The organism is Nostoc sp., from assembly GCF_036917935.1.
Classification (GTDB): domain Bacteria; phylum Cyanobacteriota; class Cyanobacteriia; order Cyanobacteriales; family Nostocaceae; genus Nostoc.
Map to the genome: position 1 here is coordinate 1 of NZ_JBALEL010000012.1, position 57,671 is coordinate 57,671.

At 41.7% G+C, this 57,671-nt stretch carries 51 protein-coding genes and 1 pseudogene (1 of these 52 running past the window's edge); 23 read left to right on the forward strand and 29 right to left on the reverse strand.

Annotated features, from left to right (window positions below; all coding sequences use genetic code 11):
• On the forward strand, positions 1-2,616 hold a 2,616-nt coding region (locus V7K62_RS05480; RefSeq protein ID WP_334862476.1), incomplete at its 5' end, for a PQQ-dependent sugar dehydrogenase.
• Positions 2,617-2,870: 254 nt separating this feature from the next.
• On the opposite strand, the gene V7K62_RS31470 is transcribed toward V7K62_RS05480, so the two are convergent.
• From V7K62_RS31470 to V7K62_RS05500, 4 genes and pseudogenes are all read right to left on the reverse strand, one after another.
• A complete protein-coding gene (locus V7K62_RS31470; RefSeq protein ID WP_442937225.1) occupies positions 2,871-3,011 on the reverse strand; it encodes a hypothetical protein in 141 nt (46 codons plus the stop codon).
• Between the two features lie 132 nt (positions 3,012-3,143).
• The gene (locus tag V7K62_RS05490) at positions 3,144-3,347 is read right to left on the reverse strand and encodes a hypothetical protein (RefSeq protein ID WP_334862478.1); all 204 of its coding nucleotides are present in this window, start codon (positions 3,345-3,347) and stop codon (positions 3,144-3,146) included.
• 154 nt (positions 3,348-3,501) lie between these two features.
• Positions 3,502-3,879 (reverse strand): annotated as a pseudogene (locus tag V7K62_RS05495) (glycosyltransferase); the annotation flags it as partial.
• Positions 3,876-4,277, reverse strand: coding sequence for a CU044_2847 family protein (locus tag V7K62_RS05500; RefSeq protein ID WP_334862480.1), 402 nt, complete (start codon positions 4,275-4,277; stop codon positions 3,876-3,878). The gene V7K62_RS05500 and the pseudogene V7K62_RS05495, both read right to left, overlap by 4 nt.
• Positions 4,278-4,571: 294 nt before the next feature.
• On the opposite strand from V7K62_RS05500, the gene V7K62_RS05505 reads away from it, so the two are divergent.
• The gene (locus V7K62_RS05505) at positions 4,572-7,385 is read left to right on the forward strand and encodes an nSTAND1 domain-containing NTPase (RefSeq protein WP_334862482.1); all 2,814 of its coding nucleotides are present in this window, start codon (positions 4,572-4,574) and stop codon (positions 7,383-7,385) included.
• A gap of 444 nt (positions 7,386-7,829) precedes the next feature.
• Here V7K62_RS05505 and V7K62_RS05510 read toward each other — a convergent pair whose 3' ends face one another.
• Both V7K62_RS05510 and V7K62_RS05515 read right to left on the reverse strand, forming a co-directional pair.
• On the reverse strand, positions 7,830-9,326 hold the full coding sequence (locus V7K62_RS05510; protein ID WP_334862484.1) for an aldehyde dehydrogenase family protein: 1,497 nt from the start codon (positions 9,324-9,326) through the stop codon (positions 7,830-7,832).
• A 109-nt stretch (positions 9,327-9,435) separates the two neighbouring features.
• Positions 9,436-10,158, reverse strand: coding sequence for a cyclase family protein (locus tag V7K62_RS05515; protein ID WP_334862486.1), 723 nt, complete (start codon positions 10,156-10,158; stop codon positions 9,436-9,438).
• A gap of 1,501 nt (positions 10,159-11,659) precedes the next feature.
• Between V7K62_RS05515 and V7K62_RS05520 the strand changes: the two genes are divergently transcribed.
• The 5 genes from V7K62_RS05520 (at position 11,660) to V7K62_RS05540 (ending at position 19,675) form a co-directional block, all read left to right on the forward strand.
• On the forward strand, positions 11,660-14,209 hold the full coding sequence (locus V7K62_RS05520) for a proteasome protein (protein ID WP_334862488.1): 2,550 nt from the start codon (positions 11,660-11,662) through the stop codon (positions 14,207-14,209).
• 31 nt (positions 14,210-14,240) lie between these two features.
• Positions 14,241-15,077 carry an Rpn family recombination-promoting nuclease/putative transposase gene (locus tag V7K62_RS05525; RefSeq protein WP_334862490.1) on the forward strand — a complete coding sequence of 279 codons (837 nt, stop codon included), beginning with the start codon at positions 14,241-14,243 and terminating at the stop codon, positions 15,075-15,077.
• A gap of 56 nt (positions 15,078-15,133) precedes the next feature.
• Positions 15,134-15,340 carry an aspartate aminotransferase gene (locus tag V7K62_RS05530; RefSeq protein WP_334862492.1) on the forward strand — a complete coding sequence of 69 codons (207 nt, stop codon included), beginning with the start codon at positions 15,134-15,136 and terminating at the stop codon, positions 15,338-15,340.
• A 161-nt stretch (positions 15,341-15,501) separates the two neighbouring features.
• On the forward strand, positions 15,502-18,477 hold the full coding sequence (locus V7K62_RS05535; RefSeq protein WP_334862494.1) for a molecular chaperone: 2,976 nt from the start codon (positions 15,502-15,504) through the stop codon (positions 18,475-18,477).
• 106 nt (positions 18,478-18,583) lie between these two features.
• On the forward strand, positions 18,584-19,675 hold the full coding sequence (locus tag V7K62_RS05540; protein WP_334862496.1) for a hypothetical protein: 1,092 nt from the start codon (positions 18,584-18,586) through the stop codon (positions 19,673-19,675).
• Positions 19,676-19,777: 102 nt separating this feature from the next.
• On the opposite strand, the gene V7K62_RS05545 is transcribed toward V7K62_RS05540, so the two are convergent.
• Entirely contained in the window at positions 19,778-19,957 is a 180-nt protein-coding gene (locus V7K62_RS05545; protein ID WP_334862498.1) for a high light inducible protein, read from the reverse strand.
• 263 nt (positions 19,958-20,220) lie between these two features.
• Here V7K62_RS05545 and tcmP point away from each other — a divergent pair, with 263 nt between their 5' ends.
• From tcmP to trpD, 4 genes are all read left to right on the forward strand, one after another.
• Positions 20,221-21,516: a three-Cys-motif partner protein TcmP gene (gene tcmP, locus V7K62_RS05550; protein WP_334862500.1), complete on the forward strand. Its 1,296-nt coding sequence runs from the start codon at positions 20,221-20,223 to the stop codon at positions 21,514-21,516.
• 43 nt (positions 21,517-21,559) lie between these two features.
• Entirely contained in the window at positions 21,560-22,309 is a 750-nt protein-coding gene (locus V7K62_RS05555; protein ID WP_334862502.1) for a DUF5131 family protein, read from the forward strand.
• 20 nt (positions 22,310-22,329) lie between these two features.
• Positions 22,330-23,211, forward strand: a complete 882-nt coding sequence (locus V7K62_RS05560; protein ID WP_334862650.1) for a DNA adenine methylase — start codon at positions 22,330-22,332, stop codon at positions 23,209-23,211.
• Between the two features lie 81 nt (positions 23,212-23,292).
• Positions 23,293-24,360 (forward strand): anthranilate phosphoribosyltransferase, encoded by a 1,068-nt coding sequence (gene trpD, locus V7K62_RS05565; RefSeq protein WP_334862504.1) that lies wholly within the window; start codon positions 23,293-23,295, stop codon positions 24,358-24,360.
• Here trpD and V7K62_RS05570 read toward each other — a convergent pair.
• Positions 24,290-25,339 carry a retropepsin-like aspartic protease family protein gene (locus V7K62_RS05570; protein WP_334862506.1) on the reverse strand — a complete coding sequence of 350 codons (1,050 nt, stop codon included), beginning with the start codon at positions 25,337-25,339 and terminating at the stop codon, positions 24,290-24,292. The genes trpD and V7K62_RS05570 overlap by 71 nt on opposite strands.
• 234 nt (positions 25,340-25,573) lie before the next feature.
• On the opposite strand from V7K62_RS05570, the gene carA reads away from it, so the two are divergent.
• The 5 genes from carA (at position 25,574) to V7K62_RS05595 (ending at position 30,242) form a co-directional block, all read left to right on the forward strand.
• A complete protein-coding gene (gene carA, locus V7K62_RS05575; protein WP_334862508.1) occupies positions 25,574-26,740 on the forward strand; it encodes a glutamine-hydrolyzing carbamoyl-phosphate synthase small subunit in 1,167 nt (388 codons plus the stop codon).
• 359 nt (positions 26,741-27,099) lie between these two features.
• On the forward strand, positions 27,100-27,471 hold the full coding sequence (locus V7K62_RS05580; RefSeq protein ID WP_334862652.1) for an STAS domain-containing protein: 372 nt from the start codon (positions 27,100-27,102) through the stop codon (positions 27,469-27,471).
• A 580-nt stretch (positions 27,472-28,051) separates the two neighbouring features.
• Positions 28,052-28,531: a Mini-ribonuclease 3 gene (locus tag V7K62_RS05585; RefSeq protein WP_334862510.1), complete on the forward strand. Its 480-nt coding sequence runs from the start codon at positions 28,052-28,054 to the stop codon at positions 28,529-28,531.
• 92 nt (positions 28,532-28,623) lie between these two features.
• On the forward strand, positions 28,624-29,853 hold the full coding sequence (rlmB, locus tag V7K62_RS05590) for a 23S rRNA (guanosine(2251)-2'-O)-methyltransferase RlmB (RefSeq protein ID WP_334862512.1): 1,230 nt from the start codon (positions 28,624-28,626) through the stop codon (positions 29,851-29,853).
• An 86-nt stretch (positions 29,854-29,939) separates the two neighbouring features.
• A complete protein-coding gene (locus V7K62_RS05595; RefSeq protein ID WP_334862514.1) occupies positions 29,940-30,242 on the forward strand; it encodes a DUF1816 domain-containing protein in 303 nt (100 codons plus the stop codon).
• A gap of 164 nt (positions 30,243-30,406) precedes the next feature.
• Here V7K62_RS05595 and V7K62_RS05600 read toward each other — a convergent pair whose 3' ends face one another.
• Complete coding sequence (locus tag V7K62_RS05600; RefSeq protein ID WP_334862516.1) at positions 30,407-31,258, reverse strand: alpha/beta fold hydrolase; 852 nt, start codon at positions 31,256-31,258, stop codon at positions 30,407-30,409.
• Positions 31,259-31,302: 44 nt separating this feature from the next.
• Between V7K62_RS05600 and V7K62_RS31475 the strand changes: the two genes are divergently transcribed.
• Positions 31,303-31,443: a pentapeptide repeat-containing protein gene (locus V7K62_RS31475; protein ID WP_442937226.1), complete on the forward strand. Its 141-nt coding sequence runs from the start codon at positions 31,303-31,305 to the stop codon at positions 31,441-31,443.
• Positions 31,444-31,660: 217 nt separating this feature from the next.
• Here the strand turns inward: V7K62_RS31475 and V7K62_RS05605 are convergent, their stop codons facing one another.
• Positions 31,661-32,893, reverse strand: coding sequence for a methionine gamma-lyase family protein (locus V7K62_RS05605; protein WP_334862518.1), 1,233 nt, complete (start codon positions 32,891-32,893; stop codon positions 31,661-31,663).
• 92 nt (positions 32,894-32,985) lie between these two features.
• On the opposite strand from V7K62_RS05605, the gene V7K62_RS05610 reads away from it, so the two are divergent.
• The 3 genes from V7K62_RS05610 to V7K62_RS05620 all read left to right on the forward strand — a co-directional run bounded on the left by V7K62_RS05610 (position 32,986) and on the right by V7K62_RS05620 (position 36,353).
• Complete coding sequence (locus tag V7K62_RS05610; protein ID WP_334862520.1) at positions 32,986-33,807, forward strand: acyl-CoA desaturase; 822 nt, start codon at positions 32,986-32,988, stop codon at positions 33,805-33,807.
• A gap of 195 nt (positions 33,808-34,002) precedes the next feature.
• Positions 34,003-35,055 carry a fatty acid desaturase gene (locus V7K62_RS05615; RefSeq protein ID WP_334862522.1) on the forward strand — a complete coding sequence of 351 codons (1,053 nt, stop codon included), beginning with the start codon at positions 34,003-34,005 and terminating at the stop codon, positions 35,053-35,055.
• Between the two features lie 218 nt (positions 35,056-35,273).
• On the forward strand, positions 35,274-36,353 hold the full coding sequence (locus tag V7K62_RS05620; RefSeq protein ID WP_334862524.1) for a fatty acid desaturase: 1,080 nt from the start codon (positions 35,274-35,276) through the stop codon (positions 36,351-36,353).
• A gap of 118 nt (positions 36,354-36,471) precedes the next feature.
• On the opposite strand, the gene V7K62_RS05625 is transcribed toward V7K62_RS05620, so the two are convergent.
• The 8 genes from V7K62_RS05625 to fdxB all read right to left on the reverse strand — a co-directional run bounded on the left by V7K62_RS05625 (position 36,472) and on the right by fdxB (position 43,665).
• Positions 36,472-36,927, reverse strand: coding sequence for an ArsC/Spx/MgsR family protein (locus V7K62_RS05625; RefSeq protein WP_334862525.1), 456 nt, complete (start codon positions 36,925-36,927; stop codon positions 36,472-36,474).
• Between the two features lie 96 nt (positions 36,928-37,023).
• On the reverse strand, positions 37,024-37,635 hold the full coding sequence (locus tag V7K62_RS05630; RefSeq protein WP_334862526.1) for a cupin: 612 nt from the start codon (positions 37,633-37,635) through the stop codon (positions 37,024-37,026).
• Between the two features lie 340 nt (positions 37,636-37,975).
• On the reverse strand, positions 37,976-38,461 hold the full coding sequence (locus V7K62_RS05635; RefSeq protein ID WP_334862528.1) for a hypothetical protein: 486 nt from the start codon (positions 38,459-38,461) through the stop codon (positions 37,976-37,978).
• Positions 38,462-38,655: 194 nt separating this feature from the next.
• Positions 38,656-39,255: a cytochrome c oxidase subunit 3 gene (locus tag V7K62_RS05640; protein WP_334862530.1), complete on the reverse strand. Its 600-nt coding sequence runs from the start codon at positions 39,253-39,255 to the stop codon at positions 38,656-38,658.
• Positions 39,256-39,376: 121 nt separating this feature from the next.
• Positions 39,377-39,559, reverse strand: a complete 183-nt coding sequence (locus V7K62_RS05645; protein ID WP_334862532.1) for a hypothetical protein — start codon at positions 39,557-39,559, stop codon at positions 39,377-39,379.
• 374 nt (positions 39,560-39,933) lie between these two features.
• Positions 39,934-41,625, reverse strand: coding sequence for a cytochrome c oxidase subunit I (gene ctaD, locus V7K62_RS05650; RefSeq protein WP_334862534.1), 1,692 nt, complete (start codon positions 41,623-41,625; stop codon positions 39,934-39,936).
• Positions 41,626-41,835: 210 nt separating this feature from the next.
• Positions 41,836-42,849, reverse strand: a complete 1,014-nt coding sequence (locus V7K62_RS05655) for a cytochrome c oxidase subunit II (RefSeq protein ID WP_334862536.1) — start codon at positions 42,847-42,849, stop codon at positions 41,836-41,838.
• Positions 42,850-43,371: 522 nt separating this feature from the next.
• Entirely contained in the window at positions 43,372-43,665 is a 294-nt protein-coding gene (gene fdxB / locus V7K62_RS05660; protein WP_334862538.1) for a ferredoxin III, nif-specific, read from the reverse strand.
• Positions 43,666-44,743: 1,078 nt separating this feature from the next.
• Between fdxB and V7K62_RS05665 the strand changes: the two genes are divergently transcribed.
• Entirely contained in the window at positions 44,744-46,339 is a 1,596-nt protein-coding gene (locus V7K62_RS05665) for a helix-turn-helix domain-containing protein (protein ID WP_334862540.1), read from the forward strand.
• Positions 46,340-46,502: 163 nt separating this feature from the next.
• On the opposite strand, the gene V7K62_RS05670 is transcribed toward V7K62_RS05665, so the two are convergent.
• Positions 46,503-47,486 (reverse strand): sucrase ferredoxin, encoded by a 984-nt coding sequence (locus V7K62_RS05670; RefSeq protein ID WP_334862543.1) that lies wholly within the window; start codon positions 47,484-47,486, stop codon positions 46,503-46,505.
• Positions 47,487-48,598: 1,112 nt separating this feature from the next.
• Between V7K62_RS05670 and V7K62_RS05675 the strand changes: the two genes are divergently transcribed.
• A complete protein-coding gene (locus tag V7K62_RS05675; RefSeq protein WP_334862654.1) occupies positions 48,599-49,351 on the forward strand; it encodes a Mut7-C RNAse domain-containing protein in 753 nt (250 codons plus the stop codon).
• Positions 49,352-50,326, forward strand: a complete 975-nt coding sequence (locus V7K62_RS05680) for an ROK family protein (protein ID WP_334862545.1) — start codon at positions 49,352-49,354, stop codon at positions 50,324-50,326. It abuts the gene before it with no gap.
• 34 nt (positions 50,327-50,360) lie between these two features.
• Here the strand turns inward: V7K62_RS05680 and V7K62_RS05685 are convergent, their stop codons facing one another.
• The 10 genes from V7K62_RS05685 to V7K62_RS05730 form a co-directional block, all read right to left on the reverse strand.
• Positions 50,361-50,984 carry a hypothetical protein gene (locus V7K62_RS05685; RefSeq protein WP_334862547.1) on the reverse strand — a complete coding sequence of 208 codons (624 nt, stop codon included), beginning with the start codon at positions 50,982-50,984 and terminating at the stop codon, positions 50,361-50,363.
• Positions 50,985-51,037: 53 nt separating this feature from the next.
• The gene (locus tag V7K62_RS05690) at positions 51,038-51,628 is read right to left on the reverse strand and encodes a Uma2 family endonuclease (RefSeq protein WP_334862549.1); all 591 of its coding nucleotides are present in this window, start codon (positions 51,626-51,628) and stop codon (positions 51,038-51,040) included.
• 52 nt (positions 51,629-51,680) lie between these two features.
• Positions 51,681-52,790 (reverse strand): glutamate 5-kinase, encoded by a 1,110-nt coding sequence (gene proB, locus V7K62_RS05695; RefSeq protein WP_334862551.1) that lies wholly within the window; start codon positions 52,788-52,790, stop codon positions 51,681-51,683.
• A 353-nt stretch (positions 52,791-53,143) separates the two neighbouring features.
• The gene (locus tag V7K62_RS05700) at positions 53,144-53,683 is read right to left on the reverse strand and encodes a YqeG family HAD IIIA-type phosphatase (protein ID WP_334862553.1); all 540 of its coding nucleotides are present in this window, start codon (positions 53,681-53,683) and stop codon (positions 53,144-53,146) included.
• Between the two features lie 53 nt (positions 53,684-53,736).
• Positions 53,737-54,363, reverse strand: coding sequence for a hypothetical protein (locus tag V7K62_RS05705; protein ID WP_334862555.1), 627 nt, complete (start codon positions 54,361-54,363; stop codon positions 53,737-53,739).
• Between the two features lie 239 nt (positions 54,364-54,602).
• A complete protein-coding gene (locus tag V7K62_RS05710; RefSeq protein ID WP_334862557.1) occupies positions 54,603-55,175 on the reverse strand; it encodes a DUF3727 domain-containing protein in 573 nt (190 codons plus the stop codon).
• Positions 55,176-55,317: 142 nt separating this feature from the next.
• Positions 55,318-55,794 carry a Holliday junction resolvase RuvX gene (gene ruvX, locus V7K62_RS05715; protein WP_334862559.1) on the reverse strand — a complete coding sequence of 159 codons (477 nt, stop codon included), beginning with the start codon at positions 55,792-55,794 and terminating at the stop codon, positions 55,318-55,320.
• A gap of 1 nt (position 55,795) precedes the next feature.
• Positions 55,796-57,052 carry a GNAT family N-acetyltransferase gene (locus V7K62_RS05720; protein ID WP_334862560.1) on the reverse strand — a complete coding sequence of 419 codons (1,257 nt, stop codon included), beginning with the start codon at positions 57,050-57,052 and terminating at the stop codon, positions 55,796-55,798.
• A 206-nt stretch (positions 57,053-57,258) separates the two neighbouring features.
• Positions 57,259-57,465 carry a hypothetical protein gene (locus V7K62_RS05725; RefSeq protein WP_273769525.1) on the reverse strand — a complete coding sequence of 69 codons (207 nt, stop codon included), beginning with the start codon at positions 57,463-57,465 and terminating at the stop codon, positions 57,259-57,261.
• A 125-nt stretch (positions 57,466-57,590) separates the two neighbouring features.
• Positions 57,591-57,671 carry the end of a hypothetical protein gene (locus V7K62_RS05730; protein WP_334862561.1) on the reverse strand. It continues 411 nt past the right edge of the window, so only the last 81 of its 492 coding nucleotides appear in the window; its start codon lies off the right edge, out of view; it ends in the stop codon at positions 57,591-57,593.

A 57,671-nucleotide genomic window follows, 5' to 3' on the forward strand; every position in this document is an offset into this window, starting at 1 on the left:
AAGTACGATATTAAACTTGAGTATTATGAAAATAAATCCAATGCCGTTTCTCAACTGGCTTGGTCAAGCACCTCTCAAGCCAAGCAAATCATTCCTCAGTCCCAACTGTATAGTAATGTCAGCACACCTACTAATGGCAACGGGCTGAAAGCAGAGTACTACGACAACATCGACTTTACCAACCTAAAGGTAACTCGCACAGATCCAACAGTGAACTTTGTCTGGGGCGCTGGTTCTCCAGATCCGTCCATTGGTGCAGATACCTTCTCAGCGCGTTGGACAGGTCAGGTAGAAGCCAAGTACAGCGAAACTTACAAGTTCTACACCACTAGTGATGATGGTGTGCGACTGTCGGTAAATGGTCAACAAATCATCAATCAGTTTGTCGATCAACCCGCCGCAGAATACAGTGGCTCAATCGCACTGGTTGCAGGTCAGAAGTACGATATTAAACTTGAGTATTATGAAAATAAATCCAATGCCGTTTCTCAACTGGCTTGGTCAAGCACCTCTCAAGCCAAGCAAATCATTCCCCAGTCTCAACTGTATTCACCAGTTCTTCAGGCGACCATCACATTAGGATCTTCTTCCACTACTGTGAACGAAGGCAGTGATAGTGTTAGCGTAACTCTACTTAGGAGTGGCGATTTAAGTAGCACATCTTCAATCAAGTATGCAACCATAGGTAATACTGCCACAGCAGGAGTTGATTACGGGAGTGAAGGCACCGAAAGCGCTGGAACAATTATTTTTGCGCCGGGACAAAGCAGCAGACAGGTATCTATTCCGATCAATGACGATTCTTTAGCAGAAGCGGATGAAACCTTTGGTTTTGTGATTGATCAGGCAGAGGGAGCAACACTAGGACTTCAAAGAACTCTCGCAATTACGATTCAAGACAACGATCGCTCTAGTATCGACTTTACTGCGCCAGTAGTTAATGAGGGTAATGGTTCTGCGATAGTGACAGCTACACGGGGTAACGCTTCCGCGGCTGCTAGTCTGGACTACATAACCGTGGATGGGACTGCCAAAGCCGGATCTGACTACCAGGCTCAGACAGTACCTAAAACCTTGAGTTTTGCAGCAGGAGAAACTACCAAGACCATTGTTATCCCCATTATTAATGACAATGTTGGGGAATCAAATGAAACATTTACTTTGAAGTTCAGTAACGCAGTTGGAGTCCAATTAACTAATCAACAGACAACTATCACTATTCTTGATAATGACTCTGGTAACTTTGCTTTAGATACGGTAACTTCTGGTTTGACTCAACCCACAGCTTTTGACTGGGCACCTGATGGTAACAGTCTGTTCGTTGCCCAGAAAAATGGGTTAGTGCGAGTCGTGAAAAACGGCAGCTTATTATCAACACCATTTACGGATATTCGTGGAGAGGTAAATGATACGCGCGATCGCGGTTTGTTAGGCATTGCGGTACATCCAGATTTTGGCAAAAATCCAAACGGCAACAACTATGTTTACCTGTTGTATACCTACGATCCACCAGAAACTAATCCAAACAATGCTAAGAACAATGCCAATAGCACATTGGATGATCCCGATCAGAATGGGAATCGTACTGCACGGCTAAGTCGCTTTACGGCTGACCCCAACACTAATTACACTACTGCAATTGCTGGCAGCGAAGTTGTGCTGCTAGGCAAAAATGCCAGTTGGCAGTATATCAGTCACCCAGATGGAAATAGCACCGATGTTGCACTTGGCTATGCACCATCAGGAATTTTCAACAGAGATACTGGTAAACCGTTTACTAGCTTACAAGATTATCTCAATAATCTCGATAAAGTCCAAAATATCCAGGATTTTATAGCCAATGATAGTGAATCTCACTCAGTTGGTGCTGTGCGCTTTGGTACTGATGGTTCTCTGTTTGTTAGCTTAGGAGATGGCACTTCTTACAATGGGATAGATCCGCGGGCAATTCGCGTTCAGGATAAAGATAATCTGTCCGGCAAGATTCTGCGGATTGACGCGATTACTGGTCAAGGCTTATCAAGTAATCCTTTCTACAATGGTGATCCCAATAGCAATAGTTCCAAGGTTTATAACTTAGGTCTGCGTAACCCCTTCCGTTTCACAATTGATAAAAAGACCAATACCCCCTACATTGGTGATGTTGGCTTCGGTACTTGGGAAGAGGTCAATGTCGGAAAACCAGGAGCTAACTTTGGCTGGCCATTTAAAGAAGGTGGACTTGATGCAAATGGCAATATTGTCAGCCTGAACCAACCTAGCTATGCCAAACTAGATGCAGCGCAAGACTTCTATAGTAGTGGCACACTTACTACAGCACCAGTTTACACCTACAAGCATTTTGGTTCCAATTCGATCGTCATGGGTGACTTTTACACAGGTAATACTTTCCCTTCAATCTATCAAGGTGCCTTATTCGTTGGTGATTTCAGTCAAGGAACTATCGATGCTTTAACATTCGATAGTCAGGGCAAACTTGCCTCAGTTAAGCGGTTTGCTTCTCAAGCAGACACGCCTAATCTAGGGGTAACTGCACAAATCACCACTGGCCCGGATGGTAATTTGTACTACGCAAACTTGACCGGGGGCGAGATCGATCGCTTCCGACCTGTTTAGCTACCTGAGATATAGCAGGGAACAGGGAATAGGGTTGAAAGTCTCTTTTCTCGTTCCCATGCTGTGCATGGGAATGGCTGATTAGGGGCTGCTGCCTCCAGTTAGACATTAAGTCAGAGACTCAATGAATGCATTCCCAGTCGGAGATTCTTAACGAGTCAAGCCAAATCACGCAAGGTTTTTAGGACTTGTGTGTACACCGTAGCCGATGCTTTGGAGAGGGATGTCCGATAGGACAGGGTGAGGTTCTTTTATTATGGGCAATTCAGCAGAGATGATATTAGTACTTTTGCAAGAAGTCCACTGAGATGCTTTTCAATCAACGCCACCTTTAAACCCAAATCCAGACCCGCCGCCACCACTAATCCCGCCGTACCAGCACCAATTACTACCAAATCGTAAACATCGGCGGGTTGAGGATTAACCCAATTTGTGGGAAAAAAGCAGTTTATGTTTATTGAGAAAACACTCGCGAATATCAGTAATGTTAATACACTTAGGTTAAAAACTTCTGCAACTTTCTGGCATCAATATTTTGAGATATCTGAATGATTGTTAGTTTTTTCATGGATTGTTATTTCTTCTATTGCCACACTTTCAACTAATGCTTTGTGAGCAACTTTTGTGATATACACAGTCACAGCAACGGTAGCAATCAACTCAACTACTCGCATTATCCATTGCCAGACTTGAGTTTCTGGAGTAATTGGTTGATGAGACGTGTTAATCATGGCAAGATTACAAGCTAAAGAACCAATATAGCGGTTCTCAGTTGAGTGAGGTACAAGAACCCCACCCCCAACCCCTCCCCGCAAGCGGGGAGGGGAGACAAAGCGTAGCTTTGGCGGGGTGGGGTTCTTATTTTTGATTTATGCAAGAGGTCTATCGTAAACTTAAAAGTGAAGCATCAATCCGCAACTCAAAACCACCAGCCACAATCCCAGGCTGCTGTAGCGCTGTGCGAATCATGTCATCAAATCCAGTCGGCAAACGGGTATCTGCATGAAGAAACAGCAAAATATCACCGCTAGCAGTTACAGCACCCGCATTCATTTGCACAGCACGACCGGGAGGGGATAAGATAACTTTTACACCTAAAGACTCGGCTATTTCTACTGTGTCATCCTTTGAGCCACCATCTACTACTATGACTTCTATATTTAGACTCTGTTGAGTAGTCGCAATTGCTTCTTTAATATTTCCTGCTTCATTAATAACCGGAATAATAATCGAAATTTTAGCAGCGTCAATACTCTGACTCATGATTGCTGAGTTTGCTTTTCCGGTTGGTCAGGAAATGAACACTCTACCGTTATCTTAAGATTGCTCTCAGCCGTGCCTTTAGTTACGTAAGGTATACCTGCTTCAGCGCCAACTTTGATCCCAAATTCTAGAGTGACTTTATCAATATTAGCAACAGGGATTTTCTTAAAAGCATTAAGTGCATAAACAGTGTAAGCCCGAATTGTCCCTTCAATTGCTTGGAAATTTTGCACTATCTGTTTTTGTGCCGCATCAGCATCCCATCCCTTATCAATTAGCGCTTCTTCCTCTCCCTCTGGAGAAACTTCGGTAATGACTGGTGGAGCATCTATATTATCTGTAGCTTCAATGTAAATAATAGTGCCATCTTCTAACTGAATAGGTGTGAGTTGAGTCATGGGATAAATTTTGCCTAAAAGAATTGCGTGTAGTCAATTTAACGCGAAATGGGCGGTTAGAAACCGCGTCTACACAAACAAAACCCACGGAGGTGGGTTTCAACAAGTCATTAAGCCTCTTGCTTTTTGTTAGTCCGCGGAGGCGGACTTTGCCTATGTAGCCGCGAATTCTATTCGCCAGGGCTTAAGTATGCACAGCTAGCTGTGCTACTCTACAAATTTTTACGAAAAATGCGGTAAATTTCTTGTAGAAGCTGGAAATAATTCGGCACAACTATCATAGGGCTTTGCAGGATGAGTCGAGACGGTTTGGTGGTGGGAATTAATACGTATGACCGCTTAAAGAGTCTCAACGCACCAGCTGCCGATGGTGAAGCGATCGCTCAAATCTTACAACAATATGGCGAATTCCAGGTAACGCGGCTACCAGCAGTCAAAGACAAGGAAAACCAGACGATTCGCATTGGTAAGCAAACTAAAGTTAGTTTAACTCAGTTAGAAAGAGCGATCGTCCAATTGTTTAAGCCAGATGGGAAGCCGCCAGACACAGCGCTACTATATTTTTCTGGTCATGGATTGCGGAAAAATCTAGGAATTCAAGAAGGCTTTTTAGCAACGAGTGAAGTCAACCCTGACGCGGGTAATTGGGGATTATCTCTACAATGGCTGCGGCGACTGCTGCAAGAAAGTGAAGTAAGACAACAAATTGTGATTTTGGATTGCTGCTATAGCGGAGAAGTGCTAAATTTTGCAGAGGCAGATCCAGGCGATCGCGGTAAAGGTAGAGACAGATGTTTTATTGCTGCTTCTCGTAATTTTGAAGTTGCCTATGAAGACATTAATAGCCAACACAGTGTCTTAACCGCCGCACTCCTCAAAGGTTTGGAACCAAAGCAAGAACGTTGGGTAAGTAACTACACCTTAGTAGACTTGCTCAATCAAGAACATCATCCCTTTCCCCAGCGTCCAATTTTTGCTAACTCTGGTGAAGCGATTAATCTCACCCGCAAATGGAATTGCTCTCCTGTTAACTCTACGGTACAAATATCAGCTATCTGTCCTTATAAAGGGTTATCTTATTTTGATTGCACAGAAGCAGATGCCAACTTATTTTATGGCAGAACAGCGTTAACCGACGAATTATTAGAAAAAGTGCGATCGGGTAATTTCTTAGCTGTGTTGGGAGCATCAGGAAGTGGTAAGTCTAGTGTTGTCAGAGCGGGTTTACTTTATCAATTAAAGTTAGGACGCAGGTTATCAGGTAGCGATACTTGGCAGTTGAAAATATTTCGACCAGGGATTAACCCCTTACAAAATTTAGCACTGGCATTTGTAGAATCAGAATTATCACATATTGAACGAGCCTCACAGTTAGCAAAAGCAGAAGAATTAATTGCCAAAAACGCAGTCGGTTTAGGACAGTTGATTACTGCTGCACAAACTCAGCGCGTGGTACTAGTGGTAGACCAGTTTGAAGAAGCTTTTACTCAATGTCAAGACATTACAAAACGACAACAGTTTTTTGAATGTGTGCTAGGTGCTTTGCAACGGGATGACAATAAACTCTGCCTAATAATCACAATGCGGGCTGATTTTTTTGGTAAATGTCTGGAACAAGAGTATGGCGGACTAGCTAAGAAAATTCAAGAGCGTTTAGTAACAGTAACACCGATGAATCGGGAGGAATTAGAAACAGCAATTATCAAACCTGCTGAATATATGAACTTAGCAGTAGAACCGGAATTAGTTTCTCAAATGATTGCAGATGTAGAAGATTCACCGGGAAGTTTACCGTTGTTGCAGTACACGCTGACAGAACTATGGCAGCAAAGAACTGAAGAACGGTTAACCCTGACTAGGTATAGCAAACTAGGTGGAGTCAGGGGAACCCTGCAAACACGCGCTACAGAAGTTTATGAGTCGTTATCACCAGAAGAACAGCAAGCAACAAAGCGGATTTTTTTAGAATTGACGCAGTTGGGAGAAGGAACAGAAGATACGCGCAGACAGGTTGTGCAACGAGATTTAGTTACTTCACAGCATCCAGAAGGTGTGATTAATAGAATAATTCAACGGTTAGCTGATGAGAAGCTAGTTGTCACCAGTACTTTAATTGAAAAAGGGTCAGGTTATAGTCAAGTTGCAGTGGTAGATGTTGCTCATGAAGCACTGATTCGTCATTGGTCGCTATTACGCAAATGGATTGAAGAAAGTCGGGATATACTGCGACAAAAGCGAAAAGTTGAAGCGGCAGCTATTGAATGGCGAGATAGAGGGAAGGTGAAAGATTATCTATTTCAGGGAAAACGTTTGACAGAGGCAAAGGTTTTTCAGAAAGAACAAGCTGAAAATTTGAGATTATCTAACCAGGCTGAAGAGTTTATTCAAGCAAGTAGCAGACAAAAAATAAATACTCGCATTGAGCGATTTGTTTTTTCCTTAATTATTCCGTTAGGTTTAGTAATATATGTGACTCCAGGAGTTATAAAGCAGACTGAGATAAGGCTACTTTGGCAGACTGTCGATGCTGCTAAGAGAGATAAGTCTAGTCAGAGACTAAATCAAGCACTTGAACAGTTGGTAAAAGCCGGTGAGAGTCTAGAACGTAGAGATTTCAGTACTGTTGACCTCAGCCGTATCGAACTCAGTAGTGCCAACATAAAGGGTGCTTACCTCAGTAGTACCAACTTTAGTAGTGCCAACCTTAGTAATGCCAATCTCTATGGTGCTGACCTTATGGGTGCTAACCTCTACGATACGAACTTCAACAGTGCTAACCTCACTGCTACCAATCTCTATGGTGCCGACCTTAGCTATGCCAAGATCAGGGATGCTAACCTCAGCCGTGCCAATCTTAGCCGTGCAAACTTCACTACTGCCGACCTTAGCCGTGCCAACTTTACTGCTGCCAACCTCAGCCGTGCTGACTTCACCTTTGCCAACTTCAGTCGTGCCATCCTCGTTGACGCTAACCTTGGCGAAGCCGACCTCAGCTATGCCGAAAACCTCACTCCCCAACAAGTAAAATCTGCTAAAAATTGGGATAAGGCTAAATACGATGAGATTTTTCGTCGCAAGCTTGGTTTACCACCAGAACCAGCTAAGTGATTTAGTTATCAGTTATTAATCAATCCGCCATAACATTTTTAGATTAACTGACCATAAATGTATTTCTCAGTATTATCCTAAACTTCTGCAAGCGATTTATCGGAACATCTAATCTGAAAAAATGGTATGAAAGAGCGATCGCTACACTCAAAGATTGCTTTCCTGGCAATGAGTTTTTATAATTAAGCGATCGCAGCTACTCCCGTGAACCCTGAAGTCACTCCCGTGAACCCTGAAGCCACTCCCGTGAACCCTAGAGTCACTCCCGTGAACCCTGGAGTCACTCCCGTGAACCCTGGAGTGACTCCCGTGAACCCTGGAGTCACTCCCGTGAACCCTGAAGTCACTCCCGTGAACCCTGAAGTCACTCCCGTGAACCCTGAAGTCACTCCCGTGAACCCTGAAGTCACTCCCGTCAACCCTGGAGTCAATATTTGCAGATAATTAACTGCGGTTATCTATCTGAGCGCGTTGCAAACTTCCAGAGAAGTCAACATAAACACTTTTCCATTCTGTGAAAACATCCAAAGCAGTAGTTCCAGCTTCGCGGTGTCCGTTACCGGTTTGTTTCACACCACCAAAGGGCAAGTGTACCTCTGCGCCAATAGTGGGGCCGTTAATATAGGTGATACCTGCTTCAATATCGCGCATCGCAGTAAAAGCCCGATTGATGTCGCGGGTGTAAACTGAAGAAGAAAGACCATAATTGCTATCGTTGAGAATTGCGATCGCATCCTCAAAAGAACTAACCTCAATCAATACCACCACTGGCCCAAATATCTCTTCACGAGCGACGCGCATATCAGGAGTTACATCATCCAAAATAGTTGGTTGAAAGAAGTAACCGTTTTTCAGTGAGCCTTCACTAGCAATTTCCCCACCAATTAAAACCTTTGCTCCTTCCTCACGAGCGATATCCAAATACTTCCTCACTTGTTGGAGTTGCTTTTCATTGACTATCGGGCCAATATCTGTATCAGAGTCAGTGCCAGCACCCAAGCGTAACTTACTGGTACGCTCATAAAGCATAGCGGTAAATTTTTCCTTGATATCACGATGCAAAATCAAGCGACTGGTAGCCGTACACCGTTGCCCAGTTGTCCCAAATGCTCCCCACACTGCACCATCGAGAGCAAGTTCTAAATCGGCATCTTCCATCACCACTTGGGCATTTTTACCACCCATTTCCAGACAAACACGCTTGTGAGTGCGTCCGCAAGTTGCACCGACAAAGGCACCCGTTTCTGAAGAACCGGTAAACGATACCAAATCTACATTGGGATGCTCAACTAAAGCTTTCCCCGCCTCTTCTCCCACACCATGCACCAAGTTAATTACTCCTGGCGGTAAACCTGCTTGTTGAAAAATCTCAATCAATTTAGTTGCACAAGCGGAAGTATCTTCAGCAGGTTTGAGAATAACTGTATTGCCACATACCAAGGCTGGCATAGCTTTCCAGCAAGGAATTGCCACAGGGAAATTCCAGGGAGTAATTAAGGCGCAGACTCCTATGGGCATCCGCACAGTCATGGCGAATTTGTTGGACATTTCCGAGGGTGTGGTTTGCCCAAATAGTCGCCGTCCTTCGCCAGCACTATAAAAGGCGCAGTCAATACCTTCTTGGACATCTCCCCTGGCTTCTGTCAAGGGTTTACCCATTTCCCGACTGATTAACTGGGCAAGTTCTTCTTTATGCTGAAGTAATATTTCCCCAACGCGAAAGATGTATTCTGCCCTCGCTGGGGCGGGTACTGTGCGCCAACTACGGTAGGCTTTACGGGCGGCGGCTACTGCTATATCTACATCCTTAACTTGGGAACGGGGAAATGTTGCCACCACTTCGGTTTTGTCGGCAGGGTTGCGACGCTCCAGGGTTGCTTCCCCTACAGCACTCAACCATTGGCCATCTATATAATTGCGGCAAGATAGCGGAGTTGTCATTTTGAAAATCTCCGATGATCCACTGAAACTTGTGTATTAAGTTTGCTTGCTTTCTAGGTTATCCTCAAGTTGAGGAAATTGGCGCGATCGGCAAATATCGATATAAAAATTAAGGCACTAACGCCAATACGCCCACAGGAGAACCAGAACCACCACGTAATCTTAGAGGTGCGATCGCGAGAGTAGTACCTTTTGGTGGCAGTTGATCCAAATTTGTCAGATTCTCCAACACAATGCGCGGTTGTTCTAAAACTAGGCGGTTAATCGCAAAACTGTTATCCTGTCCAGGGTCTACACCATGAGTATCAATTCCTACCCCAGCTATTTGCCGTTCATCGAGTAAAAATTGAGTTGCATCGCTGCCAAATCCTGGAAAGTGGGCAATTCCTTGAGCATCATGATTGAGGAATGCACTTTTATCCAACCACTTTTTTTCCCAACCAGTATTCAGTATAACTACGCAACCAGGAGAAATTTCCCCGTATTCTTCTTCCCAAGCCAAAACATCAGCAATAGTCAGGGCATAATCAGGATTAACCGCTGTAGCTTGGCAAATATTTATGACCACCGCAGGTACAACCAAAGACTGGGCTGGGTATTGGTCAATTCCCACAGCAGAACTATAAAAACTGTTAGGAGCGTTGATATGGGTAGCGCTATGTTCCCCCAAGGAGAAACGCCGCAGGTAATAGCCATCATTATTTAGTTCAGCCACAGTTTCAAATTCTACTGTGGGATCTCCAGACCATTGAGGAATATCTATGTCAATTACATGACTTAGGTGGATAACGCGTGTGTAGGTGATACTATTTTGACTTTGGGGTTGTATCATCCCAGCCTTCTATTTTATTTGTACTCAGGGATTTTTTTATCAGGTACGTAGGTGCAGTTCGTCGTAGATATCGTCTAGGTTGGGCTACGCTTAGGCAAAGATATTACTCCCATTACAACGTTTTTCCAACCTAATTCCCTATACTAGAAGAAACAATCCCCCAAATTCCTGTAAATTTTAGGTTATTGAGAGGGTTTAAATGTTGCAGTAAAAAGTGAGTTAATCTTAAGTTAACCTGCTGGTTGTTAACTTAAAATTAAGTTTAGATTAAGATTACATCTATCGAGTAATTAAATATGTGTTATTCAGAACCCTTGTAGAGATTTACCACTGCTACCTCTCGACATTTTTTAACTCATATTTCATTGTGTTGTATTTCTTCCTCTTCAACTATGATTTGATTAACGTAGCTCTGCACCTTTTTAGAAAACACTTTTGCCTGCCTGCTCTGCCTAAATTATTAAATTAATAGTCTGAAAATATAATTTATTAATACATGGATATAATATTTTTATCCCAACCTACTAATGAGCTTAATACTTTATTTTTTTTATATGTGCAATAATTCCTCTTTTACTGTAAATAAATTGTAAAAAGGCTGAAGTTATCATTAAGATTAAGTTCAGCCTTTTTGGTGAAATTTAAACTATCTATAGGACTAGTATTTTATTTTTGAAATGTACGTAGTGGACTGTCTAGGCAAAATAGTGCATTAGACTTTTGTTGGGTTGCGCTCCGCTCCACCCAACCTACAATTTTTTTGCCAGATTAAAGCCTAGACAGTCCACTACAAGACTACCGAGATTTTTTCAGAAATCAAATATGATTCCTATATATGTCAAGGAAGTTATTTGACTTTGTTTATTCTTTAAATAATTGATAAATTTATTTTAGCTATGTAATTCTACTGCTCATAAACTTGATTTAGCTTTACGGAAACTAGATGATTCTCTGTGAGTCGGTTACGTCTTTATAATAAATTTACAATAATCAAGAATTTCATCCAAAATAAATATTGATTTTTCATCAAGAAGAATTCAGCATGAATTAGAATCTGGCTGATGGATCTAGCTTGCTTAAAATAAGAGGTATAAAAGAGTTTGAGAGCCACATCTTTACTAAGCAATCTTCAGTTAAATGGTGGTATAAAACCCAACTTTATTTATTCGCAATCCTGGATGATGACGAATGTATTCTTTTTCATTGTTCCCAACAAAACCCAATTTTTCAAAATTGCCTTGACTATTCAAAACGCCTTATATGGCAATCCTATCTGAGTTATGAGAAATCTGGGTGATGACGAACCGCCTAGTACGCCAAGGAAAAGAGAACAAAAACAGAATTTACAAATCTCACGAATAATTTAGGATTGCTATAGTAGAATCGCAAATTAAATGAGAGAAATGCTAAATGTGATATCAACACGTTGCAACAATTACTAGCAATCGCATTTTATATGTTATAAAGCTCACAGAAATTAATGTTAAGCGGAAACTACTTTATGGAACCAGATAAGCTGGGCCGTTTTAAGGAGTACGGCGAATTCATCCTCCGAAAGATAGATTCTGTGCCCCAGTACCCTTCTAAACAAGAAGATTGGGTTCCAGCTAGTCTTGATGACTGTCTGCTGCGTTTGCGATCGGCTGCACAGAAAACTGTAGACCTGGCAACTTCGCCTGTGAAAATTGGGGTGATGGGGGAATTCAGTAGTGGAAAAACCTTACTTTTAGGCAGTCTCATTGGATATGCAGATGCTTTGCCAGTCAGTGAAAACCCCACTACAGGTAATGTTACCGCTATACATATTATCCCGCAAGACGATTTCGTAACGACGCAATTAAGTAACTTTACGGTAGAGTATCTTTCTCATGAAGGAGTACATGAGTGTCTACGCTTCATGCTAGGGGAAGCCAATAAACGAACAACAGCAGCAGGGCTTCCTCCGATACCAGTATCGAAACTCAACTCTGGCAAAGATATTATTAGCTGGTGTGAAGAAGCATGGAATAGCAGTAACAATTTAGAGTTACGTTATTTACTCCGGGAGTTGGTATTATTCCTGCGGGCTTATCAAGCTTATGGGGAAGTTATGTGTGGTGGGCACTACCAGATTGATGCGATCACTGCCCGTGAGGGGCTACAGCTAGTCGAACAGCCAATGGCAATCCAAACTCTAAAATTTGAGGATTTACCCCCAGCGCACATCCGATTACCGAGTCCACCCCAGAGGCTACCAACAAAGTTATTGCAAAACAGTTTCCCACTGATCCGGCGCGTAGATATTGATGTGAAAATCTCACGGGAAATTTGGGATTTTGCAGACGCAGCTAAATTTATTCTCATCGACTTTCCGGGATTGGGGGCTGCTAATTCGGGGGCTAGGGATACCTTTTTGTCATTGCGGGAATTGGCAGAAGTACAGACAATTTTGGTATTGCTAAATGGTAAATCTCCAGGGAGCGATCGCGCCAATAAAATCTTCACTATGATGCAGCAGCAGCGACCGGGACAAGACCTGAAAGATTTAATTCTCGTCGGTGTGGGTCGCTTCGATCAATTACCTCTAGATAGCGAGGGTGGCGAAAGAGAACTCGATCAATTGATTGAAGATAGCTCATATTTGCAGGAAGAAACGGTTTTCCAAAAACTCAAAGTTCTGCAAACAACCATTGACGGTGCAGAAGCCTTTACAACCCAAAAAGACCGTATCGTTTTATTGTCGCCACTGTTGGGACTGGCTGAATTAGCAAAACGTTCTACTACCGTGAAAGCAGGCTCACCAGAGTTTTTGGCTAACTTAGACTATCCTGATTACTTAGATCGGTCTAAACGGCTACAAGAAAAATGGGAGCTATTAAGTGAAAAGCTGATAGAATCTGATACCCGTAGCTATTTAGGCAGACAGCTAGGTTACTTTAGTCAAGATGGGGGACTTAGTAAGCTGCGGGAATTGATTCAAACTCACGTAGCTACTCATGGTCTGAAGCAACTGCATGAAGATACTAAAAGAGCTGCTGATGTGGTGAGTCAGCAACAAGATCACTTGAAAGATATCATAGATGAAATTCACGAGCAAGGTATCCCCACAGGCGATAGTCCCGCTTTTATCGAATTGCGCTTTGTGGTCGAAAGCTTGGATAAAATCTACAGGAATTTCCAAAAAGATATCGGGAAAGAACCACTCAAAGACCGGCGCGGTGTTGTTGTCAGCGATGTAGTGAAAGACGAACTCACCTTTAGAATACTTAATTGGAACCAGTGGACTTTACTCTTCAACAAAGCCAACAATGGAGCGATCGCTCTGGCAGAATCTAAAGGTGCAGCCGGGAAATTATTTGATCGGGGAAACCGCGTAAATAGTTCTCTTCCAACTAAGAGCGATGATTTTTATCCAGTATTTGAGAAAACCGTTAAAGAAGTAGAAGATTTTGCCCGCGATCGCATCCAGCAAGCAGTGGTAGATTTGTTGAACCAATTGTCAAATCATATCGCCCCAGAACGTGAACAATTGCAGGCCTTTTTCCACCCAGAAATGGAACAAGAAATTGAAGAAAAATTTGGTTTTGAAGATGCCGATCTCTTTTACAAATTATTACTAGGATGCGATCCTAACGAATGGAAAGAGGCAATCATCTCTGAAATCAGTAGCAAAGACAAAACCGTTGCTCCCGAAATGATCTTTCCTCTAGCGCGTCAAGACGATAAACACAACGTTGGTCAAATCTTTGATTGGGCACCAGAGAAAAGCCAAGGCTTACCCAGATCGAGTAATCACCAACTCTTAGTACTGCGACTGCGAGATGAAATTACTGCTAGCGCCAGCCTCCATCTTGTCCAGTATGTTAGCGAAGTTAATCAGCAAATTAATTCCGAGCTAGAAGGAATTTTGGATCAAATTATTCCGAGTCTGCAAAACCTTTCAAAAAAAGAAACTTTGCTGAGATATTTGGCGGCTGGAGAATTGCCATCTGAGATAGCAATTCCTACTTGGTTGCAGATTATTTCAGAAATTGCGGCTGTTTCTTACTCAGATGATTTGGATTTGAGATGACGCGATCGCGTAGAGATATGAGGATGTATTTGTGAGACGTGATGCGATTTTTTATACAATTTTCAAGCGTGTCCCAGGATTATTTTTCGAGTTAGTAGAACAGCCACCAGTAGAAGCTGCTAGCTATCGCTTTGAATCAGTTGAAGTTAAAGAACCAACATTTCGGATTGATGGGGTATTTTTACCTCCGCCTGATGCAATATCTCAGATGATCTTTTTTGCGGAGGTACAATTCCAAAAAGATGAATTACTATACCATCGCTTTTTCTCCGAATCGATGCTGTATATGTATCGTAACCCGTCGCTTTACGATGACTGGTACGGGGTAATTATTTTACAGTCTCGCAGCTTGGAACCGGAAAACACTACTATTCACAGATCGCTACTGAACAGTTCTCAAGTACAACGGATTTATTTGGATGAGTTAGGTAGTCCTGATGAGCAAAAAGTAGGTATCAGTTTGATGCAGTTGACTATTGCCTCAGAAACTCAAATGGTGCAAGAAGCGAAACGTTTAATTGAGCGGGTGCAACAAGAACAGATAACTGTCTTGGCTAAGAAGGAGATAATAGATGTAATCACAACAGTCGCAGTTTATAAATTTGCCAACTTAAGTCGTGAAGAGGTAGAGGCTATGTTAGGAGTTAAGCTAGAAGAAACTAGGGTTTATCAAGAAGCGAAACAAGAAGGATTAGAACAAGGATTAGAACTAGGACTACAGCAAGGACTACAGCAAGGACTACAACGAGGACGAGAACAAGTAAAACTTGAACTTGTACCTCAGTTCTTAGCTCTTGGTATGTCGATGGAAGAGGTTGCCCAGTTACTTAATTTAACCATCGAACAAGTAAGACTTGCAAGTGAGTAATCACAACAATTACTGGTTATAAATTTGCCAACCTAAGTCGTGAAGAGGTAGAGACTATGTTAGGAGTTAAGTTAGAAGAAACTAGGGTTTATCAAGAAGCTAAACAAGAGGGACAAAAAGAAGGAAGAGAAGAACTAAAACTTGAACTTGTACCTCAGTTCTTAGCTCGTGGTATGTCGATGCAAGACGTTGCCCAATTACTTAATTTAACCATCGAACAAGTAAGACTTGCAAGCGAGCAAGAATCTTCAACATCAACTTAGTAAGCTGTTGCGCCTTTAATTTGCACTAATATTTTTTCAACATGGTTGTGGGGTGGGCATCTTGCCCGCCCTGATAATACGAGTTGTATAAGTAACAGCTTAACTGCCGCGATCGCGCTAGATAAAAAAGCCAGTGATCAACAGAATCATTTAATACTATAATGAACCCTTTCCAATTGAACAACTATACTGAGCAAGAACCAAGCGAGAAACAACAAAAAAGATTTCCAGGATGGTTTGCTTTAGATTTTGGCACATCGAATTCGACAGTCACACTTTTCGATCCGATTGAAGTGCCGATCGCAGAAATTTTACCCAAAGAACAAGAAACGCGGTTGCGCGATCGCTTATCACAATGGCTAAGTTCTCCCGCTTCAGTAGCTTTACCAGATGTCAGCGCTGATGATTGGGAAAAGTTTATCGCCGAAATTAGCAAAAACCTGGAGATAGAACCAGGAAATTTGAGTGAAGTTTTTGAAAGTGATAATAAAGAGCGATTTTTGGAAGCAATTCGCCAAATTGAACTTTCTTTAGGAAACAGCGAAAGATTCCGCCGTGCTGTCAGCAAAAAACTTTACCAAATTTATCATGAGGTGTTTCGCGTTCCTACCCTAGAATCGCAAAATCTGATCCCAGTTGTGCTGGATATTGATCGCCGCGATACAGAAATTCCTAGTGAGTCAGAAATTTCGCAGTTAGGGGACTTAAAACTGCGGATGGGTAGGGAAGCTAGAGATAACAGAAAAAAAGCGATCGCTCAAGGTACAAGCGGTTCTTTAAAGGAAATTATCAGCAGGTTTCACCATTCACCCAAGCGTTATTTTGGTCAGGAGCGATCGTTTTCAGTTATTTTGGATGGTGAAGAACAAACAATTACCGCTAATCAGTTAATACAATCTGCTTGGGCGCATTTAATCGAGTTAACTGAAGACTACCGCCAACACGCACGACGCAGATTTTCTGAAGGAGATTTTTTAACAGCAGTTGTCACCTACCCAACTGTCGCCCCACCAGTTGTTCGTAAGGAAGTTAGGGAATTAGTTGAGCAGTTGGGGATCGATGATGTGCAAACTGCTTATGATGAAGCCGTTTCTGTGGCGATATTCTTTTTGTGGCGAGAATTTGGCGGTAATCTCAACATTGGCATCGAGTCATTCAAAACCCGTTGTCGCCAAGCAGGAAATAAATGGTCACAAAATGTCCTCGTCTTGGATATTGGCGGCGGAACCACAGACTTAGCTTTAATTGAACTGACTTTAGAAGATAAAACCCCAACTTTTGCTGATTATGAAGACCGGGGTTTAGGAGGACGTTACTATAAACTTACTCCCAAACTCTTAGGTTCATCTGGTCATTTACAGCTAGGTGGTGAGTTAATTACACTGCGAATTTTTAGATTATTAAAAGTTGCGATCGCAGACTTTTTATTGACAGCAGTAACAACAGGTGATATTGAAAACGAAAAGCTAGAAGATTTAATTAACTCTGAGTTAAACGAGCGCTTCTTAGAACAAGGCAAATTCAAAACTGGCAGTCTTTTAAAATGTCTGGATAGAGAAAATCCAGAAGGCGATATTGCTTACAAAGATGCCTTAGATACTGCCGATAAAGTATTGCCCACACGTTGGCAACAAGCACCCCAACGTCTGCAATCCTTTTATATTCTCTGGGATCATGCAGAAGCAGCGAAACTTAAACTTGGGCAAAAGCCACTAGCAGAGAATTCTCTATTAACCTTCACACTTTCTGAACAGCAAATTTCCGAATTGCTCACCCAAAGCGCAGTTAAATTGCAAGTCAAAGATCCAAATAACATCTGTGTCACCCTAGATAACCAGCAATTTGAACGAGCCGCCGCTTCGGGAATTAAAGAAGCGATCGGGATTGCCAAAGGATTGATGGAAAGTCGTTTGCGTCCCGATGATCTCACCAAAGATTCTTGGAATTCCCAAAAAGTTGATTGGTTAATTTTGTCTGGTAAAACTTGTAATTTAGACATAGTGCAGCGCCAAATCTACCAAGAATTTAGTAAGTCTCCATATTTTGTCTGGAATCCAGAACGGATTACCTTTGTGTTGGAATTTACCAAGCTAGCCACCTCCGCCGGGGCTTGCTATGCCGAGAAACTGCGAAGATTGAGATTCGATCCAGAAGAGTCCAAAAGCTTGCTGCGTAAGGGAGCCAACCAGCTAGAAATTGATGTCAAAAACCTATTTTATTATTTGCCCTGTAACTTCAAACGCAAAACCCAAAGCAACGATTTACTAACTATATTCAAAGCTGGACAAGAACTCTATCAACTCGCACCTTGGGAAAGTGTCGCCAAAGTTCGTACTCATTGGCAAGGTATACAATTAACTAACATTATCTACCGTCAAGATTACGAAGAGGGGGATTTACGATTATGGGGAAGCTTTGACGGCAAAAACCTGATGAATCAACTAGGGATACAAGAAGCAGAGTTTCTGAAAAAAATAAAAGTCCAGTTTGAAATTGACCAAACCCTCGAATTTAATGTATTGCTTTGTCAGGGAAATCCTCATTATTTGATTGACATTCCTGGCATTGATTTGGAATCGGTAGTTTCAGAAACTTCAGCGCTATTTGCTGATGGTAAATTGAATTGGAATATTGCTGTAGAACGCTTCAATAAAGACTTGAATGATGGTGATATTGCCGTCAATGTGATTGAGTCAGCAACCGTAGATCAACCAGATGCCTATCATCTTGTGTTTGAAGTAGGAAATGATGGTAGTAAAACGTTTCACAAATTTCATTATTTGCGCGATGGTGTGACGCAACCAGGAATCGGGTTAATTAGTAATCCTTTACCTCCCTTCCCACAAACTGGCCAGCACACCTTCTATGTTTATCAAACAGATGCCGAAACCAACAGTAAAAAATGGATACGAATTGGCGCACTCAGCAAACCAGATGTAACCACCGATTACCCTTGCCAATATCGGGTAACTCTCGATGATCAAGGCATTCTGCGGATGCACGCCGGTGAAGTCCCTTACTGGACATCACTAAATCAAGAATGCCTCAAAGAAGAGGGATGTGTTTATCTTGCTGAATTAGAATTGCAACCTAATGAAGTTGATAAAGAACGCGATCCCTTTTGTGGCATACATTAAACCTCTGCGTTGAAAAAATTAATATTTTTAAACGCAAAGGGGCGCGGAGTAAACGCAAAGGGGCGCAGAGGTTTGCTAAGTTTTATTCGCTTTGGAGGTGAGATTCATGCAGCACTTGCGTCAATTATTAGAGATAGAAAACTCGGAGTTAGCCCGGTTACTGCGATTTAGTTTGTATGGACTAGAGGCTAGTTTAAATCAGGCTCGCGCAGAATTACCACTAGATCCAGGAGCCAAAGTATGCGATGATCTGCTGCAAGAACTTCATAACCTGTTGCAACCTGCACCCCCACACCAAAATACTGGTTGGGAAGATGGGCCAGATGATTTAAAACTAAGTCACCTCCGAGAAGTTTTCGATTCTGACTCAGAACTTAGTTATTATTTGGGTAATTCCCAACTGCAAAGCCAAACAGACTCAGATTTGTGGAATGAGATTCAACGCAAACTGCTACGAGTTCCAGAGGATTTAGCTGCATCTTGGCAACAGCGTACCTTAGATTTAGCTCAAGAAGTTGGTGCGATCGCAGATAATTCTAATCTCTATCAGCTTCCCTTTATCCGCGATGAAATCATCTACCCTGGACTTAGTGGTACTGTTCAAACTCAGGGATTGAGCTTGTATCAACAAGCACTTTCAAATTCTCAAATTCCCCAAGGTAATGCATCCGATTTACCAGCGGCATTCCTATTTTTATATATGAATTTTATCGAAATAGACCCAGATTTACATCATGCTTTAAAGAGTGTTTTTAGCTTTGATGTTATCTCTTTACACTCCAAACCAGAACAGCGCGATCAATACATTGAGGCTTTAAGCGATCGCTTCCAACGCACCCAAAAAGCTGAAGAAAACGCTGATCCCCTGTCAATTCTCCGTACCTGGATTGACATGGACGAAGCTATACATTCCTTAGTATTCGTACCACCGGCTGAACGCTATTCTTGGTGGGGAAAGCTACAACATGAATCACGGCGTATCCTGAAAAAAGTCGCTGATGAAGCGATTAATGCAGGTAATGAAGTGCGAATTCGCCAATTATCGGGACTTTATGCAGATATCTGTGCTTTATCTAAGGATGACTTACAACTAGACTGTGGTGGTATTCCTGGCGAAGTCTTAACTTGTCTTCGGGTATATGCGCGAATTAATCAAGAAGAATCTCCAGGGCGTGTAATATTTCGCTCATCACGCTAGTTGATGGCAAGTTTTCTAATTCTTGAGATTACGAGGCAAGGCAGACAATTTTACTAATCCCCGCCTTGCCTCATAATCTAATGAAGGTAAAAACGTTTAAATTTAGAGAATGCCCCAGAAGTGTAAAATTCCTTGACCAGAAAACACTTCAAGCGCAACAGCAGATAAAAAACCAATCATTGCAAAACGACCATTCCAGTTTTCGCTCTGAGGAGTGAAGCCCCAGCGCAAAGCATTAGGATCTTCTGGAACCAAAGCCGTAGTCTTCTTAACGTCTGCCATAAATAATACTCCGAGCTTTTATGTTGTAACAGGTATAACTGCCTGTAAAGTAATGTAACAGACTTTTACGAAAATGCAACATGAAATCAAGGCAAAATTTAGTTAGTGAGTATATACAAAAACTGACTATGGCGGCAAGCTACGCGCCAAACAGCTAGGTACGATAATTTTTGGAGAGTTGTTGCAATTTTTACGAGCTTTGCCTGTATTTGCTAACCTAGTCCAAAGCCATCACATATTTTGTTACTTCCCAAGGTTCAGCAATGTCAGTAAAACAATTATCTCTATTTGATCAGCAACCAGAAGATTCAAATAAATTTTTTGCTCGTAAAAGACCCTGGTCAGCAGCCAAACATCGGATAATGCTGAAATATATACAGGCTCATTGCTATAATTTGGGCGGTAGCAAATCTTATCAATCTATGTATATTAACTATGTTGATGGTTTTGCAGGAGCAGGCAAATATGATGAAGGGATTGGTATTGAAAACTTTGTAGATCAATCGAAGTTTTGGCAGAGATACAAAACCGAATTTTTGGATACTGACGGTTCACCTTTGATAGCTCTTAAATGTGCTAAAATATTTAGTCTTGAACAACGTGTTACCTTAAGATGTTTTTTTACCGAGGAAAAGAAAGACCTTAATCAACAACTCAAAAGCAACTGTAACTTAATAGGTGAAGGATTGTCCTATAAAGTTTATGAACCTCAAAGATTTGATAAAGCATTCACTCAAATAATGGATGAATTGGACAAATACCCAACGTTATTTTTTCTGGATGCGTTTGGAGTTAAGGGAGTAACTTTTGAGCAAATATGTTCTATTGCCAATTACGTTAGTAAATATAAAGGAGAATTATTTTTACTATTTCATAACCGCGCAGTCGCTCGTCATGCAGGTTTATATAAAACAAGCTATAAAAATTCTCAAGACCAGAAAACTGCCGAAACATACACACAAAATCTAACTAACTTATTAGGACATAGTTCTGATTTAGACTGGAAACCCAAGTGGCTAGAATGCCAAGATCAAGAAGAAAAACAAAAATTTGAAAGGTGGGCGCTTGAATATTTTAAGTCTAGGCTTCAAAAAGAAAGTAGCTTTAAAGGAGTGGCTAGTTTTGAAATTAAGGAAACATACAATGATTCTAGACCTCAGTACAATATTGTAGTTGGTAGCAATCATCCGCAGAAAGCTTTTGGCGAGTTTTTAAACGAATTTTTTTGTAAAGAAAACAAGTTGCTTTTCTTTGAAGATGACAAAACTGGAAAAAATCATAAATTTCTGACTCAATCATGGGATCGTCAAAATGATGAGCGAATTGAAACAATTAGACCTGAAATTATTGAGATTTTACGAAAAAATAATCAAGATTGGATAACTTTAAAAGACGTAATAAGTCTTATTATTCTTGAAATTGGCAACCTAGGTTATTTAAGTAGACCTAAGTATAGAGAAATTTTACTGGATTTTCATAAAAAAAATATTATAGAAGCCAAAGAATTAGGCGCAAGAGGTAATTTAACTTTGGATAATTACGTCAGAGCAGTACAATAATACTAATATAGTGAACCTAGTTTCAGTTGGGGAGTAAAATTCTATGTCAGTATCTTCAACAATAGAATGGACAGAAGCTACATGGAATCCTACCACTGGCTGTCATAAAATTAGTCCTGGTTGTAAAAATTGTTATGCAGAACGTTTTGCAGAACGGTGGCGAGGTGTTGCCGGTCATCCCTACGAACAAGGTTTTGATGTAAAAACTTGGCATGAAAGACTGAAAATGCCTCTTTCATGGAAGAAACCTCGCCTAATTTTTGTTAATTCCATGAGTGATTTATTCCTTGATGATATTTCAGAAGAATTTATCAAAGATGTATTTAATGTGATGGAAAAAGCTAGTTGGCATCAGTTTCAAGTATTAACTAAACGTCCACAAAGGATGCTTGAAATAGCTAACGGCATAAAGGAATGGCCTCCTAACGTTTGGGCTGGAGTAAGTATTGAATCTCAAGCTTGGGTCTGGAGAAGTGAAATTTTAAAAGAGATTCCTGCAAAAATTAGGTTTTTATCTTGTGAGCCTCTTTTAGGTTCTTTAAAACTTTCTTTAGATGAGCTACATTGGATTATTGTTGGTGGAGAATCTGGTGTAGGTGCTCGTCCTATGAACATTGAATGGGTAAGAGATATTAGAGAGCAGTGTATACAAGCTAATGTGCCATTTTTCTTTAAACAATGGGGAGGCGTTCAAAAGAAAAAATATGGTAGAGAAATTGATGGAAGAACTTGGGATGGTTTTCCAGAAACTATAGCTGATCAAAACGCTAAACAAGTATCAGTTGTAAAATAGTTTGAATATATCCTTAAATGATTATCAAAAGCCCTCTCCGTTATCCTGGTGGTAAGTCTAGAGGAATAAATCAAATAGTTGAATATTTACCAGAGAGCTTTTCAGAATTTCGAGAGCCTTTTGTCGGTGGTGGTTCTGTATTCATTTATTTAAGACAAAAATTTCCTGATCTCAAGATTTGGATTAATGATTTAAACCGTGAACTCTTCTTATTTTGGAAGTTTGCTCAATCCGATCTAGCTAAGTTAGTTAAAGAAATTCGCCACATGAAAGTAAAGTATACAGATGGCAAATTATTGTTTTCAGAATTTGCTAAGGTAGATGTCAATAATTTATCTGATTTAGAAAGAGCAGTTCGTTTTTTCGTACTCAATAGAATTACTTTTTCTGGAACTGTAGAATCAGGTGGCTTTTCCCAAGAAGCTTTCCATAAAAGATTTACTGATTCTTCAATAGAACGACTAGAAAAGTTAGAAGATATTTTATCAGAAAATGTCCAAATTACTAATTTAGATTACAGTCACCTATTAAAACCAGAAGGGGAAAATGCATTTTTATTTTTAGATCCACCATATTTTAGTGCTACGAAATCAAAATTATATGGCAAAGATGGTGACTTGCACACCTCTTTTGAGCATCAGAGGTTTGCTGAAATTTTGCAACAATGTCATCATCGCTGGCTAATTACCTATGACGACTCACGGCAAATTCGAGAAAATTTTCAATGGGCTAATATCTCAGCATGGGAATTGCAGTATGGGATGAATAACTATAAGCAGAGTGGTGCAGCTAAGGGAAAAGAGCTATTCATTACTAATTACGAAGTTAAACTTTATTTGGAGAAAAAAGCAAAAAATCAGAAGCTTGTTAATCCAGCTTTGCAATTAAGCCTTGAGATTTAAACCTAACTTTGATAGCTTCCAATTTTCCAGTAGGATAACTCCCATAGCTGTCAATATAGCTACAACATACAAACCTTATCTATGATAACTTCCCCAATCCCTGCTCAAGAATCCTCTGTTAGCTGGTATCTCCTGCTGCAACAATTAATAGATGGCCAATCCTTATCCCGTACTCAATCTGCTGAATTGATGCAAGGATGGCTCAGTGAAGCGGTTCCCCCAGAGTTATCAGGGGCTATTTTAACAGCGCTGAACTTTAGAGGCATTTCTGCCGACGAGTTGACTGGTATGGCTGAAGTATTACAATCTCAATGTTCCCCACTCAGCGCTCATAAATCAGCACTTACCACTGTAATTGATACCTGTGGCACTGGTGGAGATGGTTCATCAACCTTTAATATTTCCACAGCGGTTGCTTTTGTTGCGGCAGCATCTGGTATACCTGTCGCCAAACACGGCAATCGTTCAGCTTCAAGTCTCACAGGAAGTGCAGACGTATTGGAAGCCTTGGGTGTAAACTTGAGTGCCTCTAGTGAAAAAGTGCAAGCAGCACTACAAGAAGTGGGGATCACTTTCTTGTTTGCCCCTGGTTGGCATCCAGCACTCAAAGCGGTTGCTCAATTGCGGCGGACTTTGAAAGTGCGAACAATTTTTAATTTGCTCGGGCCGTTAGTAAATCCCTTACGTCCAACTGGGCAGGTAGTGGGCTTATTCACTCCCAAACTTTTGGCAACTGTTGCCGAAGCTTTACAGAATTTGGGTAAGGAAAAGGCGATTGTGCTGCATGGGCGAGAAAAACTCGATGAGGCTGGGTTAGGAGATGAAACTGACTTAGCGGTTTTATCAGATGGAGAAGTGCAGTTAACTACTATTAACCCCCTAAATTTGGATTTAACACCTGCTACCATAGGTATGCTTCGGGGTGGCGATGTCCAAGAGAATGCGGTGATTCTCAAGGCAGTACTCCAAGGTAAGGGAACTCAGGCACAACAGGACGCAGTTGCCTTAAATGCTTCGTTGGCGCTGCAAGTAGGGGGAGCGATCGCCTTCCTAGATCACGCCCAAGGGATTAAAATCGCTAAGGATATCCTACAAAGTGGGGCTGCTTGGACGAAGTTGGAGCAGTTAGTGGAGTTTCTGGGGAATTGATTTGCGATCGCAATTGCGGACGAAATTCTACCACATTACGTTTGATGGTGACATCGTAGTTGCCAAAAAAGTCATGTCCTAGAAGTCCAGTTTCTAGTTCCGCACCTGCGATCGCTACTGGTATTTTATTCACTATTACCCCGCCAACTGCCATCGAATTAACATAGCCCACAGGAAATTCTACAGCTCTGGAACTCGCGGTGTTTGCCTTAGCTTTCCCCACTGTCACAATTCCCAAAGCATTAGCCATCTCTTGGGTGATCACAGTACCACTCGCTCCAGTATCCACAATCATCTCAAATTGTTGCTGGCCATTGAAGGTAACTTCCACAATTGGCGTGCCACCAATCCGCCTTTTAATCGGGGCTGTAAATACTGCTTCATCTGGAATTACCACTGCTGATGGGGGCAAACCTGGCTCTGGTGATAACGGTTTTGTTTCTTGTGGAGGTGATAGAGGTAAGGTGAACTTTGGTGTGGTTTCTCTCTGAGGAACAACAACTACTATTTTCTGAGGTTCCCTAACTACAACAGGGCGAGGAGTAGCTTGTTGCTGGGCATATTTAACTTGACGCCGATATTCAGTGATTTTGGTTTGAGCGATCGCAAATTCTGGGCTTTGTCGCCGCACTCTTTGCATCAGCGCGATCGCATTTTGGTACTGACTCGCCACCAATTTCCAATCATCTGGAGATTGAGCCGATTGGCTGATACTCCAAGCGCCAACGGCTTTGTCTCGCCCCATCTCAAAAAGACTTGGTTCACTTTCAGACGGATCTAGCGCCTGGGCTTCTGGAGTAGCTGCTGGTGTTACTGGTTCAACAGTAGGCTGTACTGGTGCCACATCCCCAATTGGCATGGGTTGCTCGTTGCCACCGGTCGCAGTATTCTGTTTGTCTTCACTACAGGCCACACACAAAACCGCTAGAGCGCTTGATACAAAAATTAGGGTTGCACGGGATAAAAAAGACTGAAGCATAATTAATTTTAACTGCCCAAGCTTTGCCAAATCCACTCCCGCTACTTTAATTCCCTTTTAATTTTAATTAACTATCGTAAAAACTCCCAATTGCTCAACTCATGGGATAATTAACAATCGCAGTATTGGGAGAATAAGGAATGGGGAAAAGTTTTCCAATGCCCCATACCCAATCCCCCATGCCCATTACCCCTTATCCCCAGAGGGGGCCCCACAATCCCCAATCTATCACCTATGCCCCTGACTGACTCAATACCAGCTTTACTTGTCCTAGCAGATGGAACCACTTATCGCGGTTGGTCTTTTGGTGCGACGGGAACCGCGATCGGAGAAGTGGTGTTCAACACTGGCATGACAGGCTATCAAGAAGTCTTGACTGACCCTAGTTATCGCGGTCAGATAGTCATTTTTACCTATCCTGAATTGGGAAATACTGGCGTCAATCCTGAAGATGAAGAATCAGATGGCCCCCAAGTGCAGGGTGCGATCGCGCGCAATATTTGTCACCGTCCAAGTAACTGGCGATCGACACAATCTTTACCTGACTACCTCAAACAAAACCAACTACCAGGGATCTACGGCATCGATACCCGCGCCCTCACCCGTAAAATTCGGATGTTCGGAGCCATGAACGGTGGCATTTCTACAACCATTCTCGATGAAGCGGAATTGCTAGAGCAGGTACTAGCGGCTCCCAATATGGCAGGATTGAATCTGGTTCGTGAAGTCACCACTCCAACAGCTTATGAATGGTCTGATCCCACAATTCCAGCTTGGGAATTCAACTCTGAGGCTGCGGAAAATCTTGGGGGAGCCTTTACCGTTGTTGCCCTTGACTTTGGCGTTAAACGTAATATCTTGCGTCGCTTAGTAAGTTATGGTTGCCGGGTAATTGTTGTACCCGCTGATACACCACCAGAGGAAATCCTCAACTACAATCCAGATGGTGTATTTCTTTCTAATGGGCCTGGCGACCCTGCTGCCGTCACTGAAGGGATTGCAACTGCCAAAGCACTCCTGTTAAGTCAAAAACCCATCTTTGGTATTTGTATGGGACACCAAATTTTAGGTCATGCACTAGGGGCAAAAACCTATAAACTCAAATTTGGTCATCGTGGTTTGAATCAACCTGCCGGCTTACAACAGCAGGTAGAAATTACCAGTCAAAACCATAGTTTTGCGATTGACCCAGATTCTTTACCTACGGCAGTTGTGGAAATCAGCCACCTAAACTTAAACGATCGCACCATTGCCGGGGTACGTCACAAATCTCTACCTGTATTCTCCGTACAGTATCACCCAGAAGCTAGTCCTGGCCCCCACGATGCTGATTACTTGTTTGAGCAATTTGTTCAAGCCATGCGAACAGCACGTCAACCCCTCCGGGAAATTCAAAATTAAAAATGACGCTTGCGGACTTGCTCTAAGCGTTCGCGGTAGCGTCTCGTAGAGAAGCCATGCCGTTCGCGCAGCGTCTCGTAGAGAAGGCTTTACGCTGCGCTAACAAAATTAAAAATGAAAGATTGATTTTTGAACTATGCATTTTTAATTTGGAATTGGCGCGAAAAGCAAGAGTCAAGTTGTCGTATCTGGGATTAAATAAAAATAGCAAAATGCAAATGGGGGATTGGGGACTAGGCACTAGCGAAAAGTTTTCCAATCCCCAGTACCCAATACCAATCCCCTATTCCAGCAGATTGTAGACAACTTGCTCAAAAACCATCTATACTTGAGCGTTCACTTTAACTCATGAGGAGGGAATTATTGCTGAGCCACTGAATCTAACCGTTAGCCTGAGGGGCACTCGTGAAGTCCGGGATAACTGTCAGCTATTCCGCCTCACAGGTTTGTTAGATGCCTTTTCTGAGCCGACATTTCGCAAGGTACTTGGCAGCAAGATTGACGAGGTTGGAGTCCCTAAGCACATTATTTTGGATCTCTCACAAATCGACTTTATTGATAGCTCTGGCTTGGGTGCTCTGGTGCAGCTAGCCAAGCAGGCTCAAACTGCTGAGGGCACTTTGCAAATTGTCACGAATGCCCGCGTAACTCAAACGGTCAAGCTTGTTCGCCTAGAGAAGTTTCTCTCCTTGCAAAAATCAGTTGAAGACGCTCTAGAAAACGTCAAGTAGTCTTGATTGCCCGACCTGAGAGTTCAATTTAGCTATCCAGATTCAACATCGGATAGCTTAATTTTTAAAACTTCTGGCAGAAAACCTCTCTCCTTGTGGGAGAGGAACAAAGCCAGTTGAGCTATTATGTTTAAGGTTGAGCAATAATTAAAGATATAGACACCCAGTTATTGGGTATGTAATCGCTGGCGAAAATATCGGATAAACCATCAAGTCTGAGAAATTTGTAAGAAATACAAAGCCAGCAGATTTGTCTATAGTTAAACTTGACTTGATACTGTATAGTTAAAAATTGTCGCTTACTAAGTAAGTATGGGAATGCGATCGAATAAAAAGGTGAATTTGATTGTCCAAATTTTACCCTATTTTAGATACATACCACAAGAAGTAGGCGAAATTTGGTTTATAGGCGTTGACATCAGGGTGATTTAAAATGTCAACTCTCAATCAAAAAGATGAAATTAGGAAGTAATTTTGATAGTATTGATTATGCTAAGTATACTATTATGGCATACTTCATAAAAATCAGTCTTTGCGAAGAATGCCTGCCAAATGTAGTCCGTCAAGGAATGATTTATTTGTGAAGTCACAGGAGGAAGAGCTATTAGATGGACAAGATGAAACTCGCAAACAGAGTTTATCTTGGAATCAAGCACTCTTGGCAACCACAGCGCCATTCCAACAGATTTCCCTCTCACAAGTGCAAAAAATATCTCCTAGTGCTTTAGCATATTTGGGGGATGCAATTTATGAGTTGTATGTTAGAATTTTCTATCTGATGCCATTGCAGCGGTCAGGAATTTACCATCGTCTGGTAGTGGAGCAGGTAAGAGCGGAAACACAAGCGCTACATTTGCGATCGCTGATTCCTCATCTCAGGGATACCGAATTAGAAATTGTCCGACGGGGTAGAAACGCCGCTACAGGACGCCCTAAGCGACTTAATCCCGAAATTTATCAACAGGCAACCAGTCTAGAAACATTAATTGGCTACTTATATCTCACCGATTACCAGCGTCTAACCGAACTGTTGCAAATACTTCATATAGAAAAAGAGTGAAAACTCAATTTCACAGTAGCCACAACACTAGATTAGGTTCAAAAAATTGAGGTAATCGGGACGATCAACCATACGCTATATCCATAACTCAAATGCAGAATAAACCAAGAAAAATCAGGACTTCTAGCGAACCAAATCGTGGACAACCCGTAAAAATTAAAGGTAAGCGTGTTGCTAATCCGACTCGCAATCCCAGAAAAGTAGATAGCAACCCCATTTCTGTTGCTAATCCGACTCGTAATCCCAGGAAAATAGATAGCAACCCCATTTCTGTTGCTAATCCGACTCGTAATCCCAGGAAAATAGATAGCAACCCCATTTCTGTTGCTAATCCGACTCGCAATCCCAGGAAAATAGATAGCAACCCCATTTCTGTTGCTAATCCGACTCGCAATCCCAGGAAAATAGATAGCAACCCCATTTCTGTTGCTAATCCGACTCGCAATCCCAGGAAAATAGATAGCAACCCCAGTTATGGCAACTCCCGACAACGAAATAGCAGCTTCTCCCAGCCATCTGTATCTACAGAACCGATAGAAGAGGATAGCGATCTCATCTACGGTCGTCATCCAGTATTGAGTGCGTTGCAAAATCAGCGTAATCTCAACCGTCTCTGGATTACTACCCGTCTCCGCTACGATCCCAGCTTTCACCATTTTCTCTTGCAAGCAAAGGAAAATGGCACAGTTATTGATGAGGTTGAACCCAAGCGCTTAGACTATCTCACCAATGGGGCTAATCACCAAGGTGTGGCGGCACAAATTGCTCCCTACGCTTACATCGAATTGCCCGATTTAATTGAGCAATGCAAATCTGTAACCGATGCCGTAATTGTCGTGGCTGACGGAATTACTGATCCCCACAATTTGGGAGCAATTATTCGTACCGCCGAAGCAATCGGCGCTCAAGGCTTGGTGATTCCCCAAAGAAGGGCATCTGGGATCACTTCCACTGTCATGAAAGTGGCAGCAGGCGCTTTAGAAAATTTTGCTGTAGCTAGAGTTGTTAACCTCAGTCGCTCGTTAGAAGAATTAAAAGAGGCTGGCTTTTGGATTTACGGTACTGCTGCAAGTGGCAGCGAACCTGTGCATACAGTCAATTTCACTGGCCCAATCGTTTTGGTAATCGGCTCAGAAGGTGAAGGTCTGGGGATGTTAACTCAACGCTCCTGTGATTTTTTAGTATCGATTCCTCTACAGGGTAAGACTCCCAGCCTGAATGCTTCTGTAGCAGCGGGTATGGCGCTTTATGAGATTTATCGCCAGCGATCGCTAAATACGCTGCACTTAGATAAATTACAAAAAATCTCTTTGAAAAAATAACGGTAACAGAGTATAAAGAAATGTAAAAGATAATAAAGCACAATATCGTTTAATACCCTGTAGACGTTTATAAATCGGCGAAAACCATGAAAACCATTTGGCATAACCTCAAGGAAGTGTTAATTAACACATTCGACTACATCGGCTTGGCTTGGTGGGTAGAGATTGTGACGCAGAATCCCCGTTGCACGTACTACTTCGGGCCATTTCTAAGTTCTTCTGATGCCAGATTGTCAAGCATTGGATATATAGAAGATTTGGAGATCGAAGGAGCGCAGGGAATTTCTGTGGATGTCAAGCGCTGCAAACCTAATACCTTAACAATTGCTGAAGACTTGGGGGAAAGATTTGACCGCAAAGTACAGCCTGCCTTTGGCGGTCAAATTTAAGTTAGGCCAGAGAGTGAAAAGGATGCTCTGATGCAAAGACGCAAAGACACGGAGACACAGAAAATTTTTTTACCGGGTTATTGCGTCTTTTTCACTGATCATGTCAGCACATCTTCCCTCTCCATTTCTTCTTCGTCAATAGTCAAAATTTTTTAACCATTAGACTATTGACTACTAATTACCTGTGGATGTTCTTCCAGCCAATGATCAATGTCATTTAGCATCTGCTGGGGAACTTCCCACGGGAAAAGATGAGCGGTGTTGGGATAGCACTGCCACTGAGAATTGTTGAGGTGTTGAGCAGTTTGTAAGCTGGAATCAGATGTGATGTGGCGGTCTTGTTCACCAGCAAGTACTAAACTAGGACATTGTATTTGTTGCAAGTCTAGAAGCCGATTGTATCCCGATTGAATTGCACTATAGAGGGCGCGAGTAGCAGCAGGAGAGGTTTGCAAATAAGCTGGTACTGCTTCCTTGGCGATGTAATTGTAAGTGATAGATGTATGTTGTTGGATTAGGTAGCGGAAAAGCGATCGCTTACCAAAAGTTTCAATATTCCATTGCCAACTCGGTTTTATATAGTTCAGTAAGGCAGTAACACCAGTATATAAATTATCCTGCCAAGTGATCGGAGGATGACTGCCACAAGGTTTTGCAGCTGTCGCCACCAAAATCAGCCCAGTAATGCGCTCTGGCAAACGTAATGCCAGTTCCATTGCCAAAATTCCCCCAAGTGACCATCCCAATACTAGGCACTTTTCAATCTCCAAGCGGTCTAACAGCGCTTCTAAATCAGTCAAATGGTCATTCATGTCAAAATTGCCGTTGTAGCGACTTTTGCCGTATCCGCGTAAATCAGGGGCAAAAGTTTTGTAGCGTTTTGATAAATGATTGGTAAAGACAGAAAGACTACGACCAGTACCAGGATGACCATGTAAGCCCAAAATTGGGAATCCTTGACCTTGGGTGTATACATTAAGACGTGTAGCAGTAGTAAGATTATGGCGATCGCTCATTACTAGTCGTTCTCCTCTCAACCGAACAAATGTTCTAAAATACGTTGATTTTCAATTCTCAACCATCTAATTTCCGATCTGATTTCTCTGAGTACGGAGCTAATCTGAAAGGAGCTAAACTGAAGGGTTCTAACCTAGAAGGAGCTAAATTGAAGGGCGCCAACATAGAGGAAGCTATCAAATAATTACATCTGCATTATTTGTAAATAGTTTCAACTAAGTACAGTTTTGCATAAGCTTGTAGATAATTTACATAACATTATTACTCTAAATTAATGCAAAACTGTGCGTTAGAAAATTTAGTTAGATATAGCTGTTTAGCTGATAAAGTGACCTTCACATTTGCCACCAAATACTGAAAGTTGAGCCAACTTTATGCTAAAAGAATATGTGCTATAATAATTAACCGCCAGTCCCGACTGCATCGATCGCGGCCTCCAGTGCGATCGCCACATGAGTCCAATGAGTTCCCCCCTGACAATAAACTACATACGGCTCACGTAAAGGCCCATCTGCTGACAATTCCAAAGTACTTCCTTCAATAAATGTCCCCCCAGCCATCACCACCTGGCTCTCGTACCCCGGCATGTCATCTGGAACAGGGTCTAAGTAGGAACCGATCGGAGAATGCTGTTGTATGGCTTTACAGAAAGCAATTAGCTTTTGGGCAGAACCGAGTTTAATTGCCTGAATTACATCCCCACGGGGAGCTAGGGGAGCGGGATTCACCGGATAACCGAGTTTATCAAATACATAACCAGTAAGATAAGTCCCTTTCATCGCCTCTCCTACCATCTGGGGCGCCAGAAATAAGCCTTGGAACAGGAGACGATTTTGGTCAAAAGTAGCACCGCCATAGCTACCGATACCGGGAGCAGTAAGGCGACAGGCCGATGCTTCCACTAAGTCGGCGCGACCGGCGACATAACCACCAGCGCTGACAATAGTACCACCAGGATTTTTAATCAATGACCCAGCGATTAAATCAGCACCTACGGCTGTAGGTTCTCTAGTTTCAATAAATTCGCCATAGCAGTTATCCACAAAGCAAACGGTGTTCGGGTTTTGCTGTTTGACTAAGTGAACGATTTTTTCAATATCAGCAATTGATAAACTAGGACGCCAAGAATAGCCACAAGAGCGCTGAATTAACACTAAACGAGTTTTGTCATCCACTGCATGGCTTAAAGCTTGCCAATCCACTGTTCCTTCTGAGGTTAGCTCTAGCTGGCGGTAATTTATGCCAAAATCGATCAGGGAACCTTGACCTTGACCCCGTAAACCAATGACTTCTTCAAGCGTATCGTAGGGAGAACCGACCACTGCTAACATTTCATCTCCAGGACGGAGAACACCAAACAAAGCACAGGCGATCGCATGAGTTCCCGAAACGAACTGCACCCGCACGGCCGCAGCTTCAGCAGCCATAACTTCGGCAAAAACTTTATCTAAAGTTTCTCGTCCTAAATCATCGTGACCATAGCCACTTACACCAGCAAAGTGGTGTGCGCCCACACGGTGATTACGAAAAGCATCCAGCACTCGTTTTAGATTATGCTTGACCTGAGTGTCAATTCCAGAAAAAATTTCTAATAGTGCCTGTTCTGCTTGCCGCAGCTGTTCTAAGCTGTTCATCAGTTCCTCGTTCAAAAAAAAAATTAAATTATAGATATGCGGATTTTTAGATCGCACAGACTAGGCTAGAAAATTCAAATTCAGGTTACTGCATGACAATTGCTACTTCAACCAAACCTCAAATTAACTGGGTTAATACCCTGTTTTTCATTGGACTGCACATCGGCGCTTTATTTGCCTTTGTTCCTGGTAACTTTAGCTGGACGGCAGTTGGTGTGGGTTTCTTGCTGTACTGGGTAACAGGTGGTTTAGGAGTTACTCTCGGATTTCACCGCCTTGTCACCCACCGCAGTTTTCAAACTCCTAAGTGGCTAGAGTATCTCTTGGTTTTCTTCGGCACACTCTCGTGTCAAGGAGGCCCAATTGAGTGGATCGGGACACATCGCATTCATCATTTAAACTCTGATACTGACGCTGATCCCCATGATTCTAATAAGGGCTTCTGGTGGAGCCACATGGATTGGCTGATTCACTACTGTCCCGCTCACGCTGATGTTCCTCGTTTCACCAAAGACATTGCCGAAGACCCAGTTTATCAGTTTTTAGAAAAATATTTCATTTTGATCCAGGTTGCTCTAGGTGTATTGCTTTTGCTTCTGGGTGGCTGGTCATTCGTTGTCTGGGGAATTTTTGTTCGCATTGTCTGGGTTTATCACTGCACTTGGTTGGTGAACAGCGCCACTCATAAATTTGGCTATCGTAGCTATGATTCTGGCGATCGCTCAACTAATTGCTGGTGGGTAGCCGTACTAGTTTTCGGTGAAGGCTGGCACAATAACCATCATGCTTTTCAATACTCAGCTCGTCATGGGCTGGAATGGTGGGAAATCGATTTAACCTGGATGACAGTTCAATTGCTACAAGCAGTTGGTCTGGCGACTAATGTGAAGTTGGCCCCAACAAAAACTAGTTAGCGGTTAGGAATTAGGAGTTAGGATGTGTAACATTTTTAATTCATCACTTCTAACTCCTGACTTTTCAAAAAGTTATTTACGGGTGCGCTTGTGTCGGTTAGATTGCTATAATCCGAAGCGCTAATATGAAGAAATTTTGCGGCAAGCCACTTTTTTGGTGACTTGGTGGGGGAGTTTGTTGTTTTTTAGGTGTCCATGACTACATCAATAATTAATAGCCAGAAACTAAGTGACGAGCCTAGTAATTCCGACTTCCGGCTCAAAGATATTGTCAAAACCCTGCCACGCGAATGTTTTCAGCAGAACCGTCGCAAAGCTTGGACACAAGTCCTGCTGAGTGTCTTGGCAGTCGCCTTGGGCTATTACAGCCTGATTATCACTCCTTGGTTTCTCTTGCCCCTAGCTTGGATTTTTACGGGCACTGCTTTAACAGGTTTTTTTGTAATTGCTCATGATTGTGGTCACAGGTCTTTTGCCAAACGTCGTTGGGTAAATGATTTGGTAGGGCATTTCTTCATGATGCCGTTAATTTACCCTTTTCATAGTTGGCGGATTAAGCATAATTATCACCATACTCATACCAACAAGCTGGATGAGGACAACGCTTGGCATCCAATCAGACCAGAAGTGTTTGAAAATTGGGATAAAACCCGACAGTCTGCTTTTGAACTGTTCATGCGTAAACGCTTTTGGTGGGTAGGTTCTATTGGACATTGGGCTGTGGTGCATTTTGATTGGCGGAACTTCAAAACTAAAGACCAATCGAGTATCAAGCTGTCTGTGGCTGTAGTAGTTGTGTTTGCTGCGATCGCTTTCCCGCTTCTCATCGCCACAACTGGTATCTGGGGATTTGTCAAGTTTTGGCTAGTGCCCTGGATGATTTACCATTTTTGGATGAGTACTTTTACTATTGTTCACCACACTGCCGCAGATGTTCCTTTTACGACAGCCAACAAGTGGAACGAAGCTCTAGCACAGCTATTTGGCACTATTCATTGCGATTATCCGCGCTGGGTAGAAGTATTGTGCCACGATATCAATGTTCATGTCCCTCATCATATTTCCACTGCTATTCCTTCTTATAATTTGCGGCTAGCTTACAGCAGCATCAAAGACAATTGGGAGCCTTATCTACATGATGAGTGTCAGTTTTCCTGGCCTTTAATGAAGCAGATTACAGACCAATGTCAACTGTATACAACTGATATTGGCTATAAGACTTTCAACGAACATTATACAGAGCGATAAATAACGCTGTGACTACACTCACGCTCTTGAACCAACGAGAGCGTTTATCATGCTGTGTTTGAATAGAATCTGGCAATTTTTTACTGACTAAAATTGTAATGCAAATTGCCAGAAATTATCCTCTTTTGTGTTAGCGATCGCTAGTTTCGTGGGCATCCTAGAGGTGAGATGATTTTATCTCAAATAAAGTTCCGATTTATATCTAACAAAAGAATCCAGTGCAATCAAATATCATCACGTTCGACAATCCTCCTGGCTGTGAAATGTCTGAGGATTTCACTAAATTGCCTTTCAGTCTTCAGGATTTAAAAGCTGCAATCCCTGCTGAATGCTTTCAGCCCAATGTGACAAAATCACTTTTTTACTTTTTTCGTGACATCCTGATTATCGGTCTGCTTTATGCAGTTGCTTCTTACCTGGATTCTTGGCTTTTCTTCCCGATTTTCTGGCTAATGCAAGGAACGATGTTTTGGGCTTTGTTTGTAGTAGGACATGACTGCGGACACCAATCTTTTTCTAAGCATAAATGGCTCAATGATCTGATTGGACATCTTTCTCACACACCAATACTTGTTCCTTATCATGGTTGGCGAATCAGCCACAGAACCCATCACAAAAATACTGGTAATATCGATAACGATGAAAGCTGGTATCCTGTGACAGAATCACAATATAAGGAGATGCCTTTAGCCCAAAAGATAGGCCGATATTATGTTTTTCTCTTGGCTTATCCTGTGTATCTGTTTAAGCGTTCTCCTAATAAGGAAGGCTCCCACTTTTTGCCCAGCAGTTCGCTTTTCAAGCCGTCGGAAAAATGGGATGTCCTCACTAGTACTATACTTTTGATTGGGATGGTAGGTTTGCTTGGTTTCCTCACCTATCAATGGGGTTGGATATGGTTGCTGAAATATTATGCTGTGCCTTACCTTGTGTTCATCATTTGGCTAGATTTGGTGACATTCTTGCACCACACTGAGGCAGAGCTTCCCTGGTATCGTGGAGAAGATTGGACTTTCCTGAAAGGTGCAATTTCTAGTATTGACCGTGATTATGGTTTGGTTAATCATATCCATCACGATATTGGTACTCATGTTGCTCACCATATATTCCTTAACATCCCTCACTACAATTTGCTAAAGGCAACTGAGGCAATAAAACCAGTGATGGGTGACTATTTCCACAAATCGGAAGAACCTATTTGGAAGTCATTATGGCATTCATGTGTCAGCTGCCATTTTGTACCTGATACTGGTAGTAAGGTTTACTACACATCCAACAACAAGTTAGCTAAAGACTAGAGCCAATTTCAAAGTCCCTCTCCCAAGCTTAGGAGAGGGATTTTGATTTATGCAAGAAATCTAATGACTACAAGCTGCCTTGCTTTTGATGTTGTTCACCATGATGGTTACAGCCACCCTAATGATTATGGTGATGATGACTATGCTCTTTAGCGTGGGAGCAGCTTTGCAAATCTTGCTTCATCAGGTTTTCGCTAATTTCCTGCAAAGACTCATCTACAGGCTTTAAGCCAATCCAAGCATCAATCTTTTCTACATCGAATCCTACCTCGCGGCGATTGCCTATTTCTAACAAAGGACGGCGAATCAATAGTGGCTCTTTCAGCATCAGCGTCAAAGCGGTTTCTGCATCAATTTTTTCAGGAACCACCTCACCAGATTTTACCTTTGGAGAGGAACGATTAAACCATTCGGCTACGGGGCGATCGCCAAAAAATGAACGCAACCGCTCAACTGTCCAAGGTTCTGTTAGCAGGTTGTATGGTATCACCTCATGACCGGCAGCTGTGAGCAAAACTTTTTGCTTAGTACCACCTTGACAGCCTGGTTTGCTATAGAAAATTACCCTTGCCATTTAACTATCTCCTAATTACTCAATTGTTTGTAGTTGGCGCTTTGAATGCTAAACCACCAATTACGAACCGATGAAATTAATCCTGACGATTCCTAATTAAAAATTCCTAGCCTGATGAGTAACTGAGTCAAACTCAAATCTCTCATTCGGATCGGTTTCGCCGTAAACATTAAAAGTCACTGTTGGTTCATCACCCACTGCTTCTACACAGTGAATTGCATCGGGAGTAAAGCTAATAATGTCCCCTGGAAATAGAGTTAGCTCTCCCGTCGGTTCAATTTTGTCTTGAAATTCTGGGTTATGGGTGCGTTGCCAAAAAGTATTTTTTTCCTGACCTTTTAACACCGCGACTATTCCCCATGTCCCATGATTATGAATGTTTGATCGGGTTCCCGGTGCAAATGTTACTGTTTGCACAGTTAACGGAAAACCCAATTCATCGTATAGGAGTAAAACAGAGGTTCCCGTTTTGGGTGAAGGCTCTAAATGTTGACTTCTCACCCAGTAGGAATTTACTATTAAACGCCTTACAAGCATCCGAATTTCTGGCAGACGACTGGCTTGATCCTCCACATTATTGAGAACATCTTCTATCTCAGTTAAAAACCGATAAAGACGATAATTCTCCCTCAATAAATCCCATGCTCTCACAGATTTACAGGCTTGATGCTGACCATCCCCCGTTAGCAGCCAATCCTTACCTTTCATAACTTTTAAATTGATAAGGGAGAAGATTGGATGATAATGATCGGAGAGACATTAGGAATATTGTTCGCAGGAAGTTTAGTAGGTATGGTAATAGCAGGAATGATAGAGTTACTATTACTAGCTGCTCCCAAAAGAGAGTAAGAGGAATATGATGTAGAGAACCAGTTGTTCATGATTGTTTACCAAAAGGGCATTGGGTATTGGATATTGGGCATTGGAAATGGGTTATTCTCCTTGTCTCCCACCCCTGCGGGAAACTAAAGCTACATCTCCCCACTTCTTACTCCCCTGCTCTCCCCACTCTTTCACACATAGTCTTGTAGAGAAGCGCATTGACTAATTAATCATCTTCTTCTGCTGGACGTGTCAAAATATCCAGGAGAATTCCCGCTCCAAAATCATTCTTGTCGTCTATCTCTTTGACTTTGGTGCTGATTTCTTTTGCTTCCTCGATTGCTCCTAACTTTGCTAGCACTAATCCAGAAGCAGCATAAGCATTTAAGTACAATCGAATTTGTGGGTCTTCTTTGCGATTGACTAATATAGGCTTAAGTTGCTCCCAGTCATCAGGGAGTTTTTCTATTTCTTTAATTTTATCTAATAATTTGACTGTTGTTTGTAGTGCAAGAGAATAATTATTTTTATAATAGAAAAATCTATATGCTGCTACCAAGACATCTGTATTTTCACCAGTTTTAGCTAAAGCTTGTTGAATATATTTTTCGGATTCTGATGTATTCTCCCAGTTCTGTGCAGCTAAAACTAATAAATTTTTGATGTCTTCTGGAACCTGGAACCATGAGAATTTGTTTGCATCAAGTTGCATAATAACTTTATTGGGGATGAGGGGGATGAGGGGGATGATATCATGTCCGCTTAATAACTTACGATAGTCGTTGCGAGTGCAACGAAGTGGAACGTTCGCAATGACAACTAATCAGCCGGACATGATATGAGGGGGATGAGGAAGACAAAGAGAAGTTTTTTCTAATGCCCAATGCCCCATACCCCATGCCGAATTTAAAACAAAGTAAGAACGTACACTAAGGTGAATAAAACAATCCAAATAATGTCTACGAAGTGCCAGTAAATTTCTGCCATTTCGATGAAAGTATGATTGGTTGCAGAATATTCACCGGGAAGACGCGATCGCCACAATACACGTAATATCAATAACAGTCCGATAAAAACGTGCAAACCGTGGAACCCAGTCATGATATAAAAGCAGTTGGCGAAGACGTTGGTAGTCAGTCCGTATCCTAATGTTGAGTACTCATAAACCTGACCACCCAAGAAAATTGCCCCCATGAGTGCAGTAATTGCATACCATAGTTGCATTCCCTTGACGTTATTCTTTTTAATCGCTGTATCACCGAAGTGAATAACGAAACTACTGGACACCAAAATAATGGTGTTAATTGTCGGCACAAGTAGTTCTACTTCACTTCCTTCTGGAGGCCAAACGGCTGTAGTACCCCGGAAAAACAAATAAGTGGCAAAAAATCCTCCAAACATCAGGGATTCAGAGGCGAGGAATGTCAAAAGTCCCCAAACTCTTAAATCTGGATGTTCTTCGTGTCCTGCACTGTGATCTTCGCTTGTTGTTGTAGCTATAGTCATAGATTTTTGACAATATTATCCGCTGCGTCTGTTGTGGAAGCTTGAATGAAGAATGAAGTCTGAAGCGGCAAAATTTTCATTCTTCATCCAAAGTCCTTATTTAACCCAACTCTTCACTTGTTCAGGAATTCTCAAAATTCCGAGTTTCGAGTTCTAAGCTCGGAGTTTTCAGTTCTAAGCTCGGAGTTTCGAGTTCCAAGCTCGGAGTTTCGAGTTCCAAGCTCAGAGTTTCGAGTTCCAAGCTCGGAGTTCCGAGTTCCAAGCTCGGAGTTTCCAGTTCTAAGCTCGGAGTTTCGAGTTCCAAGCTCAAGTTCCGAGTTCACAAGCTCAAGTTCCGAGTTCACAAGCTTAAGTTCCGAGTTCCAAACTCGGCGTTCCGAGTTTTCAAATTAAATGACTAGAAATTACAGTTACCTTGACTCTAATACGGTTCGGTTAACTTGTTTATTGAGCGAAGATCCCCCCAACCCCCCTTAAAAAGGGGGGCTATTTTCCTCCTTTACCCCCTTTTTAAGGGGGTCGCCACAGGCGGGGGGATCTTATCCGAACGGTATTGAGTGGTACTAACTCTACTAGGTTTTGAAGTTTTATTTGATAGGTTCGTAGTTGGCACTTTAGCGCTAAAGCGCCAACTACGAACAATCTCTACTTCTCAATTATTTCTTGACAGACTACTAACTAAGCACTAGCTTCCGGCGTTGCAGATGGCTGTATTTCAGTACTATGCCCATGACCGTAGTCATAAGGCCCATGAGTAACAACCGGCAACACTTCCCAGTTTTCAATTGCGGGTGGTGAGCTAGTTGTCCATTCTAAAGTCAAAGCTTGCCAAGGATTATCACCTGCCAAAGGCCCCTTCAACCAACTGTAGATCATGTTGATGGTAAAGGGAATTACCGATATCGCCAAGACAAATGAACCAAAGGTACAAATTTGATTCAGGTCGATGAATTGGGGGTCATACATTGCCACTCGTCGCGGCATTCCTTTCAAACCCAACTCGTGCATGGGTAGAAAGGTAAGATTAGTGCCGATGAAGGTGAGGGCAAAGTGAATGCGTCCCAAGTTTTCATTCAGCATTCGTCCGGTCATCTTGGGGAACCAGTGATAAATGCCGGCGTAGATGCCAAACACGGAACCGCCAAACAGCACGTAGTGGAAATGTCCTACAACATAATATGTGTCGTGGACGTGAACATCAAAGGGGGCTGTTCCCATCGTCACACCGCTTAAACCGCCCATGACAAACATGGACAACAAGCCAATGGCGAAAAGCATCGCACCAGTAAAGCGGATTTTACCACCCCAGAGGGTAGCAACCCAGGCAAATATCTTTACACCAGTGGGAACTGCAACTATGAGGGTAGAGATAGTGAAGAACATCCGCATCCAACCTGGTGTACCACTGGTAAACATGTGGTGTACCCAGACGAACAAACCGACAACGCAGATGGCTACACTCGAATAAGCGATCGCTTTATAACCAAAGATTGGCTTGCGGGAGTGAACTGGAATTACCTCCGACATGATGCCGAAGATGGGCAGAATCATTAAATATACTGCCGGGTGAGAATAAAACCAGAATAAGTGTTGATAAATTACAACGTTACCACCTGCATCTGGTTTAAAGAAGGAGGTGCCAAAGTTGAGGTCAAACAACAGCAGAATTAAACCGGCTGCTAATACTGGTGTGGAGAAAAGCGCCAGCAGGGAGGTTGCCAAGATTGCCCAGCAAAACAGGGGTACTTGATCCCATTTCATGCTAGGAACTTTCATCATCAAAATGGTGATCACAAAGTTCAGCGAACCCAAAATTGAGGAAGTTCCTACTAAGACGATCGCTAATATCCACATAGTTTGAGCGATTGGTGCTGTCACCAAACTCAAGGGTGGGTAAGCTGTCCAACCAGATTGGGAACCGCCAAAAATGAAACTACCTAATATCAGCGCACCTGCTGGTGGATTTAACCAAAAGGCGATCGCATTCAGCTTCGGGAAAGCCATATCCCTAGCACCAACCATCAACGGCACTAAATAGTTACCAAATCCCCCAATGGCGCTAGGGACAATCCACAGGAAGATCATAATCGTCCCGTGATTGGTCATGAAAGCGTTATACAGATTGGGGTCAAGGAAGTCTGCATCTGGTGTTGCTAATTCGACACGGAGAGCAACAGCCATCAGTCCGCCGATCAGATAGAATACAAACGCCGTCACGAGGTATTGAATGCCAATAACCTTGTGGTCAACATTAAATGTAAAATAGTCCTGCCATTTCCACGCCTGCGGATGGGAGGTGTGTCCAGCCACCAGAGTTTTCGGTTTATTTTCTTCTGGTGGAGTATTCCGGGGAAATTCTACCTGCGTCATATTTTTGTCCTACCCTACGGGAAGCTGCCTGTGGGCGTCTATGTCCTTTGTCATTTCTCATTTGTCGTTTGTCATTTGTCCTTTATCATTTGTCAGTTATATAATGTCGCCCATAGTAAAAGCACCCCAGCTTTTGCTCCCCTCTCGAAGAGCGGGGAGGGGTTGGGGGTGGGGTTCCTCTTAATAATGGTTAATTGAGCGGACATAATATTACCAATGACCAATGACTAATGACCAATGACTAATGACTCCTGACTTTAGAGTTGCTGCACTAATTCCCATATCATGGGTGTGGGGCGCGAGAAACTCTGATGTTGACAAGTCGGTTGGATTAATTGCAACGACTTGATTTAGGTTTTGCTGTTGAGCAATCTGGTTTTCTGTCCGCCAGCTATCATAGTCTTCCGGTGTGTGGACAATTACCTGTGTCCGCATTGAACCGTGATAACCACCGCACAACTCAGCACAAACTACGGGATATGTACCTGGTTTGGTGGCAACAAATCGCAGTTCGGTAGGGATACCAGGAAGTGCATCTTGCTTCAGCCTAAAGTTTGGCACCCAGAATGAATGAATTACATCTTGTGCTGAAAGGTTGAGTTGCACATCAGCACCGACGGGTATGTGCAATTCCCCAGAGGTAATGCCACTATCAGGGTAATTAAATATCCAGGCGTACTGTATCCCTTTGACATCAACAACTAAATCGGCTGGTTTGTTAAGGGTTTGAGGAGACGCGCCGATACCAATTGTTGGGGCAATTGACGGGGCAGTTGTTGCTTGGGAAGTATCGCTTAATGTGGCAGCGAGAGCGGTTCCCGGTATATGAGCAACATGAGCTGCTGAATGAGGATGACCCGCAGGCTCAAAACCGCCCATTTGGTTAAAAACATCTACGCTGTAAATGCCCAAACCGAGGACAATCACCGTTGGAATTGCTGTCCAAAAGATTTCTAAGGGAACGTTACCTTCTATTGGTAAACCATCGGTATCATCACCGCGACGGCGACGAAACTTAACCAAAAAAACCAGAATAGTTCCTTCTACCACTAAGAAGAATGCGATCGCAATGGTAAACATGACGTTGAAAAAACCGTCTACCAAAGGCGCTTGTAACGATGCTTGCACCGGCATGAGAGTGTGGTTTTGACCAATCCAAATGCTGATTGCTGTAACTACTATCCCAGCAACCAGAGTCCATAGTGAAACAGGAACTTGTTGCATACATGCTACCTGCTTTGTAAACCGTCTTTAGAGGTGTTATTTTCTGAGTTTAGGTTTGAGGGGAGAGGTTAAGGTAATAGGAATTCATCTATTCCCTGTAACCTGTACCCTATTCCCTTGTTCTTTCCCCATTCCCTATTTACCATTTCCTTTTCACTTATTAACTTTCTAACGTGCAGCCATAAAAAAAGGGGGAAACTTCCAGATTTTTTCCATATCTTTCCCCCAAAAAATTACAAATTATATTTCAACTCATACCACAAAGTTAGCCCCCTACTTTTAGAAAAGCTAGTTGTTCCAAGAGGGCACTGTTAGACCTAATATTGATTAGGCTATATTAGCAGCAAGTTTAAATTTGTTAATAGCTAACATTTTGCGATTTACGGATCTGTTTACTGTGAACTTTTATTAGTTACAGCAAATATTTAGTATTCCCCTCAAGTTACCTTGCCTAGCGCATTTGCGCTTTATTCAAACAGTGCCTCCTTCAACGAACAACAGTTTTGACTAACTCCAAAAGCCTTAATTATTTAATGAAACATGGGTGTAGCACTTCTTCGGGCAAATCCGTGAACAAGCTTCACAACCAATACAGTTTTCTGGAGAAGTAACTGCCATTACTTTCCGTTCAATTTCTTCATCATCTTCATCTTCCACAAACTCACCTTCTTCATTGAGCGCCTTCAATCCAAGCACATTGTACCCGCAGACTTTAACGCATCTGCCACAGCCGATACATTTGTCCTTGTCGATTTCCTGAGCGAATTTTGGTGTCCAAGCTTTACCGCCAAATGTCAAACCTGTTAGTTGTGCCATGAATAAATCCTCGGCAATTTTGCCTGTCAATCTGTTTGTGCATTAATCATCATATTATCCTAATCTTTTATTCTTTTGTATTCAAAACTTACTTTTATCTCATCAAATTTCGATGACTTTGAACACAATGAGAAATTAGTTTTTATTTCAAGTTATAGATGAAAATGATTGCCAATAATTAGTGGCTCCCCATTCCTATGCTTCGCATAGAAAAGCATTCATTCATCGAGCCTCTGACTCAATGCAATGTCTAGCTGGATGCAGCAGCCTCTAATCAGCCATTCCCATGCAGAGCATAGAACGAGAGAAGGAAGAATTGAGGGTTTTAAACCTATGAATGCGAGTCAAATCTCGTGTAGATGCGGTTTATAATCTTCGCTTTAACTTTTATTTCCAGCAAATGCAACTATATCTATAAGAGTGATGATATTCTTTTTCAAATACTTTTATGTTTAGGCAGAGAAATCTAGATAAACAGTATACATATATACAAAAGCGGATGTTCGCTAGTTACATTTTGATATATAAAATATGTATTTTATAAAGCAACAATTCTCAATTTAGTTTGATTCAAATATTTAGATAAACGATGACAAAAAGAATATTATCATTTCACATTCATCAACATAATTAATTTATAAAGGAACTGTAAAGTTTATGGCAGAATATTATCCTGTATTAAATATTAAAATTATTAACAAATCAGAAGAGTTCCAATTGTAAGAGGCTTATTTTTTTTTGAAAAGACTTTGAGTAAGGTTTTATGTTCAAAGCTGAAATATTCGTTAAATACATAGTTAAATAAATGTTAAGATTTTTTTCTAAGCTCGGCACGAACAAATTAATCATTTTTTTCATGAAATGTATAGTTAATAAGAAGTTTTCTTAGGCTCAGTTTTAAAGCCTTAAATAGCTTCCAATTGGATACAAAGTCAAATATGGATGTGGGAAGTGAATGTGGTGAGAAAAGATTATTCTCGCCAGAAAGATAATGTGGTGGCGAGTCATGAATAAACAGGACTCATCCAGGGGAGAACTGAGACAGACATCTCAACGATTAGAGTGGGAAAAGAGCCTTATGCCTTATACAATTCCTAACAACAGTTGCGTTGGATGTGACAACTGCCGCCCCCAATGTCCTACGGGTGCAATCAGAATAGAGGACAATGAATACTGGATTGATCCTGGTCTTTGTAATAATTGTGAGGGCTATTATTCAGAACCGCAATGTGTAATAGCTTGTCCGACAAATTCTCCCATTCCTTGGCAGTCTAAAAAGGGGAGATGCAAAGTAGAACCGAGAGATGCCACCAGCTTAGACTTGTTTTCTAATGCTAAGAATAATCCATTTGCTTCAGCGATCGCAATTTGGGAAGCTTGTAATGTATTAGCGCAGCGCACATCTCTACATTGGGAAACCGATGAAGAAGGCTACATCAGTTACAGCCGACAAGTCAATCAAGGCCGAGGTGCGATCGCTTTTCACATCCAAGATCCCTTCAAAGTGAACGACAAGGCCACAGATATAGCAGCAATTGAGGGGCTTGACATCAGAGCCGCTTGCATACATCTGATTTTTGCAGCTTACGCTACAGCTTTAGAGCAACCTTGGGAGCAAGAATTTGCGATCGATGAGCGACAAATTGAGAAATATTTGGGGATGGAGAAACGCAAAGACTTAAGCAAAGCTGCCAAGCTAGCTTTAATGAAAAATATCGTACAGCAAGCTTGCTCCCTAATCATTTCCATTGACTGGCCTCAACAAGGTCGAATTAACGGATTCTCTGTTGTCGGCAGCCGCTTATGGCACTTAGTAGATATTCAGCACCACTTTCAAGAAGATAATCTCGGATGCAAATATCTGATTGGGCTAACTTTTAAAGTAAAAGCAGGTTTATGGGCACAATATTTCTTAAACAAACAAGCATGTAAAGAACGAACCGCATTCTATCAATACGGCAGTCTTCCCAAAACGCTGTTAAGCACAGTCATGAGCATTTGGCAACAACATGAAGGCGCAGTCCGACTAATGCTGTGGTTGCTCTTTAAAACCAAAATGGGCAAAGAACAACGCATTACTATTCCTACCTTGCTACGTATTGCTTATGGTGAAGAAAAAGTCGCCCTTGCATCCAGACAACGGGAAGAACGTAAACGTCTGCTGCGAACTTTTGAAAGCGATTTGGAAATTCTCAATCACTATGGAATGAAACCACTTTTCGATCCAGTTACCTACCCACCAGAAATTCAACCTTTATGGGCAAAGTTAGTTGATCTTCCCGAAGATCCAGATGAAGCATTAGAATTTTGGACTAACGACGGTGGTGCTGAAACTCGCCTCACAGACACAGGCCCCCGTGGTAAATGGAATCTGCTAATGAATGCGCGGATTTTGGCTTTTGAACTCCCACCAGAATGGGAACAGCAAATTTCAGAATCAGAAAAAAAGCAACGGCGAACTGCCAAAGCCAAAAGGAAGCCGAAAGCTACAAATGATTTACTGGGTGAACAGATTTTGCAAGCGCGAAAAAATTTGAATCTCTCCCAAAGAGAATTAGCAAAACTTACAGGTAAAAGCCAAAGCTGGATTCGAGATATCGAAAATGGCCGTTTAAAAGCCAAATTAGAAGACCAAATACTGTTACGGAAAGTCTTAAATATAGCTTCATCTTGATTCGCAATTTGGAATTTAAACGCAGAGGAACGCAGAGTTTTGCTAAATTTAGTTCGCTACGAATTAATTAAATCCTGTATTTAGTATAACGCTGCAAAATTCGTAATAAAATCTCCACGTCCCTCTGCGCTTGCCTTTGCGTTCCTTTGCGTTTAAAAAATCTCTACTTATATGTAGTATAACTAATTACCTTACTAGAAGTAACCCAGAGACTACCTACAGCATATTTAGTAACTACCAACTCTCGTGTAGCATTGCATGAACTCTTCAATTGTTGAGTCTTGCTTTCATCTTTCACAAGTTTAGCCTGGTAAGTGTAGAGAGAACCAGAAGGTTGTTCAAAACTTAGTTCAGCTAAGATAGTATTATTATCTAAACTTTGCTCCAAAATTTTGCCTGCAACTTTGTAGTTAAACCAATCCCATCCGTTACAGAGGATTAGTTCTCTTTCCAAAATCTGAAGTGCAGCAGGCAGAATTCCCCAGCCTCGATAGACTTTATGTAAGCATTGAATATCGCCAGTACGAGTCAAAATCGATCTAAATAAATCTTGATCGAGACGACCGTAGTATCTTCCTTCTGGCAAATCGATGACTGTTGGTGCAAACCGATGTCCACCAAAGTGCGATGATTTCCAAATTCGCACATTATCTAAGCACAAATCAGCATTACTCGCTGTAATATGGAAGTAAAAAGGAGCGCCATATCTCGCACAACACTTATCATGGCTACCGTGGGTACAAACTAAAATATCTCTAGTTGTACTAGTTTCTACCTCAAAATTAGAATTGATACCCCATATCCATTTTTGGACAACTGCTGCTACTTGCTCAATATTTGCTAGCTTAAACTCTTGTTTCTGGTATCCATTACTTAACCCCTCTTCTTTTTGATAAATCAAAAGCGTAGTGTGGTTTACTTTGTGTGATACATCATTAGCAATTAAGAGGAATCTAATCGGTAGTTTAGCACGCTTTACTTCCTCTACCAAAATCCTCAAATTCTGGGGCACCCATTTAGAATTAAAGGCTTCTGATGTCCAAGGTAAAGGACACTCAACTAAAATATAAGTTTGATAATTGGTGGCGCTACCAATAACATCTTCTCCTACTTGTCGCGAATCGTCAGAACAAAAAAAAGTATTCATCTCGCTGCACTCATTAGCGTATTTTATGGAAGAAAGGTATTACAAAATACAATTGTCTTCTTAGCTACAATATCCTTGGCTAAAGGAGATAAAAAAGAACAATATTCATTTCCCAGTTAAAACTAGGTAGCCACTTTATAACATCATTATTTATCAAGGTCTTTCCGGTTAATAAAATCTCCACAATAGAGATAAATAGTGTCAAGAAATATTTTTCCGTAGGAACGGCGTTAATTTTGTATCTAGTTTTATTGTTATTTGGTATTTCATAAGTTTTAACTTGCGGAAACTCGGCTTTTCTGAACTTGGTTTCTTTCCCAAAATCAAATATGTTCAATCTTGTGTGTAGACGCAAAGCGACTTGGTGAGTAACAGGCGATCAACTTGCTTAGAATATTGATGTAGCTGATATTACAATCAAAAATATTGCTAGCAATAACATAGTTATTTAAAGTTTTGCTGAAATTATCTACATAGCTAGTTATGGTTCCTATTTTTACGCATAAAGAGATAATTTTGTGCTGTTCTTGCCAAGAACATATTTCTAAAGATAGATGTGGAAACCTTGATAAATATATGCTTATTTTATAAGCTAAATATAAAAGTTTTTCCACACTATCTGCTTTTAATGTATTTATCTCTGTATACATATTGCAAATAATTCTCAATTAGATAAGAAAAATAAAAACAAGAAAATCGGGGGTAAATGCTTTAGTGCCCCGTACTTTATGCGCTATAAATTAACGATCAAAGTTAGTCACTAATTTTTAGCAACGTCACTGACATCAACATTAACAAACCTGTTATTTACCCCTTTACCTAATCTAACTTCCTGAAGCTTATGTCAGGGTTTGATTATATGTATCTGCCTTGACTGTAACTGAACTCAATAATAAATGCAAGTATTTGAGAATCTTTATAATTCCTTTATCGTTTGTCGCGTCTATTAGGTTGATTCAATCAAGGGTTAATGAGCATTCTCTAGTGGAGATAGCTCACTTGAACAAGCATTTATTCTTTCAATACAATAGATAAAGTTTGCCAATTGTGACAAATTGTTGCTAGTAAGGGCGCATCGCTGTGTGTCTCTACTAATCCAAATATCTGTAGCTATGGCGATCGCATATTTCTACTTTCATGCAGAATTGAATCATTTTTTACCACGGCATCACAAGCAGGTGAGAATCTCTCATTTGTTTGAGGAAAAAGCCTCAATTAAGGAGATGATTGAGTCGTTGGGCGTCCCTCATCCAGAGGTGGATTTTATAAATGTTAATGGTGAATATGTAAATTTTTCTTACATAGTTTCCGATGGAGACACTATCAATGTTTATCCAATTTCAGCTAGGAGTGTTATTATACCAAGCGTTTCTGTTCTGCCAAAACCGCTCAGTATTATCCGCTTTGTTTTAGATATTCATTTGGGGAAGCTGGCGACATCTTTACGACTTTTAGGTTTTGATACTTTATACCGCAATGACTACGAGGATGAGAAATTAGCCCAAATATCCTACAACCAAGCGCGGATTCTCTTGACTCGTGATAAGGGTCTATTAATGCGTAGTTTGGTAAAGCACGGGTATTATGTTAGAAACACTAACCCTCAACAACAAATCCTAGAAGTACTGCAACGCTTCGATTTATTTGAATTAATTGCACCATTTAAACGGTGTTTGCGTTGCAATGGATTCTTAGAATCTGTAGATAAGCAATCTATTATTGAACAATTGCCAGAAAATGTGCAATCGCAGATTGATGTATTCCAGCGTTGCCAAGACTGCGCTCGCATTTATTGGAAAGGTTCACATTATGAACGATTGCAACAGTTTATTGATGGAGTATTGGACTCAAGAAAAGGTGAGTGAATGACATTAATTTTAGCTCTTGATTTTGGCGGAACTAAACTAGCAGCAGCATTGGTAAACATCGGTTCTAGAAAGTGGTTGCGTTATGAACGTCGTCTCTCGCCAGCGAATGCAGATGCTAGCACTGACTTGGAAATTATGCGATCGCTCATTTACTCCCTGCTGCAAGACGCAAAACCTGCTGCGATCGGTGTCAGCTTTGGCGGCCCGGTTGATGCTTCTACGGGAACGGTGCGCCTATCTCATCATGTGGCTGGATGGGAAAATATTCCTCTCAAAGGGTTGCTGGAAGAGGAGTTTGGCGTTTCTGTTGGTGTAGACAATGATGCCAATATCGCTGCTTTGGGTGAACACCGCTTTGGGGCGGGACAGGGATACGATAACCTGTTTTACATTACTGTCAGCACTGGCGTGGGTGGTGGTTGGATACTCAATGGCCAGCCTTGGCGAGGTGCTGGTGGAATGGCTGGCGAAATTGGACATATCGTTGTAGATCCGGCTGGGCCAGTTTGTTTATGTGGGAAGCGGGGATGTGTGGAACGTTTGGCTTCGGGGCCTTATATGGCGCAAAATGTTAGGGAAATTTTGGAAAACCAACCACAGAGGCGCGGAGGAGGAGAAGTTTTGAGGGGTTTGGTGGGGGATGATTTAACGTTGCTGACGGGACAGTTGGTAGCTGAAGCTGCGGCGGCTGGGGATGATTTGGCTAAGGAAGTTTTGCACAAAGCTGCTTGGGCGCTGGGTGTGGGTATTGGCAATGTGGCAAATCTGATGAATCCGCAGCGCTTTGTGTTGGGAGGCGGTGTGACGAAAGCGGGGGAGGATTTTTGGCAGGTGCTGCAACGGGTGGCACGGGAGACAGCTTTACCAGAAGTTGATTTTGAAATTGTGCCGGCGATTTTGGGTGATGATGCGCCATTGTGGGGCGGTGTGGCGATCGCTTTGATCACAAATCCTCAATTTGTAAATGAGTGATGTGTATAAGTGCAAACAGAACTAGTTGAACTAATTATCTATGGGTAAGCGGCGATCGGACTAATAAAAATTGTTCAGCTTCTTCTATATAAAATTCTGTACCGACGTAAAGGCTATTATCCTCAAAATAACTATATCCAATTATTGCTCTATTTGTATCTATCCCTAACAAACAAGCAAGCTCATCGGCAGCATTTTGTCCTAAATATTCTATATCTTTTTTTCTACAATATCCCATGAAATCAGAAATATTTTGCAATGTTGCACTGGGTTTACAGTACTTAAACAACTTATTTGAGTCTCCATGAAACCGATTTATGTAAACATCTCTTGTATACTCATCACCAAATGTTTCTCCATCTGTATCATTATCAAATTCGTCAATTATTTCTCCACCTTCATATAATAAATATACAAACTTTAATCCTCTATACACCATCAATGTAAATACGGCAGTTGACAGCTTTATTGATAATTGTTGGACAAAATATCGAATGTAATCATGGTTAAATTCTTCAGATGTTTGATCGTAAACTGTAATCCATCCATTCTTGCTAGGTGAAACATAAGCTTCGTTTCTAGTTATTCTTTCAACTATCTTAGCCACATCATATTGTGAAACCCATCTAACTTGATAGTTAACAAATTTTTCTCCCATTTTTCCTCTACAAATTACAGCACTAATATCCAACAATATTAGGTTTCAACCTACTATTTTTGCTGAATGCCCTGGCGAAATTCTCTAATTGATTCTAAGGGAGACGACAACAAAAGACAACGATTGAGCAGGGATAAATCTAATTCTGCTAGCAACTCACTTTTAATAACTTTCTCATATTCTTGTTCTCGTAAGCAGTGAACTTCAATTGTGCCATCTTCCCAAAACCAAACTTCGCGGACTCCCATTAATTTGTACTTCTGTAACTTTATGGGACTACCGCTAGTAATAACTACTTCGATGCAGAGGTCTGATACAGGTTTGTCGTTTCCAAAGCAATAAGATAGGTCAGCTTGATATTCTACTATATTGGGAATAACCTGGCTAAAACTCCCACTAGGGAAAAATTCAATGCCTTGTTCCACGAAATATTGCCCTAGGAGCAAACCAATTAAACACTTAATCACCTCATGAGGCTTACCAATACTCACAATTTCTAAAATTCCCTCACAATAAAATAGTCGCACTCCTGGCACATTTTCAAAACCGGCTTGAATCGCTTTAAACTGTTCCCAACTTAACCCACGTCGAAAGAAGCGTTGTTCTTCTGGTAAGTTAACAGCATTTTCTAACGTTTGAGTCATAATATTTTTTACTCTCTCAGTTAGTAGTCACGAAATTTATCTCATTTCCATCCTAAGTTAAAACCAAATTATCTCGGTGAATAACTGTTTCCACACCCGCATAGCCTAAAATTGTGGGAATTTCTCGTGAATGACACCCGCGAATCTTTTGCAGATCATTGCTGTTGTAATTCACAAGTCCTCTAGCAATTTCGTTACCGTTGGTGTCACACAATTGCACTGCGTCCTGTGTGCGAAACTCTCCTTCTACTAGCTTAATTCCAGCTGCTAATAACGATTTTCCCGCTAGAGAAATTGCCGCGATCGCACCTTCATCTAAATACAATTTCCCCGCAGGTACAAGTCCGTAAGCTATCCAACGTTTACGCGCCGAAGTTGGTTCAGGTTGCGGTTCAAAATGCGTCCCAATCAGTTCACCTTGGATAATTTTTTCGATATTCCGGGGAAATCGCCCTTGGGTAATTACGGTACGCACTCCAGCAGCGATCGCAATTCTCGCAGCCGAAATTTTTGTCACCATCCCACCAGTACCCCACTGAGAACCTTGGGAACCTGTTTGTATCTGTAATTCTGCTAATTCCTTAATGCTACTAACTAAAGCGATCGGCCGGGCATCTGGTACGGAACGCGGATCGGCTGAGTATAACCTATCGACATCGGTAAGCAAAAATAGCCAATCTGCTTCTACTAAGCTGGCAACCAATGCCGAAAGGGTGTCATTATCACCAAATTTTAGTTCGTCTATTGCTACGGTATCATTTTCATTTACTATGGGAATCACTCCCAGTCTCAGTAGTTCCTGAAAAGTGTTATAGACGTTCAAATAGCGGCTTCGCTGTACTAAATCACTGCGAGTCAGTAATACTTGAGCGATCGCTTGTTGCAGAGTAGTAAATAAATCATCGTATATCCGAATTAACCGGCCTTGTCCAACTGCTGCTACAGCCTGTTTCAGTGCGATCGCCTTGGGACGTTCAGTTAAGCCCAACCGCGCACAACCCACCCCCACAGCGCCAGAGGAAACCAAAATTACCCGATGTCCTTGGCGTCTTAAATGGCAGAGTGTTTCCGCCAAGGTAGCGATCGTAGAAAGTGCTAATTGTCCCGTTTCTGGTTGGGTTAGGCTAGAAGTACCGATTTTGACAACAATTGTTAGTGACATCTTTCAATTTTAGATTTTAGATTTCAGATTTCAGATTAGACATCTTGCATAAGTTTTTTAGACCCCTACCCTCAAACGCGCCAGATGAACAGACTAAAGCCAATGCAAACAACCTTTTAGGCTTTAAATCTACCCACATTAGATTCAATCCAAAATCCAAAATCTAAAATCCAAAATTGTAAAGCGCCAATCCCTCTATAGTGAAGGCTGACGCTTTACGGGTGTATATTTACTTAGTATGAGTTAGGATCTTTTTTGGCTGATCCCATGTTATTAATACTTATGATCCCCGATTTTTGAATTAGATAAAGATTCCTTAATTATTTCTTTAGATTTACTTTCCTGACGATTTCTCAACTTTTGTGAATCTTCTTTTTCTTGGGGGTAATAGAGGCTCCCAGAATTTCAGATATCCAGACTTCAAAGTTGCGGACGGGATGAGAGCGCAGAGCTGCGTCGGCATGAACAATCGGTTCAACTAAAATGGTAAACATCCCTAGGCGATTACCTGCTAAAACATCGGTAAACAAGCGATCGCCCACCATTCCCACTTGATGCACCGGTAGATCCATTCCCCTAAGTGCTGCTCTAATTTTGCGTCGGGAAGGCTTGGCTGCACCCAAGTAGTAAGGCAAGTTGAGCGATCGCGCAATTCCACCAATTCGCGCTTCACTCAGGTTGTTACTCACCAAACACAGTGCAGTACGGGTGCGAATTTGCTCCACCCACTCTCGTAGTTCTGGGGAAGCTACCCCCACTGTAAAGGGTACTAAAGTTTCATCTACATCCAATACCAGCCCTTTAAGCCCGTATTTTTGGATAATATCTGGTGTTAGGTTCAACACTGAACCCTCTAAAATCAAGTCAGGCTGTAAAAGATTGTTCCAGATCATAGTCAACAGTCAAATATAAGTAGCTCAGACAAATGAGCATAACCCAATATAGTTTAGTTAGTCGAACTCAATCCTGGCATATCTCCCTGAACACTTTGAGATAAAATTCCTAAAATTCTATCTATATCTTTGATGTAATAATTACTCAAATCAATAAATATATCGTTTTCTTCTAACTTCAAAAACTTCCAAATATCCCCTGTTGTTACCGCACCGTAAATTTTTCTGATTTCATTTCCTTCTTGTTGATTAAACAATTGTGCTGCCAACATTGCGGCCGCACATTGACCTAATCCACCTTTAATATTTTCATTTTTGGCTTCAATAATAACCACCACAGGCACATTAATTGTTAGTTGCTCTTTAGAACGACTGATGATAAAGTCACAATATCCATTCAGACCCTTTTCTGCATCCACGTTAAAATCTGTTCCCGAAAATAAACTAATTGGATAATTAGCCCTGCGTCTTACCTCCAACAATATCGGAGTGATAATCATTTCTGAACGAGCTTTTTCAGTATTAATTGCTAAAGCCAGTTGTGTAGTTTCTTCTAAAGAATTTTTGAGTTTCTCACTTGCCTGTAAAGGTTCTATATTGGCACATAAATCAGTTTCTTCATCAATACGGATGCTGAATGACTGTTTAAATTTACTTAATGTAAAATCGCTATAAGCCATTTTCAGCACCTTATACCACTTTTGGATTTTAGATTTTAGATTTTGGATTAAAAATCTCTACAAACTAAAATGCTTTTTCCAGAATTTTAAACAATACTAATTGTCACAATTTAGTGTTAGTGTTTCATTGCTTTTAGATTTAATCAGATATGGTAAAAGGTTTAACTAGATTGTGCTGAAAATGAAAATTCCTAATTAAAAAATTCAAAATGAAAATATAACATTTTGAATTTTTAATCTTATTCCACTTCATTAAAAAGATGTTCTTCTAACAGAGGTTGCACTTCGCGAAACTCCTCTGGAGAGAGTAATTCCGGTTCGCCTGTTTTCGCTATTCGGGCAAAAAACAACAGGGGATCGAGGGGTGTATAAATTGCATACTCCTGCTCTTCATCATAGAAGCTAGCGAGTAGCTGTAATTGCTCAGGCTCTAAATCTGCCTCTTCATCTTCGATTTCTAAGGTGAAGAGTTCTGATTCATCAACTGGCGGTAAATCACCTGCAACAGTCAAAGCATAAGCTGTGTTCTTCAATACCAGGTTCTGCTCAGATAGTACAGCTTGGGCATTAGCAAAAATTTGCTCAATGATGGCGTCATCTTCTACCAGAACCGCTTCTTCTTCCTCACCGTCACCTTCCCAAGAAAAAATTTCTACAGGTGAGTCTACAGGAAGAAGCAAAACGTATTCTTGTCCATCTACCTCCAGGGAATGCTCTATATAACAGTCGAGCGATCGCCCTTTGTCATCGGTTAAAGTGATGGAACCTGCATGAGCGTTATCATTTTCTTCAGGAAATGGAGGGGAAAACATAGCCGAAATGTAGAAATTTAATAAATACCAGCAAGTTTGAAAATCGCTTCACTATATTAATGACATATTATGTCAACCAAATAGCTTTATACGTAAATACAACTACTGGCTAATCGTTTTTAGAATATCATGTTAAAAGGTATCAATATTCAATAGCCGCAACTGAACTGCGAGAATTGGCACGCTTCACATCCAGCCATTGTTGCAAAATTAAAGCGGCTGCTTTGCGGTCAATCAAACCTTTATGGCGTGACGGGGAGCGGTTTTCAGCTATCAGCAGTTGCTCTGCTTGAAATGAAGTTAATCGCTCATCCATATATTCCACAGGCAGGTTTAGCGCTCTAGCAAGTCTTGTAGTAAATTTCTGAACTTGACGTGCCTGAAATCCTAGTGAGCCATCCATTGAATAAGGTAAGCCCATAACTAGAACTTGCACCTCACGTTCATTAACCAGTTGTCGGATTTGCTCGACATCCTGCTCAAAAGATGCACGCTCAATTGTGGTGATTCCCGTGGCAATTAAACCCGTGCGATCGCACCCAGCCACACCAATCCGCTTGCGACCGAAATCTAGTCCCAACGCTGAAATAAACGGTTTTGCTTGCTTTTGGGATATCACACTAATTCTCCTGCTGTCCATCTGCTGATTCAGGAATCGGCGATGCTTCTATGCTAGGGTTTTTTCCCGAAAAGTTAATCGGTTCTGACAAGCTTTGCAGCAGTTTTTCTGACGATGGCAACTTTCCTGGTTGTATCCATGACATCCCACCTGGTATAGGTTTACGAGTCGGTTGTAAACCTTGCAGCATATCAGTCCACTGGATTCCTTCTAAGGAGACAAATTTAGACTCCCGTAGCTTGTGCCACACAGAGCGAGACATAACTAATGTATGTTCTATGCGTTTTGCCCCAATTCGCTCCAAATATTCTTCTCGCTCTGCCTGATAGTCTGAAGAGGCTAGTTGTAACCCTTGCTGGGGAAAATCTTGGGCAATGCGAGCCAGTTGAGATAGTAATTCTGGATATAGCCAGGTGTAAGCAGGATGAACCGTCAGCGTTGCAGCATGGGGAACTTCACCCTTACGGTCAAGTTGCACCTGAAAATAGCCGATCGCCGCTTTGCGTTGGGGTTCAAATACGTAACCACTGACTACTTCTGTTTTAGTCAGCCATTGCTTCACTGCATCAGTTAAAGCCCCGAATAAGCTGGTTTTAAAGTCGCGGGTGTTACGGTCAAAAACCTGACGCACCAAAGGCGGCATTGATGCCGTATCTAGTTGATATAACAATTGGGCATCAGCATTACTCACTGGCAAGAGGTTGGGCAAGTCTGGCTCTGCTTGCGCCAATTCAGCCAGTAATTCTGGCCCAATTTCCCAGTATGTCATTTCTGCCAGACGCTGGAATCCATTTTGCCGATATAGTGCCAGCGCCTCAATGTCGTTAATATTAACTTCCAGTAGCCAAGTCCGAGCTTCCAAAATCGATTCAAAGCAATGACGCAAAAGTTGCGAACCAATTCCTTGTTTATCGACGCCACGCTCCAACAGCACTTGATCAATCCGCCAAGTACTGCGTGTCCGATTAAAGGGTGACACTTGAATCATCCCTAGAAGCATCCGTCCTTGCTCTGCGACATAAGCACAGAGGCGATACTGGAGTGGGTTAGGAAACCAACTTAAAAATTTGAGTAATCCATACCAGCGACGCAGCCTTTGCATCTGGCTGATGGCAAAACCTGCTCCCTGGGGAGTGAGGGCTGCGAATGACTCTTGAGTTATGCGCTCAATCCCGTCCAGATCCCGGTATTGGACTGGTCGGATAACAACGCTGAGGTTTCGGGGAAGTAATGAAGTCATTTTAATTCGAGCCGACATTTAGTCTTAACTAACTACTCTTCAAAGGAAGGAACTGCAATAATCTTAACTAGTTTCTGCTCTCTACTATTGTGCCAAAAGTGTGATTTTAGTAACTTAATACTTAAAAAAGCAGAAAAAGCAGACCTTGTGAGAACACCATTGGCATTAACCCAACAACATCTGCCCTTATTTTATTTGAATTTTGATTAAAATTTGTATATATTTTATAGCCCTTGTCGAGAAACTAGCTTTTCAAAGTGGGCTTGGGTTTGATGGAGTAATTGCTGGCGACTATCTACCAGTGTTTGCTTCAGGGTTGGAACAAGATTACGAGCTTGCAGAGTCATGTGAAGTTGCAGGTTGGCGACATATTCACTGAAATCTTGATTCACTTCATCTGCGCCCGCATCCGTCAATAAATTTGATTCCATTGCCACTGTGTTCTCCTATTGTTAATCCTGTGCTGTCTCTCTTCATCACCAAAAACTATCACGTTGTTTGGACTAACTTCTTAATTTGCAATGAAGTTTAACGCTTCTTAGGGATAGCCTGCCCCTTAAAATCTCAAACCAACACCACCTTGTACGGAGATAGCTGTACCACTGCTATCTCGGTAAGCATCAAAAGCAATAATGGC

Bases quoted from the DNA above. Each gene is read 5' to 3' on its own strand.
- V7K62_RS05490 (WP_334862478.1), bottom strand. From the start codon at position 3,347: ATGATTAACACGTCTCATCAACCAATTACTCCAGAAACTCAAGTCTGG.
- V7K62_RS05500 (WP_334862480.1), bottom strand. From the start codon at position 4,277: ATGACTCAACTCACACCTATTCAGTTAGAAGATGGCACTATTATTTAC.
- V7K62_RS05505 (WP_334862482.1), top strand. From the start codon at position 4,572: ATGAGTCGAGACGGTTTGGTGGTGGGAATTAATACGTATGACCGCTTA.
- V7K62_RS05510 (WP_334862484.1), bottom strand. From the start codon at position 9,326: ATGACAACTCCGCTATCTTGCCGCAATTATATAGATGGCCAATGGTTG.
- V7K62_RS05515 (WP_334862486.1), bottom strand. From the start codon at position 10,158: ATGATACAACCCCAAAGTCAAAATAGTATCACCTACACACGCGTTATC.
- V7K62_RS05520 (WP_334862488.1), top strand. From the start codon at position 11,660: ATGGAACCAGATAAGCTGGGCCGTTTTAAGGAGTACGGCGAATTCATC.
- V7K62_RS05530 (WP_334862492.1), top strand. From the start codon at position 15,134: ATGTTAGGAGTTAAGTTAGAAGAAACTAGGGTTTATCAAGAAGCTAAA.
- V7K62_RS05535 (WP_334862494.1), top strand. From the start codon at position 15,502: ATGAACCCTTTCCAATTGAACAACTATACTGAGCAAGAACCAAGCGAG.
- V7K62_RS05540 (WP_334862496.1), top strand. From the start codon at position 18,584: ATGCAGCACTTGCGTCAATTATTAGAGATAGAAAACTCGGAGTTAGCC.
- V7K62_RS05545 (WP_334862498.1), bottom strand. From the start codon at position 19,957: ATGGCAGACGTTAAGAAGACTACGGCTTTGGTTCCAGAAGATCCTAAT.
- tcmP (WP_334862500.1), top strand. From the start codon at position 20,221: ATGTCAGTAAAACAATTATCTCTATTTGATCAGCAACCAGAAGATTCA.
- V7K62_RS05555 (WP_334862502.1), top strand. From the start codon at position 21,560: ATGTCAGTATCTTCAACAATAGAATGGACAGAAGCTACATGGAATCCT.
- trpD (WP_334862504.1), top strand. From the start codon at position 23,293: ATGATAACTTCCCCAATCCCTGCTCAAGAATCCTCTGTTAGCTGGTAT.
- V7K62_RS05570 (WP_334862506.1), bottom strand. From the start codon at position 25,339: ATGCTTCAGTCTTTTTTATCCCGTGCAACCCTAATTTTTGTATCAAGC.
- carA (WP_334862508.1), top strand. From the start codon at position 25,574: ATGCCCCTGACTGACTCAATACCAGCTTTACTTGTCCTAGCAGATGGA.
- rlmB (WP_334862512.1), top strand. From the start codon at position 28,624: ATGCAGAATAAACCAAGAAAAATCAGGACTTCTAGCGAACCAAATCGT.
- V7K62_RS05595 (WP_334862514.1), top strand. From the start codon at position 29,940: ATGAAAACCATTTGGCATAACCTCAAGGAAGTGTTAATTAACACATTC.
- V7K62_RS05600 (WP_334862516.1), bottom strand. From the start codon at position 31,258: ATGAGCGATCGCCATAATCTTACTACTGCTACACGTCTTAATGTATAC.
- V7K62_RS05605 (WP_334862518.1), bottom strand. From the start codon at position 32,893: ATGAACAGCTTAGAACAGCTGCGGCAAGCAGAACAGGCACTATTAGAA.
- V7K62_RS05610 (WP_334862520.1), top strand. From the start codon at position 32,986: ATGACAATTGCTACTTCAACCAAACCTCAAATTAACTGGGTTAATACC.
- V7K62_RS05615 (WP_334862522.1), top strand. From the start codon at position 34,003: ATGACTACATCAATAATTAATAGCCAGAAACTAAGTGACGAGCCTAGT.
- V7K62_RS05625 (WP_334862525.1), bottom strand. From the start codon at position 36,927: ATGGCAAGGGTAATTTTCTATAGCAAACCAGGCTGTCAAGGTGGTACT.
- V7K62_RS05630 (WP_334862526.1), bottom strand. From the start codon at position 37,635: ATGAAAGGTAAGGATTGGCTGCTAACGGGGGATGGTCAGCATCAAGCC.
- V7K62_RS05635 (WP_334862528.1), bottom strand. From the start codon at position 38,461: ATGCAACTTGATGCAAACAAATTCTCATGGTTCCAGGTTCCAGAAGAC.
- V7K62_RS05640 (WP_334862530.1), bottom strand. From the start codon at position 39,255: ATGACTATAGCTACAACAACAAGCGAAGATCACAGTGCAGGACACGAA.
- ctaD (WP_334862534.1), bottom strand. From the start codon at position 41,625: ATGACGCAGGTAGAATTTCCCCGGAATACTCCACCAGAAGAAAATAAA.
- V7K62_RS05655 (WP_334862536.1), bottom strand. From the start codon at position 42,849: ATGCAACAAGTTCCTGTTTCACTATGGACTCTGGTTGCTGGGATAGTA.
- fdxB (WP_334862538.1), bottom strand. From the start codon at position 43,665: ATGGCACAACTAACAGGTTTGACATTTGGCGGTAAAGCTTGGACACCA.
- V7K62_RS05665 (WP_334862540.1), top strand. From the start codon at position 44,744: ATGCCTTATACAATTCCTAACAACAGTTGCGTTGGATGTGACAACTGC.
- V7K62_RS05670 (WP_334862543.1), bottom strand. From the start codon at position 47,486: ATGAATACTTTTTTTTGTTCTGACGATTCGCGACAAGTAGGAGAAGAT.
- V7K62_RS05675 (WP_334862654.1), top strand. From the start codon at position 48,599: ATGGCGATCGCATATTTCTACTTTCATGCAGAATTGAATCATTTTTTA.
- V7K62_RS05680 (WP_334862545.1), top strand. From the start codon at position 49,352: ATGACATTAATTTTAGCTCTTGATTTTGGCGGAACTAAACTAGCAGCA.
- V7K62_RS05685 (WP_334862547.1), bottom strand. From the start codon at position 50,984: ATGGGAGAAAAATTTGTTAACTATCAAGTTAGATGGGTTTCACAATAT.
- V7K62_RS05690 (WP_334862549.1), bottom strand. From the start codon at position 51,628: ATGACTCAAACGTTAGAAAATGCTGTTAACTTACCAGAAGAACAACGC.
- proB (WP_334862551.1), bottom strand. From the start codon at position 52,790: ATGTCACTAACAATTGTTGTCAAAATCGGTACTTCTAGCCTAACCCAA.
- V7K62_RS05700 (WP_334862553.1), bottom strand. From the start codon at position 53,683: ATGATCTGGAACAATCTTTTACAGCCTGACTTGATTTTAGAGGGTTCA.
- V7K62_RS05705 (WP_334862555.1), bottom strand. From the start codon at position 54,363: ATGGCTTATAGCGATTTTACATTAAGTAAATTTAAACAGTCATTCAGC.
- V7K62_RS05710 (WP_334862557.1), bottom strand. From the start codon at position 55,175: ATGTTTTCCCCTCCATTTCCTGAAGAAAATGATAACGCTCATGCAGGT.
- V7K62_RS05720 (WP_334862560.1), bottom strand. From the start codon at position 57,052: ATGTCGGCTCGAATTAAAATGACTTCATTACTTCCCCGAAACCTCAGC.
- V7K62_RS05725 (WP_273769525.1), bottom strand. From the start codon at position 57,465: ATGGAATCAAATTTATTGACGGATGCGGGCGCAGATGAAGTGAATCAA.